This is a genomic window from Bacteroides caecigallinarum, from assembly GCF_016901995.1.
In the GTDB taxonomy this organism is placed as follows: domain Bacteria; phylum Bacteroidota; class Bacteroidia; order Bacteroidales; family Bacteroidaceae; genus Phocaeicola; species Phocaeicola cellulolyticus.
In genome coordinates, this window is sequence record NZ_JACJLE010000008.1 from 1 (window position 1) to 57,671 (window position 57,671).

At 40.3% G+C, this 57,671-nt stretch carries 38 protein-coding genes and 1 tRNA gene (1 of these 39 running past the window's edge); 17 read left to right on the forward strand and 22 right to left on the reverse strand.

Features of this window, described 5'->3' with window-relative positions; genetic code table 11:
- Nucleotides 1–49: 49 nt before the first annotated feature.
- The 3 genes from galA to H6A61_RS03275 form a co-directional block, all read right to left on the reverse strand.
- On the reverse strand, nucleotides 50–2,488 hold the full coding sequence (gene galA / locus H6A61_RS03265; RefSeq protein ID WP_204390934.1) for a beta-galactosidase GalA: 2,439 nt from the start codon (nucleotides 2,486–2,488) through the stop codon (nucleotides 50–52).
- 376 nt (nucleotides 2,489–2,864) lie between these two features.
- On the reverse strand, nucleotides 2,865–3,821 hold the full coding sequence (locus H6A61_RS03270; RefSeq protein ID WP_204390936.1) for a glycoside hydrolase family 5 protein: 957 nt from the start codon (nucleotides 3,819–3,821) through the stop codon (nucleotides 2,865–2,867).
- A 33-nt stretch (nucleotides 3,822–3,854) separates the two neighbouring features.
- Complete coding sequence (locus tag H6A61_RS03275) at nucleotides 3,855–6,056, reverse strand: alpha-galactosidase (protein ID WP_239469085.1); 2,202 nt, start codon at nucleotides 6,054–6,056, stop codon at nucleotides 3,855–3,857.
- A gap of 174 nt (nucleotides 6,057–6,230) precedes the next feature.
- Here H6A61_RS03275 and H6A61_RS03280 point away from each other — a divergent pair, with 174 nt between their 5' ends.
- On the forward strand, nucleotides 6,231–7,121 hold the full coding sequence (locus H6A61_RS03280) for an AraC family transcriptional regulator (protein ID WP_204390940.1): 891 nt from the start codon (nucleotides 6,231–6,233) through the stop codon (nucleotides 7,119–7,121).
- Between the two features lie 716 nt (nucleotides 7,122–7,837).
- Here H6A61_RS03280 and H6A61_RS03285 read toward each other — a convergent pair.
- The 6 genes from H6A61_RS03285 to H6A61_RS03310 all read right to left on the reverse strand — a co-directional run bounded on the left by H6A61_RS03285 (nucleotide 7,838) and on the right by H6A61_RS03310 (nucleotide 15,541).
- Entirely contained in the window at nucleotides 7,838–9,403 is a 1,566-nt protein-coding gene (locus tag H6A61_RS03285; RefSeq protein ID WP_204390942.1) for a glycoside hydrolase family 43 protein, read from the reverse strand.
- A gap of 146 nt (nucleotides 9,404–9,549) precedes the next feature.
- Nucleotides 9,550–10,656: an SGNH/GDSL hydrolase family protein gene (locus H6A61_RS03290; protein ID WP_204390944.1), complete on the reverse strand. Its 1,107-nt coding sequence runs from the start codon at nucleotides 10,654–10,656 to the stop codon at nucleotides 9,550–9,552.
- Nucleotides 10,657–10,825: 169 nt separating this feature from the next.
- The gene (locus tag H6A61_RS03295) at nucleotides 10,826–13,186 is read right to left on the reverse strand and encodes a TonB-dependent receptor (protein WP_204390946.1); all 2,361 of its coding nucleotides are present in this window, start codon (nucleotides 13,184–13,186) and stop codon (nucleotides 10,826–10,828) included.
- 99 nt (nucleotides 13,187–13,285) lie between these two features.
- Complete coding sequence (locus H6A61_RS03300) at nucleotides 13,286–13,693, reverse strand: HIT family protein (RefSeq protein WP_204390949.1); 408 nt, start codon at nucleotides 13,691–13,693, stop codon at nucleotides 13,286–13,288.
- Between the two features lie 55 nt (nucleotides 13,694–13,748).
- Complete coding sequence (greA, locus tag H6A61_RS03305) at nucleotides 13,749–14,213, reverse strand: transcription elongation factor GreA (protein WP_154044821.1); 465 nt, start codon at nucleotides 14,211–14,213, stop codon at nucleotides 13,749–13,751.
- Between the two features lie 182 nt (nucleotides 14,214–14,395).
- Nucleotides 14,396–15,541, reverse strand: coding sequence for a TlpA disulfide reductase family protein (locus tag H6A61_RS03310; RefSeq protein ID WP_204390951.1), 1,146 nt, complete (start codon nucleotides 15,539–15,541; stop codon nucleotides 14,396–14,398).
- Between the two features lie 212 nt (nucleotides 15,542–15,753).
- Between H6A61_RS03310 and pnp the strand changes: the two genes are divergently transcribed.
- From pnp to H6A61_RS15910, 6 genes are all read left to right on the forward strand, one after another.
- Nucleotides 15,754–17,922 carry a polyribonucleotide nucleotidyltransferase gene (gene pnp, locus H6A61_RS03315; protein WP_154044823.1) on the forward strand — a complete coding sequence of 723 codons (2,169 nt, stop codon included), beginning with the start codon at nucleotides 15,754–15,756 and terminating at the stop codon, nucleotides 17,920–17,922.
- Between the two features lie 173 nt (nucleotides 17,923–18,095).
- Entirely contained in the window at nucleotides 18,096–18,914 is an 819-nt protein-coding gene (locus H6A61_RS03320) for an endonuclease/exonuclease/phosphatase family protein (RefSeq protein WP_239469092.1), read from the forward strand.
- 431 nt (nucleotides 18,915–19,345) lie between these two features.
- Complete coding sequence (locus H6A61_RS03325) at nucleotides 19,346–20,845, forward strand: tyrosine-type recombinase/integrase (RefSeq protein WP_204390953.1); 1,500 nt, start codon at nucleotides 19,346–19,348, stop codon at nucleotides 20,843–20,845.
- Between the two features lie 175 nt (nucleotides 20,846–21,020).
- Nucleotides 21,021–22,313: an ATP-binding protein gene (locus H6A61_RS03330; RefSeq protein WP_007747646.1), complete on the forward strand. Its 1,293-nt coding sequence runs from the start codon at nucleotides 21,021–21,023 to the stop codon at nucleotides 22,311–22,313.
- 21 nt (nucleotides 22,314–22,334) lie between these two features.
- Entirely contained in the window at nucleotides 22,335–22,784 is a 450-nt protein-coding gene (locus H6A61_RS15905; RefSeq protein WP_239469086.1) for a hypothetical protein, read from the forward strand.
- Complete coding sequence (locus tag H6A61_RS15910) at nucleotides 22,781–23,641, forward strand: DUF6043 family protein (RefSeq protein ID WP_239469087.1); 861 nt, start codon at nucleotides 22,781–22,783, stop codon at nucleotides 23,639–23,641. The genes H6A61_RS15905 and H6A61_RS15910 overlap by 4 nt, the downstream gene beginning before the upstream one ends.
- Nucleotides 23,642–23,927: 286 nt before the next feature.
- Here H6A61_RS15910 and H6A61_RS03340 read toward each other — a convergent pair whose 3' ends face one another.
- On the reverse strand, nucleotides 23,928–24,491 hold the full coding sequence (locus H6A61_RS03340; protein ID WP_021928157.1) for a Crp/Fnr family transcriptional regulator: 564 nt from the start codon (nucleotides 24,489–24,491) through the stop codon (nucleotides 23,928–23,930).
- A 157-nt stretch (nucleotides 24,492–24,648) separates the two neighbouring features.
- Here H6A61_RS03340 and H6A61_RS03345 point away from each other — a divergent pair, with 157 nt between their 5' ends.
- From H6A61_RS03345 to H6A61_RS03355, 3 genes are all read left to right on the forward strand, one after another.
- Complete coding sequence (locus H6A61_RS03345; protein WP_021928755.1) at nucleotides 24,649–24,975, forward strand: DMT family transporter; 327 nt, start codon at nucleotides 24,649–24,651, stop codon at nucleotides 24,973–24,975.
- A 15-nt stretch (nucleotides 24,976–24,990) separates the two neighbouring features.
- Nucleotides 24,991–26,172 (forward strand): MFS transporter, encoded by a 1,182-nt coding sequence (locus tag H6A61_RS03350; RefSeq protein ID WP_204391033.1) that lies wholly within the window; start codon nucleotides 24,991–24,993, stop codon nucleotides 26,170–26,172.
- Between the two features lie 124 nt (nucleotides 26,173–26,296).
- Complete coding sequence (locus H6A61_RS03355; RefSeq protein WP_204390954.1) at nucleotides 26,297–26,779, forward strand: GNAT family N-acetyltransferase; 483 nt, start codon at nucleotides 26,297–26,299, stop codon at nucleotides 26,777–26,779.
- Nucleotides 26,780–27,372: 593 nt separating this feature from the next.
- Here H6A61_RS03355 and H6A61_RS03360 read toward each other — a convergent pair.
- Nucleotides 27,373–27,446 (reverse strand) — tRNA-Ile (locus tag H6A61_RS03360).
- A gap of 339 nt (nucleotides 27,447–27,785) precedes the next feature.
- Between H6A61_RS03360 and H6A61_RS03365 the strand changes: the two genes are divergently transcribed.
- The 4 genes from H6A61_RS03365 to H6A61_RS03380 are packed head-to-tail and all read left to right on the forward strand — an operon-like array spanning nucleotide 27,786 to nucleotide 33,923.
- A complete protein-coding gene (locus H6A61_RS03365) occupies nucleotides 27,786–30,416 on the forward strand; it encodes a calcium-translocating P-type ATPase, PMCA-type (RefSeq protein ID WP_204390958.1) in 2,631 nt (876 codons plus the stop codon).
- A 49-nt stretch (nucleotides 30,417–30,465) separates the two neighbouring features.
- Nucleotides 30,466–31,080 (forward strand): HAD family hydrolase, encoded by a 615-nt coding sequence (locus tag H6A61_RS03370; protein WP_204390959.1) that lies wholly within the window; start codon nucleotides 30,466–30,468, stop codon nucleotides 31,078–31,080.
- Between the two features lie 5 nt (nucleotides 31,081–31,085).
- The gene (locus tag H6A61_RS03375; RefSeq protein ID WP_204390960.1) at nucleotides 31,086–32,009 is read left to right on the forward strand and encodes a bifunctional riboflavin kinase/FAD synthetase; all 924 of its coding nucleotides are present in this window, start codon (nucleotides 31,086–31,088) and stop codon (nucleotides 32,007–32,009) included.
- Nucleotides 32,010–32,024: 15 nt separating this feature from the next.
- Entirely contained in the window at nucleotides 32,025–33,923 is a 1,899-nt protein-coding gene (locus H6A61_RS03380; RefSeq protein ID WP_154044830.1) for a DEAD/DEAH box helicase, read from the forward strand.
- Between the two features lie 61 nt (nucleotides 33,924–33,984).
- On the opposite strand, the gene H6A61_RS03385 is transcribed toward H6A61_RS03380, so the two are convergent.
- From H6A61_RS03385 to H6A61_RS03420, 8 genes are all read right to left on the reverse strand, one after another.
- Nucleotides 33,985–35,349: a TIGR00341 family protein gene (locus H6A61_RS03385; protein WP_204390961.1), complete on the reverse strand. Its 1,365-nt coding sequence runs from the start codon at nucleotides 35,347–35,349 to the stop codon at nucleotides 33,985–33,987.
- A gap of 2 nt (nucleotides 35,350–35,351) precedes the next feature.
- On the reverse strand, nucleotides 35,352–36,833 hold the full coding sequence (locus H6A61_RS03390; protein ID WP_346342326.1) for an oligosaccharide flippase family protein: 1,482 nt from the start codon (nucleotides 36,831–36,833) through the stop codon (nucleotides 35,352–35,354).
- A gap of 181 nt (nucleotides 36,834–37,014) precedes the next feature.
- Entirely contained in the window at nucleotides 37,015–38,040 is a 1,026-nt protein-coding gene (gene ruvB, locus H6A61_RS03395; RefSeq protein ID WP_204390968.1) for a Holliday junction branch migration DNA helicase RuvB, read from the reverse strand.
- 96 nt (nucleotides 38,041–38,136) lie between these two features.
- On the reverse strand, nucleotides 38,137–39,660 hold the full coding sequence (locus H6A61_RS03400) for an arylsulfatase (protein WP_204390970.1): 1,524 nt from the start codon (nucleotides 39,658–39,660) through the stop codon (nucleotides 38,137–38,139).
- 211 nt (nucleotides 39,661–39,871) lie between these two features.
- On the reverse strand, nucleotides 39,872–41,476 hold the full coding sequence (gene pckA / locus H6A61_RS03405) for a phosphoenolpyruvate carboxykinase (ATP) (protein WP_204390972.1): 1,605 nt from the start codon (nucleotides 41,474–41,476) through the stop codon (nucleotides 39,872–39,874).
- A gap of 381 nt (nucleotides 41,477–41,857) precedes the next feature.
- Complete coding sequence (locus tag H6A61_RS03410) at nucleotides 41,858–43,222, reverse strand: TolC family protein (protein WP_204390974.1); 1,365 nt, start codon at nucleotides 43,220–43,222, stop codon at nucleotides 41,858–41,860.
- Nucleotides 43,223–43,240: 18 nt separating this feature from the next.
- Nucleotides 43,241–46,438 carry an efflux RND transporter permease subunit gene (locus H6A61_RS03415; protein ID WP_204390975.1) on the reverse strand — a complete coding sequence of 1,066 codons (3,198 nt, stop codon included), beginning with the start codon at nucleotides 46,436–46,438 and terminating at the stop codon, nucleotides 43,241–43,243.
- 41 nt (nucleotides 46,439–46,479) lie between these two features.
- Nucleotides 46,480–47,586: an efflux RND transporter periplasmic adaptor subunit gene (locus tag H6A61_RS03420; protein WP_204390977.1), complete on the reverse strand. Its 1,107-nt coding sequence runs from the start codon at nucleotides 47,584–47,586 to the stop codon at nucleotides 46,480–46,482.
- Between the two features lie 258 nt (nucleotides 47,587–47,844).
- Here H6A61_RS03420 and H6A61_RS03425 point away from each other — a divergent pair, with 258 nt between their 5' ends.
- Both H6A61_RS03425 and mnmA read left to right on the forward strand, forming a co-directional pair.
- Nucleotides 47,845–48,678 carry a helix-turn-helix domain-containing protein gene (locus H6A61_RS03425; protein WP_204390979.1) on the forward strand — a complete coding sequence of 278 codons (834 nt, stop codon included), beginning with the start codon at nucleotides 47,845–47,847 and terminating at the stop codon, nucleotides 48,676–48,678.
- Between the two features lie 206 nt (nucleotides 48,679–48,884).
- Nucleotides 48,885–49,937: a tRNA 2-thiouridine(34) synthase MnmA gene (gene mnmA / locus H6A61_RS03430; RefSeq protein ID WP_204390981.1), complete on the forward strand. Its 1,053-nt coding sequence runs from the start codon at nucleotides 48,885–48,887 to the stop codon at nucleotides 49,935–49,937.
- 167 nt (nucleotides 49,938–50,104) lie between these two features.
- Here mnmA and H6A61_RS03435 read toward each other — a convergent pair whose 3' ends face one another.
- The 3 genes from H6A61_RS03435 to H6A61_RS03445 are packed head-to-tail and all read right to left on the reverse strand — an operon-like array spanning nucleotide 50,105 to nucleotide 56,442.
- Nucleotides 50,105–52,336, reverse strand: a complete 2,232-nt coding sequence (locus H6A61_RS03435; RefSeq protein WP_204390990.1) for a hypothetical protein — start codon at nucleotides 52,334–52,336, stop codon at nucleotides 50,105–50,107.
- Between the two features lie 23 nt (nucleotides 52,337–52,359).
- Nucleotides 52,360–54,552 carry a hypothetical protein gene (locus tag H6A61_RS03440; protein WP_204390992.1) on the reverse strand — a complete coding sequence of 731 codons (2,193 nt, stop codon included), beginning with the start codon at nucleotides 54,550–54,552 and terminating at the stop codon, nucleotides 52,360–52,362.
- 30 nt (nucleotides 54,553–54,582) lie between these two features.
- Nucleotides 54,583–56,442, reverse strand: coding sequence for a hypothetical protein (locus H6A61_RS03445; RefSeq protein WP_204390994.1), 1,860 nt, complete (start codon nucleotides 56,440–56,442; stop codon nucleotides 54,583–54,585).
- 359 nt (nucleotides 56,443–56,801) lie between these two features.
- Between H6A61_RS03445 and hepB the strand changes: the two genes are divergently transcribed.
- Nucleotides 56,802–57,671, forward strand: the start of a protein-coding gene (hepB, locus tag H6A61_RS03450; protein ID WP_204391002.1) for a heparin/heparin-sulfate lyase HepB. It continues 1,473 nt past the right edge of the window; the window shows 870 of its 2,343 coding nt (coding positions 1–870); its start codon is at nucleotides 56,802–56,804; its stop codon lies beyond the right edge, outside the window.

Below are 57,671 nucleotides of genomic sequence, written 5' to 3' on the forward strand. Positions count from 1 at the left end.
AAACAAACTAAATTAATAATTAATTCAACCTCTCATATATTTTGTAAAACTACTTCTGGACATAAAATCTATAAGTCTTTGGCTTTAATCCTTTTGCCTTTACTTCCAACTTAGCTTCACCTTCATTGTAAGTACTCTGTAATAATATCTGAGCTAATCCATTAAATGCCTTCACACTAAAAGAACGAGTCTCAGCTTCAGTAGGTCGTTCTATATCTTGCCATGCCGGATCTCCATTTCCTACACCTAGAATTCGTACAGGACCTGTTACAGTAAGTTCAAGACTATCACAAGCTATAGGTACAAAACGTTTTTTACTATCCTGGAGTTCTACACGAAATACCATCACATCGCGATTATCAGCAGTGAGATTTGTTCTATCAGCCGTTAATTCTATACGGTCTGGATTTCCTGTTGTTTCCAATTTCTCCTCCATCACACGCTTGCCATTTTTATATCCTATTGCCTTTACATATCCCGGATTATAAATAGTGCTCCATGATAAATATCCATTTTCTGGCATTTTCTTGCGTCCCTGACTTTTACCATTTACTATTAATTCCACTTCATCACAATTACTATAAGCCCAGACATCAACATTCTCACCCTCATGACCAGAAAGGTTCCAATGAGGGAAAATATGCAACACTGGCTTGTCCGTCCACCATGATTTCAAATAATAAGCCTCATCTTTAGGGAAACCGCAATAATCAAGAATGCCGAACTGAGAACCAGTGGCAGGGAAAGACAAAGGATTTGGTTCACCTCTATAATCAAATCCAGTCCAATAAAACAATCCGGCAAGATAAGGTCGGGCTGAATAGAATTTCCACCCACGCTCTATACAGTTCAGAAGACTATCCGGACCGTTTGGTTTTCTGTTCAATGAAACCATATGGCCTCTCTCAGTATCATCAAAATACACCCCTCTTGTGCCACAACCAGATGTTTCTTCCGAACCCAAGGCACGACGTTCCGGATAATCTTTACGATGCTTTTCCACCGGATTCTGTAGTATATAATTATACCCGGCGACATCTGCCGGAATCAAAATAGCAGGTCCGCTACTAGAAGCAACAGTCATATTTCGAGTCGGATCAAAAAGATGACAGAAATCACGCATAGTAGCCGCTATACGAGTGCCACTCTCTTTCCACTCTATACCCCATTCCTCATTACCGACACTCCACAGTATTATAGACGGATGATTGCGGTCACGTTCTATCATACGACGCAATAAATCTATATGCTCTTTGTTTATTCCTGTAAGTCGGTTTTCTTCTATAACAAGTATTCCCTCACGATCACAAATATCAAGCATCTCCGGAGTCATCGGATTATGTGAAGCACGGTAAGCATTGCAACCTAATTTTTTTAGTTCCTTTATTCTATAAGCCTGCAAAGCATCAGGAATTGCAGTTCCAACTCCCGGATGATCCTGATGCATATTAACACCTTTAATTTTTATATGTTTACCATTTAGTATGAAACCCTCATTTTCATCAAACTCTATATGACGAATACCTATATTTGTAATATATGAATCAACCAACATTCCATCATTATATACCTCAGTCTCTACTTTATAGATATATGGATTATCTGTACTCCACAAATTTGGATTATCAATACTTATCTTACCTATAGAGTATCCGGTTTCACGTGGTAACAAAGCTTCTTTATCTGTTATGCATTCTGCTATCTGATTACCATCCGAATCTCGCAACACATGATGTAAAGTATAAGAGACTGAATGCTGATAAAAATTCTCTACATTGGCTTCAATAGTTATCTCCGCTTTATCAAAAGGAGCCTCAAGCGCACTATGAACAAAAGTTCCAAATGGTGCAACATGCAACTTATCCATCTTATTTAACCATACATGCCTGTATATACCGGCACCTTCATAAAACCAACCTTCCTCAAGTGTGGCATCCACACGAACACAAATCAGGTTCTCACCGCCATAATTCAGATAATCTGTAATATCATATTCTTGAGTTGCATAACCACTTGGCTCATGCCCTAAATAAAATCCATTCACCCATATTCGGGCATCTCGGAATATTCCATCGAAACGAACTGAAATATGTCGTCCCAAATCTTCCTTTGAAATAGAAAATGTCTTACGATACCAACCTACACTTGTTTCTGGATAACGATAGCCCACAGTTTTATAACCATGACTATGACTAGCCTTTTTATCAAAAGGCAAATCAACTACCCAATCGTGCGGTAAATTAACATGTTTCCATCCAGATGCATCAAATTTTTCACTATATGGACCTGTATTATGTATGGATGCAGCCTTGGTCAAATAATTAAAATACTCAGTTCCACATCCAAAATCTTTCTCAGGAGAAGAAGCATTTCCAAATGCGAAATACCAATTTTCATCAAAAAGGATACATTCGCGCTGCAAAACCTGCGCTTTAAACGATAAAGTACAAACAAAGGATAATAACAAAAATAAATAAACCCTCTTCATAATTTCAGATTCATATAATTAAAAAAATAGTATAACATCAAGACAAGTACCTATAGAAAAAGAATAATACTATTGATAATAAACGGATACTACAAAACTCTATTTATTTATATATACCTTTAAATAAAACGGTACGATAAAATAAAAATACCAATAATAATAAAATTAAATTACGTGTTAGCATATCTATTAGATTTTACTGCCATCACAAATTTATTACAGACAAAAACATAAATATAATATTATTTTATCCAAGATTTATCATCCTAAAAATAATACAGTATCTTTAATACTATTGTAAATAATAAAAGCTGCCCTTCAACATAAAGGACAGCTTTACACATATAAATCTTGTATTTATTCTAATACCTATTAATTATTTTCTTACCAGTTCATCTCGAACTATATTTCCCCATTCTTTAATATCTTTATCCTTCCAGTCATAATCTGGAGCTGTGGGATAAAACATAGAACAGGTTTCATCTTTATCTGATACTGACCATGCAGCCCAACTGATCTTGTTCTTTTTCATCCACGACTGCCATTTATTCCATTCTACAATATCTATAGGACCATCTCCGCTTGCTTCCATGCCGGCACATTCCGAAACAAAAATCGGAAGTCCTTTCTTTAAAGCATAATCGGCACGTTCGCGCAGAGAATCACGATGGGTTGCGGCATAAAAGTGCAAAGTGTACATTATATTATCAACATTTTTTATAGGATTATCTGCTGCCAGATGAACATCCTGATCCCAATGTGGAGTACCTACAAGAATTAAAGCCTCCTTATCCACTTCTCTTATAACCTTTATGACCTCTTCAGCATATTCTTTCACATCATCCCAAGAGTCTTCTACAGGTTCATTGAATATTTCGTATATTACATTTGGAACTCCTTTATAACGAAGTACTATATCATGGAAAAACGATTTTGCCTCATCTGTATGTATTCCATGACTATGCCAGTCTATGATAACATACATATTGTTTTCTATAGCAGCATCGGCAACTTCCGTAATACACTTTAAGGCCTTATCATGATTTGAAAGATAAGCTCCTTCAGGCTCTACTCCCATTGCCGCACGAATCAACGTACAATTCCAATCCTTCTTTAATGTTTTAACTGCAGAAGCATTATAAAAACGTGGCCACCAATTATGCCAGCCAAAACTTACTCCTCTTAACACTACATTCTCGCCACTCTTATTTACCAATGAAGTACCTTTTACTATCAGCCGTTCAACGTTCTCACCCGAAATTACAGGAACTACACAGCATAAAGTAAAACAAATAAAAGTAATAATACGTAATCTAAAATCTAATCTAATCATATCATTGCCTATATTATAGTCTTTATATAAAAATTATTTCACTTCCTCCAGATAAAGCACTCTACTTGAATAATCATTCTGCTTATGGTAGTCAACCTTATGATTGTAAGGTATTTCCAGTCCATTAGCCATCAAGTATGCACCACTGAAGACTTTTCCTTCGAATTCCAAAGGGACATTATCTATACGATTAAGTTCCATAACCTTGTATTTCTTTTCAGGGTCAAGTCCTGCCATTATGACTCTAGGCAAATGCTGATTTACAAAGTGCTCGGTTTTCCACCAATAGAACACTGCCTTATCTTTTACGTCACTAATATACATCAACGATGCCACTCCAAGTTTATCATATGGAGATATCAAACGATATATATTACCAAATTGTACAACAGGGCGTATCTTCTTATAGTCAGCTATTGCCTTACGGCACAAATCCTTTTCTTCGTCAGTCATATTCTTAGGCTGGATTTCCATACCAAGCCTTCCGCTCATGGCAACATCAATACGATATTTCAACGGAATAGTACGGAATGTCTGATGGTTTGGAGCAGCACTTATATGAGACGCCATAGCAATGGCTGGGAAAAAATATGATGTTCCCCACTGCATATATACTCTCTGCAAGGCATCAGTATTGTCACTAACCCAAAATTCGTCAAAATAAGGGAGATATCCGTAATTGGCACGTCCTCCACCACTTGCACAAGCCTGAATAACCAGATCAGGATATTTTTCTCTTATTCTCTGGCATACTTTCTCAAAACCTTTGTGATACTCTATATACATATGACTCTGATTGTCCTTAGTAAGATAATTTGAGCCATGATTCATTATAGCCATATTGGCATCCCATTTTATATAAGCAATCTCAGGATGCTTTGTCATAAGGTTATCAACGATATCAAACGCAAAGTCCTGTACCTCAGGATTAGCCAGATCAAGCACTACCTGCGTTCCTCCACGTCCCAACACCGGTTCGCGTTGAGGGGATTTAATAATCCACTCCGGATGTTTTTCATAAAGTTCGCTTGTAGTATTTGCCATTTCAGGTTCTATCCATATACCAAACTTTATACCGTGCTTCTTTGCATCACGAATCAGCCCATCTATTCCTTCAGGAAGTTTTTTCTCATCCACGACCCAGTCACCTAGTGAGGAAGTGTCATTATTACGAGGATACTTGTCACCGAACCATCCATCATCCATTACGAATAGCTCACCTCCCATTGAAGATATATCCTCCATCATCTGATCCATTCCTTTCTGGTTTATATCGAAATATACACCTTCCCAACTGTTCAGAAGAATATCACGTTCCTTGTCTCCATGAGCCAGTTTATACATCCTTCCCCATTTATGGAAGTTTCTACTTGCTCCACTTAATCCCTCATTACTATATGTAATGGCAAGTGCCGGAGTCTTGAACACTTCTTTCTTATCCAGACTATACGATGAATTCTCTTCGTTTATACCGGCATAAAACTGATGATAATCACTGTCGTCTGTATCTATTCTCAATTTATAGTTTCCTGTATAACAGAGGGCAGCTCCGATAACTCTTCCTTTGTTTTCCTGCGGCTTACCGTCAAGAGAAAACATAACCTCTGAATGTGACGTATGAGAATTTCTTACTCCATCCTTATTCTTTATTACTGTCATACCAGGTTCCAACTGTTCCTGAGCCAGCTGACCTTCATTAGCCCAAGAGCCATAAAGATGGGAAAGCCACACGTTCCCTCTACGTATAGGAAGATATGCTGATGAATACTGAGTAAGCAAAACAGGTTTCTTTTCCGTATGACTTATTTCGGTCCATGTTTCTATCATATCTACATCTGAATAAGCCTTATAATACACATCAACATAGAATGGATAGACATTATCTTTCAACTTTATACTGGTAACAGTTGTCTGTTCATTCTTATATGTATCCACATCCACAACACTCATCTGTGTTGACATATTTCCATCGGCATGCTTGACTGACAACGCTACTTCTCCCGGACAGTTCATACCATATACAGGATATGCATTATGATTGCAGTTACCAGCCTGTTCTATGTTCTCAAAATCCGTTTCACTCAGTTTATTTCCGTAATAAAGATATTTCAATTCTCCACCCTTTTGTGCTTTCAACACTAAAGATGTATTAGGAGTAGAAATACAAATGTTTTGTGCAAATAACGCATTTGTTACAAATATGGAGGCACCTGCCAAAAGAAAAAATTGTTTCATATTAATGTTTTTCATCGTTTTTTAGTAACAAAATTATTTTATTTACTGCAAAAATAAACTTTACTTTTTATTTTATATAATACTGTTTTATCATATTTTGATAGAAAATTCATTTCAACTTTTGTGATTATATATTATTACGTATATTTGTATGGACTGAAAAAATAAAATATTATGGAGAAGCCAAATAAGGAGAATTTTATACGTGAAATAACCCCACTATCCGATAAAGACTGTTTCTATATAGCAGACCGACATAAGGAAGGGTTCACATATCCGATGCATTCACATAATGAATTCGAACTGAACTTTGTAGAGCATGCACCGGGAGTACGTCGTATTGTAGGAGATTCATCCGAAGAGATTGGAGATTATGATTTGGTGCTGATAACAAATCCCGATCTGGAGCACGTGTGGGAACAGGGTAAATGCACATCCAAGAATATCAGAGAAATAACAATCCAGTTTGTACCTACTTTTATCAACGGCCTTATAGACAAAAACCAGTTTGATTCCATTCATAAAATGTTGGAGAAAGCCAAGAACGGAATAAGCTTTCCTATTGATGCCATAATGAAAACTTACTCATTAATAGACAAGCTTCCAGAAATGAAAGGATTTTATGCAGTTATTAACTTTCTGACCCTGCTATACGAGTTGTCTCAATTTACGGAACAGGCCCGCACACTGTCCAGTTCTTCGTTCGCAAGAATAGAGGTACATTCGGACAGCAGAAGAGTACAGAAAGTCCAGAGTTACATAAACAAACATTATCGTGAAGAAATCAGGCTAGAACAACTGGCAGATATGGTAGGAATGACAGAAGTTTCTTTCAGCCGCTTTTTCAAACTTCGTACTGGCAAAAACCTGTCTGACTATATAATAGATTTACGTTTGGGACATGCCACACGTCTTTTGGTGGATTCAACCATGAATATAGCTGAGATTTGCTATGAATGCGGCTTCAATAATTTATCAAACTTCAACCGTATATTCAAGAAGAAAAAGAATTGCTCTCCTAAAGAATTCAGAGACAATTATCGCAAAAAACGTACTGTAATCTAAGCGTGCGCACATTCAGTCTAAAGCGTGCGCACATTCGATTCAAAACGTGCGCACGTTTCAAGTAAAATGTGCGCACATTTTTTTCGGACAATAAAAATGCTCAAATACTGACATAACCGGCAACTTGAAGTCGTTTCTGACTATAGATTTATTGACTTTATTCAAGTTTAATGGACTGAGGACGATTCCAATTGGTGCTTTTTTTCTCAAATGCTACTTCCATATTATTGTCTTCGGTCATCCACATAAAAGTATGCACTCCCTCATACCATTCTGATTCCAACCTATCAATTTGAGGGCAGTCATTAGCTTAAGCTGATGATTTCTGCATTCTATCTTTCATAAAGTAATTTTCAATTACTATCTTTTAATTATTAGGCTAAGCCTTTCATAGAACATATTTACTCCACTACTACGACCTCTACCGACTTCTCACGGAAAACATTACTCTATACATTTCGTATAAAACTATTATTATTCCCGCTATAAGGAGCTATTGGAAACTTAAACACAAATAACTATGCCATCTTATTGAGAGTGTCAAAACTCATTTTTTGAAAATATGAACTTATAATTTGAAATTTGAGTATCCTAAAAGACTAAAGAAAGGGCCGTATCATTACTCAATACAGAGTTTGATACGACCCTTATAAATATTATAGTTAAATTTTGAGGAGTAGTCATTTTAGTTTTGACCCACCCTCTAATACACTAGTCTATTTACTTCTATATTTCAGGTATTCAAAATCAGCATAAGCTTTTGATTCACTTTCAGAAGATGTGGTATATAGTCCGATAACAACGCCTGTAAATCCACCTGCAGTTTCACTGCTTAAATATCTAGTATTCATCCTACCCATACCATGATAAACACCATTTATTGTATAGCCAAAACTATAGTATGAAATATCTGAACTCACATTCAACTCAACATTTACTTTTTCCTTTAAACGCACATCTTTTTCTATATGTTCCAGTTCACCAAGCTTATATCTCAGCACCACCGACTGTGTATTATCTTCGTTTTGTCTTATAAACAAATCATAATGAGAATGATAATCCATATACACTGTTATACCCGCTTGATCTCCAGCCTTAGCCTCATTTAATGACAAAGATGTAGAAACATTCATGTCAAAATCAGTCTGACGTATTCCTACAAATGTAGGACTACCAATATGAGATAATGAAACAGGAGTAGCTTTAAGTCGCAGACAACCGTTTTTAAATTCATAATTATCCATTATAGGGTTCTGCAATCTAATCCATTCTAAAGATAGGCTGTCATTATCAAAAGTATAATTACCAGAGTTTTTTTCTACATGATACAAAGGTAATGTCGGGACATCCATGTCTAATGAGATAATACCATTTCCATTTACAACAGGCCATGCATTCTTTTCCCATCTTATCGGAGCTAGAAATGTTTCTCTACCTAATGTATGATGAAATCCTGGCATAATCCTATATGCAAGACATACCATCCACCAAGAACCATCCGGGGCCTCAATAAAATCGGCATGGCCAGTACCTTGAATAGGATTAGTTTCGGCTTCCTGACACGCATGTGTGAGTATTGGATTAGAAGGATTGCCGATATATGGTCCGTCAATATACTTGCTTCTTGCTATTGTTACACTGTGTGCCACTTCTGTGCCACCTTCTGAGATCAACAGATAATACCATCCATCCTTTTTATATATATGCGGACCTTCAGGATATCTTCCACCTGTTCCACCCCATATTCTTACTGATGGGGTCAATTGCTTACCAGTAATCGGGTCTATCTCACTCAACATTATGAAACCGCCAGGATTACTTACCATATAACATTTATCATCTTCAAAAAACAAAGAAGGATCTATACCACCCTGTTCGAGCCATACAGGTTCTGACCATTCACCTCTAGGATCAGTAGTATGTACAAGAAAGTTCTTTCCACCATCCGATATATTGGTTGTTATCATATAAAATACACCTTTATAGTAACGGATTGTAGGAGCATAAATTCCTGATGATGAAGTTGCACCGGCAAGCTTCAACTGAGATTCTCTAGTAAGACAGTTGCCTATCTGTTCCCAGTTTACAAGATCACGACTATAGAACAATGGAACACCAGGAAAGTACTGAAAACTACTGTTCACTAGATAAAATCCATCATCAGCCTTACATACACTTGGGTCAGGATGAAATCCTTTAATCACAGGATTCTTATATCCTTGGGCAGAAACAGATAATGCATAAAGGACAAGAATCCAGAGAAAAAATCTGCAAAGTTTCATAATTAAAAAACGATGTTTAAATTATAAATATAACTCCTATATATTCTGAAACAGATAAAAGAGTTCCTAATTAGACACACGAATTTATCACTTTAGAATAGTAAAAATAAAAACATGCCGTAATGCGATATACAACCTTTAGCCCATTACCAGTTCATAAGTTTTCTCAAATATTCCGTCAATTCTGAAGCCATTTTCTGATGTTGCCTCATCGACGGATGATAGTCGGCACCCATGCCTAAGGAACCTGTCTGTGGGGACATATCAAATCTGTAAACTTCTTTGTCGCCATCACCGTTCATCTCTACTACGACTTTGTCCATTGCATTTCTTACATCCTGAAGGGATTTTCCTGTCAACATAGAGCCACTAAGAAGAACCAATTTTGCATCAGGATAGACATTACGTAACTTTTTAATGAATTTCCTATAGGCATCAGTCAATAATTCTTTGTCATAATTATCCAGACTCGTATCATTAGTACCCAAATTTACACAGACCACATCGGGAGTATAATTGGAGAAATCCCACAGTTCGGTAGAATCTGAAAACAAGACCTGATTATACATATTCGGCATACAATCACTGCTTCCTGTTCGTGGGGCACCAAAATTTCGATATACTCCTATACCGGAGCGTGCTACAACCAGATGCTGCGCCTGCAAAGCTCTTGCCGTACGGGCTGCATAGGTATAATAATGGTTTTCTGTTTCATATGAGAATGGCTCTAAAGGATTATCAGACTCTACTCCATAGCCACACGTCATTGAATTGCCCACAAATTCTATTCGGCGTGTAGGTAAAACCGGAGCATCAGCCAGGGAACATCCATTGTCCAAATAGAAACCTTTAAATTCAGGCTTCATCTCATACCCTTCCACTACATACATAATACGTGCACTATGAGTACCTTCAGGAAGTCCTTCCGCTAAAGTATGGATAGAATCTTTTTCAGAGAAATTGATTCTGTATGGTAAATTATCATCAATCTCTACCATGAAAGATCCGCTTCCCGGCTTTGCTTTCATCTGCAAGGAAGTTCCTTCGAAATTTGCGTAAATGCTAACCCCAGGATAAGTAAAACGTATGGTTTCGGGAACGCTTCGGCTTATTCTTCCCATATAAACGATATTGGGATTATCCGATGATACAAAAACTTTATTATCTGACATATCATCAGCAAACACTGAAGAGGAAAACACTGACAATAATCCTCCTAGCAATAAATTGAATATATTCTGTCTGTTTTTCATATATTATTGAATTTCTATGCAAATGTAAACGATATAATATTTTTATACCAATATTATATTATCAGAATTTTATCATACCTGACAAAAGATAAAATTGGAAACATAAAAAATGGCTTGTCATTCCATTTAGAATAGCAAGCCATTTTAATTTATTTTTTTAACGGATAAATCAATATTCAAACGTAATACCAATGGTAGGAAGCAGAGTTCCACTTTCCATCTTGATATTTTTCATTATATAGTGTCCTGGACGCTCCGGATCTTCTACTCCCGTACTCATAAGAGCATCAGGCTGACGTAATTTGCTTGCAGTGATGTTCTGTATGTCGAGATAAAAGCCTAGCATACATTTCTTCAGATAGAATGTCTTGTCAACTCTGACATCAAGCTGGCCGAAAGCCGGAAGACGCTCCATGTTATAACGGCTGTAGTCATAGTAAGCACGTCCCTGCACATTCCATGCTTCTATAAGAGAAGATTTTTCCTCATCGTATGGAGTGAACGGAGAACCGCCTATGGCACATACACGCATACCTACACTCCAGTTCTTAGGCAAATTGTATGTACCGCTCATATTGAAGATAAACCTGTTGTCCCATGCCGACGCTACATATTTATCATCTGCACCCGATTTGAACTCACTTCTGAAAAGTGTCAATGATGAAGAAAGATTAAGTTTCTTTGCCAACAGCCATTTGAACATTATTTCGACACCATATGAACGCCCTTCCGCATCAGACACAAGTGGTTCATTACCGATAACGCTGTAATCGTTTCCCTTGCACGACAAAGGTATATTGTCGGAAACAGAAAGAGGCATGTTGTTATATTTTTTGTAGAAACCTTCTGCCGAGACTTCCATTGTTTCAGTAGGATTCCATGTCAGTCCCAAACTTTCCTGAGTGACAGATGTATAGTCCAGGTCCTTATTCACATATACGTCTTCATTATTCTTATATCCCAAGGCTGTATATGCAGGCAGCTGATAATAGAGTCCCATGTGACCGCTCAGGTAAAGACCGTCTATAAGACGATAAGATACTGAAAGACGTGGCGACAGCTGTCTCCAGAGCTCCTTCATCTTATCGCTATAGTTATTTCCGTCGGTACGTACTCCTAAAGAAGCTGTAAACCTGTCGTCGAATGAGGAATAATCGGCTGATGCATATATTCCCCATCGCAACATATTGAGACGGGTATCGTAATTGAACTCACGCAGTACATCGGTAAAGATCTTCTGATATGTATCATTAGTATAATGTGTATAATTCAGTTCGAAACCTGCATTCATTTTCCATGAATCCCATTCGGATGTATTCTCCACTCTAAGTTTTGTTTCCTGCTCCACCGAGCCCAGATCCAGATTCAGATTATCGGGATTGCTGTCATCATTGTCCTGATACTTGTAATTACGGTTATGCAGATAGCTGTGACTCAAAGTCAATGACTGTACATGATTTCCCGCATAATGACGGTAAACACCTCCAAGAGTGAATGTCTCCTGCTCTATGGTAGGAAGATAGCTCAACAGATATTCAGCATAGTCGCCGTCAATATCCATATTAAGCTTCATGCGGTCAAGACCTCCAAGTCCAAGAACGGTAAGCTCGTTCTTATCATCAAATCTTGTCTTTATCTTGAACGAAGCATCTGTATATGCCGGAAGAAAAGGAAGGCCCAAAACCTTGAACAACATCTGAAGATATGACTGGCGCACGGATACAAGATAAGAAGTCTTATCGCCTATGTGGCCGTTCGAACTGAGAGAAACTTCGGAAGCTCCCAAAGTGGCTTTCAATGAATTGCGCTCCATGCTTCCATCACGAAGACTGAAGTCGAGCACAGAACTAAGTGCGTTCCCTCTGTGTGCAGGGAAAGCGCCGCTATAAAATTTCACATTACGTATCAGGTCGGCATCAATCAGTCCTACAGGACCGCCGGATGCGCCCTGAGTACTAAAATGGTTTATGTTAGGTATTTCCACCCCATCCAGATAAAACCTATTTTCAGAAGGGCCTCCACCACGCACTATGAGGTCATTTCTATATCCTATAGGCGAGAACGCTACTCCCGGATAGTTCTGAACCACGCGCGATATATCACGGTTTGCTCCAGGAGCCTTTTCTATCTCCTGAAGACCTATAACTCTAAGGCTGACAGGACTTTCTGCCACTCTTCTGAAAGGTGAGGCTGTAACAGTCACTTCCGATATGGAAGTACTTTCCTCCTCCATCTCTATATTTATGTGCGGTGTAATATGATTGACTCTGTATTCTTCGGTAAATACAGTTTTATAACCGATGGTGGAAGCTCTGAGCTGATATATTCCAGGAGGAACTGAATTAATGGTAAAATTTCCGTTGACATCTGTCGATGCACCTATATTAAGACCTACTACAAGTACATTTACAAATTCCAATGGTTCGTGAGTGGTCTTGCTGATTACCGTTCCTTTTATCTGATAGTTCTGGGCCATGACAGCCACTGCAATAAACAGCAATAATATTCCACTGAAGATTCTTTTATTCATAAAAACAGGTTTTTCACATTAACAGATTGCAAATCTAATGATAACAAACAAAAAAAGCCATCTATTCGGATGGCTTTTAATACTTATATATTAGGAAAATTATTTCTGAGCTTCAGTCCATGCCTTGTTGATTGCATTTGCGATAGACACAAACTCTTCTGGAGTAAGCGACAGTTTAGGATTTGAGAAAAGCATATCCGATTCCTTTTGTATAGGAATAAGGTGAATGTGTGCATGTGGCACTTCCAAACCTATAACTGCTTCTCCAACCTTCTTGCACGGGAATGCCTTCTGTATTGCCAACGCCACTTTCTTGGCAAAGACATGCATTTCAGCCAATTCGCTGTCTTCGAGGTCGAATATATAATCAACTTCTCTCTTAGGAACAACCAATGTATGTCCTTTGACTAACGGATTGATGTCAAGAAAAGCATAAAATTTTTCATTCTCTGCTACTTTGTAACTTGGAATCTCTCCTGCAATGATTTTACTGAATATTGTTGCCATATATTATTGGATATTAAATAAGGCAAGCCTGCACAAAACAGACCTGCCTTAACTATTAAAATGATATACTTAAAATTTCAAGACTGATTTTACCCTGAGGTATAGTAATTTCCGCTATATCACCAACTTTCTTGCCCAACAAACCCTGTGCAATAGGTGTAGTAACAGAAATCTTTCCTTCTTTAAGGTTTGCTTCGCTCTCCGATACAATTGTATAGGCCATCTTCATGTTGTTCTTGACATTCTTCAGTTCAACACGTGTAAGAATCTGGACTGTATCAGCTTTCATCTTTGATGTATCGATAATCTTGGCATCACCGATAGTCGCTTTAAGCTGGTTGATTTTCATTTCCAACAATCCCTGAGCTTCTTTGGCTGCATCATATTCTGCATTTTCCGACAAGTCACCCTTATCACGTGCTTCAGCGATAGCTGCAACAATTCTCGGACGCTCAACAGCCTCCAGATGTTTTAGTTCGGCCAAAAGTTTCTGATAGCCTTCTTCTGACATATAAGCCATAATAATTTTCCTCCTAAAATATTTCGTTATTAATAATTATCTCATTTGACATAAAACAAAAAAGAATTCCGACATGTTCAACTATGCCGGAACCCTTTGTCTTATATTCTGCGTGCAAAGATAAGCTTTTTTCTTATAAGTCAAGCAAATAAGTATTCTATTTTTACATGCTATTAAACATGTTAGAGTAATTTCTTGATTTCGGCTTCAATATCCGATTTTTCATTCAGCCTAAGCACCAGTTCATTGTTTTTATTTACAAGGAATGCTGTAGGCAATGCTGTTACGCCATATATGTTGACATAAGTTGAATAAGGTCCTTGCGGATCGCGCACGCATACCCATGGAAGGTTGTCGCATGCCGTTTTCCAGAAATGCTCGTCCGTATCAAGCGAAACCTGATATATCACCAGACCTTGTGAAGAATATTTATTATACAATTCTCTAAGCGCCAAAGTTCTTGCTCCAGAACTTGGAGTGCCGTATGCCGTGAAATCTATAAGCACGACCTTACCTTTATAGTCTGTAAGATGTTTTGTCTCGCCGTTTATATCTTTCAAAGGAATATCTATTATTGATGTCTCATTTATCATATCCTCAGATATTTCCAGAGTTTTTGTCTGAGGAGTACGAGTATTTTTCATACCCTTGATAACCATATTATAAAGGTTTCTGGAACGGTCCGCATGCGGATAGTTATGGTTCAGGCTTGTAGCCACAGCAGCAAAACACTTAACATCTTCCTTATTTGATAACGGATTGAATATCATAAATCCATTCAACTGCTGGAAAAGAGCAAAATATGACGAAGCCTTGTCCGGTTCCTTATAGATGTAATTACGTTTTACATCATTCTTGTAGCTTTCAATCATACGGAACAGACTGTCCTGAGCAAGTCCGGCAGGCATTCCGGATTTATTAAGTTCATTTACCTTAGCCTGAAGATCAGCCTGAAGCAATGAAAGTTCCTTTATCTTTACATTACTTTCGGAACCGGTTACGGAATATCCGGAAGAGAAAGTATTATAGTCCGAACTGATGTTTACCGTCTCTGTTGAATCTACAACAAAATTTATAATTCTGTCGTCAACTCTCAAACGATAGAAATCCGGAGCTTCAGGTCTGGCTTCTGAAAAATGGTATCGGCCATCGCCGCTTAATTTTGTAGAATCCAATCTTACAACGCCTTCTATCGAAGAATGTTCAATATACAACATCTTACCTTCTGCGCCCGAAATTTCACCCTCAACATTAAAAACGGGACCACGATTACATGCTGCAAATCCTGCAGAAATAAGGACGGCAGCAATATAGCTTTTTTTGCTCATATTGTTTATTTCAAAAAATGTTTAATCTTTATTTTTGCGATGCAAAGTTACTGTTTTAAACGATTTGACAAAGTTTTTTTACTTCTTCTTAGTAATAAGCTACAAAAAAATAGCATTTTATGAAAGTTTTACCTCAGTTTCACCTGTTTACTGCGATAAAATGTATATCTTTGCGCATATTTTGACGAAAAAACTATATTAAATCAATTTTTATGATCAATCCAATTGTTAAGACGATCGAGCTTGGAGATGGCAGAACCATCACACTCGAAACGGGAAAGCTAGCAAAACAGGCAGATGGTGCTGTTATGCTACGCATGGGTAACACCATGTTGCTAGCTACTGTTTGTGCAGCAAAAGATGCAGTTCCCGGAACAGATTTTATGCCTTTACAGGTAGAGTACAAAGAAAAATATTCAGCATTCGGACGTTTCCCTGGCGGTTTCACTAAACGCGAAGGCAAGGCATCTGACTATGAAATTTTGACTTGCCGTCTTGTTGACCGTGCATTACGTCCTCTTTTCCCTGATAATTATCATGCAGAGGTATATGTAAACATCACACTCTTTTCAGCAGATGGTGTTGATATGCCTGATGCACTTGCAGGACTTGCAGCTTCGGCAGCACTTGCTGTTTCAGACATACCTTTCGGTGGTCCTATTTCAGAAGTTCGTGTAGCACGTATTGACGGTAAATTCGTTATCAATCCTACATTCGAAGCCCTTGAAAAGGCAGATATGGATCTTATGGTGGCAGCCACTTACGAGAACATCATGATGGTGGAAGGCGAAATGGAAGAAGTTTCAGAACAAGACCTTCTTGAAGCAATGAAATTCGCACACGAAGCTATCAAGGTTCACTGCAAAGCTCAGATGGAGCTTATGGAAGAAGTAGGCACTACAGTTAAACGTGAATATTGCCACGAAGAAAACGACGAAGAACTCCGTAAAGCAGTTCATGACGCATGCTACGAAAAAGCTTACGCTATAGCAGCTTCAGGCAACAGAAACAAGCACGAACGTGGTGATGCTTTCGATGCTGTTTGCGAAGAATTCAAAGCACAGTTCACAGAAGAAGAACTTGAAGAAAAAGGTGCAATGATAGACCGTTACTATCACGACGTAGAAAAAGAAGCTATGCGCCGTTGCATCCTTGACGAAGGCAAACGTCTTGACGGACGTACTACTACAGAAATCCGTCCTATCTGGTGCGAAGTTAGCCCACTGCCTGGTCCTCACGGTTCATCAATCTTCACACGTGGTGAAACTCAGTCTTTGAGTACTGTAACTCTCGGTACAAAACTTGACGAAAAAGTAGTTGACGACGTACTTGACCAGCACAAGGAACGTTTCCTTCTTCATTATAACTTCCCTCCATTCTCTACAGGTGAGGCTAAGGCACAGCGCGGTGTAGGACGTCGTGAAATCGGTCACGGCCACTTGGCATGGCGTGCTTTGAAGGGACAGATACCAGCAGATTATCCATACTGCGTACGTGTAGTTTCAGATATACTTGAATCAAACGGTTCATCTTCAATGGCAACAGTATGTGCCGGAACATTGGCTCTTATGGATGCCGGTGTACCTATCAAGAATCCGGTATCAGGTATTGCAATGGGATTGATCAAAAATGCCGGCGAAGACAAATATGCTGTTCTTTCAGATATTCTTGGTGATGAAGACCACTTGGGAGATATGGACTTCAAGGTTACAGGTACTTGCAAGGGTATCACTGCTACACAGATGGATATCAAGTGTGACGGTCTTACATACGACATCCTTGAGAAAGCACTTCTTCAGGCAAAACAGGGTCGCGAATATATCCTTGGCAAACTGACAGAATGTATCGCAGAACCTCGCGCTGAATTGAAGCCACACGCTCCACGTATCGAGACAATGACAATTCCTAAAGAATTCATCGGTGCTGTAATCGGCCCTGGAGGTAAGATTATCCAAGGAATGCAGGAAGAAACAGGTGCAACTATCACTATCGAAGAAGTTGACAACGCAGGACGTATCGAAATCTCAGGTACAAACAAGAAGTCTATCGATGATGCTATCCGCCTGATAAAAGGCATAGTAGCAATCCCTGAAGTAGGTGAAGTTTACACAGGTAAAGTTCGTTCTATAATGCCATACGGTGCATTCGTAGAATTCCTTCCAGGAAAGGACGGTCTGCTCCACATCTCAGAAATCGACTGGAAACGCCTTGAGACTATCGAAGAATCAGGATTGAAAGAAGGTGACGACATCGAAGTAAAACTTCTTGAAATTGATCCTAAGACAGGTAAATTCAAACTTTCACACAAGGTTTTATTACCAAAGCCTGAAGGTTTGGAAGAAAACAACAAGAAACGCGATAGAAAACCTCAACAGAAATAAATCTAAAGAAAGGTGATCACAATGATCACCTTTTTTTATCTATAAACTCCAATAAGGAAGATAAATAAATATAAGAAACAAGTTAACTTAAAAAAGAATATACCATGACAAGGCATCTACAAACAGCAAAAAGATTTGCTCTAAATGCATTTGCAGCATTTATCACACTGACAATGTTCTCATGTTCGTCTGTAAAAGACAATCCATCTGAAACAACCTATGCTACATTTAATATCAGGCTTGACCATTCAGGTGACAGTCTGAACAACTGGAAATACCGCAAAGACACTGTCGCAAGCTTTATACATGCTCAGGACTTGGATATTATAGGTATGCAGGAAGTATTACACAATCAATTGGAAGAGTTAAAAGCAAGACTGCCTGAATATGCAGAAGTAGGTGTAGGACGAGAAGATGGCAAGACCAAAGGCGAATATGCCCCTATATTCTTCAAAAAAGACAGATTTGAGATACTGGACAATAATACATTCTGGCTGTCACAATATCCTGACAGTGTAGGATTCATAGGATGGGATGGAGCATGTACCCGTATAGCCACATGGGCAAAAATCAAAGACAAGAAAAACGGAAAGATTTTCATGGCTGTAAACACTCATTTTGATCATGTCGGAACAGAAGCACGTCGCAAAGGTGCGCTGCTTATTATTGAAAAAATAAAAGAAATAGTAGGCGATAAACCTGCAATCCTTACCGGAGATTTCAATGTAAACGAGCTTTCTGAAGCATACAAGACTTTAACAACAAACAGTTTTGTACTAAAAGATACACACAAAGAAGCTGAAAATACAAGTGGAGTAAATTATACATACCACGATTTCGGACGTTTAAATCCAGGCTCCAGAGATAAAATAGACTTTATTTTCATCACTCCACAAATTAAGGTTAAAAGCAGCTATATACCTAAAGAGGGTACAAAAAGTGACAAACACCTTTCCGACCATAATCCTGTGATAGTAAAATTATCATTCTAAAAGTTGAACTTCAGACTACAGTCTAATAATAATATGATAAAATGAAGTGCACCCAAAAAGTCAGGCATAAAACTTTTAGGGTGCACTTCAAAATTAATATGATTTAAGCCGCCCCATGTAAAACAAAAAAAGCGATAACGGCTTGATTTTACGCATTGTTTACGCAAGCGCATAAAAAAAGCAGCTACAAAATTCGTAACCGCTTGATTTTCAAGGTGGACCAGCCAGGGCTTGGACCTGGGACCTCCAGATTATGAGTCTTTTCGAGTAATATTTCATAAAATTCCGTGTAATATAAATGTGTTGATTTACAGTATCTAATGTATTTGGCAGTTTGCAGAGAAATACATACATTTGCAGTAGTTTGCTCCCGAAAAGGTCACCTCAAGGTCACCGAAACGAGTAAAGTTTGGCTTATAAATTAACGTATTATGAAGAAAGAAGGAATTGATAAGGTCACCGAAATGGTGAATAAGGAGGTAAAAACCATTTCAAGAGGTGAAAAATGCCTTGCTAAATTCACAGCTTCTAATGGCAATGTATATGGCTCGTTGACTCTTGACATACGAAAAGCAGGAGATTATTCGCAACCGCTTCCTGTTGCCGTGCGTGTATGTCATGCCGGACAGAAAGTCTTTCTTCGTTTGGGCAAAACATACACTATGGAAGAATGGTTGACCTTGTGCGAATACGAAAAAAGTGGTCGTCGTGTTCAACTGACAGAGAGAAACAACATGAAAAATCTAATGGATAGGGTGGAACTTATCGCCAATCAACTTATCGCAGAAAACAACTTCTCTCTTCGCAAGCTGCAAGACAGATTTCAGGGTAGAAAGGATGATGACAGCACCATTATTACAGTGTGGGATTCATACATTCAATCTAAAACTAATGAAGGCAAGGCTGGCTCTGCTCGTTGCAGTAAAGATGTGCGCAACCGTTTTGTCAAAGATTTGGGAATGGACATATCGTTTGCCGATATAAACCGTGACTTTATCTTGAAATGGGTAAAAATCATGAAGAAAAACGAATTGAGTACCACGACCATTGCCATCGCACTTCGTAGCCTCAGAACAATCATCAATATGTGTATCTCAAATGGTTTAATGAAAGGTGATACCAAGGAAATGTTCAAGGACACAGGTTACAATAAATCCCAAAGCCGCAAGCATGAGTTTCTTGATGTGGCTACCATGCGTAAACTTTATGACTTCTGGAAAACAGGTGAGGCAAAAGACAAGGATGGGAACGAGTTGTTTCTTGGACGAGAAAAACATGCTATATTTCGCGACCTCGGATTATTCCTCTTTATGTATTTAGGCGATGGGCAAAATCTTGCTGATACTCTTCGTTTGACTTATGATGAACTATACTATGCCACTCATGGCAAACAGTTACGTTTTCTTCGTCATAAGACCCGGGAACGAAACGAGAGTGCCAGTGAGGTAATATTTCCTGTTACACCTGAGATACAAGAGATACTCAACCGATATGGTAATGCTCCAAAACTTGGGCGAAGGGTATTTCCCATAATGAGCGAACTTATTACCCCTGAACAGGAGATATGGGTTATTCAACGTTATAATAGATATATACGTGAGCACATGGCAAAAGTCGCTAAACTCATAGGACTGGAACAAACACCATCACCAACATGGGCAAGACATAGCTTTGCTACCAATCTCAATAATTCAGGTGTTGTACCTTATAAATATATAAGTGACAGCATGGGGCATAGTGGTGGCAGTGACATCACTTCCAACTATATAGGTGCCTATCCTCTTGCGAAGATGTTGGAGTACAATTATTATTTGCTTAATGAGAAGCCTAAAGAAACTGTCCCAGTTGTAGATAAGAAAGCTTTGTTAAAGATGTTGAAAGGCTTGAGCGAAGAGGAGAGGATGGAACTTATAGCTAATCTATCTGACTAATTATAGCTGTTTACCGCAAGAGCACCAAGTGAAATACCACAAAAACACGGAACAAAACACAGCAAAAATACCGAATGAAATACCGCAAAAAAGTGGATTTAATTACCACAAAAAACACGAATTGGCAATACAATTCGCAGAAAATGTGTATCTTTGCCATTGAAAAATATATTATATGAATTATTATAAAAGAACAGCCGATGCCCTGCTGCAAGATTTACTGGATGCATTTGGGGCAGTATTGATAGAAGGTCCCAAATGGTGCGGTAAAACCACTACGGCATCTCAACTTGCCAATAGCATCTTGAGAATGCAAGACCCAAGTATGCGTGAGGAGTATTTAGCCACAGCTAAAACTAAGCCGTCCATTCTGTTAAAAGGAGATACACCTCGTCTTATTGATGAGTGGCAAGATGCTCCAATGTTGTGGGATGCGGTACGAACAACTGTTGATGACCGCCAAATTCCCGGACAATTTATACTCACTGGTTCCAATGCTGTTGACAAATCTCAAATACATCATTCCGGAGCTGGTCGTATTGCCCGGCTGCGTATGTTGCCTATGAGCTTGTGGGAGTCGCAAGAATCTACGGGCGAAGTTTCATTGAAAGAACTTTTCAACAATCCTGATTATGATATTGACGGTAAAATGTCTAAGATGACAGTCGAAGACCTAATCTTTGCCGCATCCCGAGGTGGATGGCCGGCTTCTTTGTTGGCTCGTACTCCAAAAGCTCAATTACTTGTGGCAAAGAACTATGTTCAAACCATTTGTTCTGACGACGTTTCCGGTATTGATGGAAAGAAAAGAGATGCCAAACTGACCAGCATGATACTTCGGGCTTATGCCAGGAATGTTTCGACATTGGTCAAGAAAAAATCTCTTTTAGATGATGTAACCTCGTCTGGCGAAGTAAGTTGTCACGTAGATACATTTGATGATTATGTTTCGGCTTTAGAAAAACTATTTGTTATCCAGAACATAAGTGCATGGTGTCCTGCTATAAGAAGCAAGACCGCTATCAGAAGCAGTGTAAAACGATGCTTCTGTGACCCTTCTATACCGATTGCCCTTTTGGGACTATCTCCCGAATCATTAAGTATGCAGCTTAGGACGTTTGGATTTATCTTTGAGCAGATGTGTATTCGTGACCTAAAGGCGTACACCATTGATTTGAACAGTCATGTATCTTACTACCATGACCGATACGACTTGGAAGCGGACATAGTGCTGCATTTGGAAGATGGACGTTATGCTCTCATTGAGTGCAAACTTGGTAGTAGCGAAATTGATGAAGGAGCTAAACACTTACTCGAACTCAAAAGGCTTATACAGGAGCACAACAAAACGGAGAAGCAGGTGCCTATTCGGGAGCCGGACTTGCTTATTGTGATGACGGGTGGAACAATGGCATACTCTCGTCCTGATGGAGTTAAAGTGATTCCTTTGGCATGTCTCAAAGATTAACCATTTAGCAAAACTGTTTATATGGATGATGATATGAAGGAACTTCACCATGATAACTATCCCAGTCAATCGGAAATGCAGGAATGGCTTGAAGCGAATCGAGAAATCTATACAGACTTTAAGAGTAAGATTCAATCAATCTTAAAGAACCTGTTGTGCGATAACTACAGTAAACAGATAGATGATGAGACAAACAAGTTACAAAGCATAATCCTGGAGATAATGACCACAGAAGAAGGGGTTACTACCGATGAGTTGATTGACAAATTCTCCAATGCCATAAAAGATGGGAATGTGTCTGCCTGCTGCTTGTATTGCTATTTGGAATTGGACAATGGGTTTAAGGAAATAGAATATGCCATGAGCAAATTTGTGAGCAATCAGAGGATGCAAAATACATTAAAGAAGGCATTCATGCCTATTGGGAGGATAAGAAACGTGAAACTCAAGAAGCAGTTAACAAGGATTTGAATTCGCTCAGCCTGCGTCGCTGGCACTATGAACACCCCGGAGACTATCAAGAATTTACAAATCTTTTTGCCAAAGCATACGAAGGTGATATGACTTTCATTCTTAAAGGCATGTCTTACTTGGTAGAAATGCTGTCTCTCAATGGGATTAAGGGCATTACAGAATTACTTGAAAGCCTTTGTCCTGGGACTGAAAGCTACAATAAAGCTCAATTTGGAAGCAATTACCAGCAAGTCCATGAGAAACTGACAGCCTTGTTTGCTTCTACATTTAATCAAGAGGTTACGAAACAAAAACTCCTGCATAACAATCCTTTCATGTGTAGTACGTTCTACTGGATGATATTTGACGATGGTTTTGTGAAGATGGGAGATTTACTCTCCAAAACAATGATGGGAGAAAACTCGTCTGTCTGGCAGAAAGGTTTTGGTGGGCAATTTATACGCTCTTTAATGCTTACCAGTTTTGACAAAGCGGCTTATACCAAAGGGGCATGGAAAGCTATGGGTAAAAATGGTGGGGCAAAAGAGGTAGTCAGTTCCACCTTGCAGGAGTCTAAAGGTCGCCGTGGACGCAAGCAAGTCTGTGTCCTGCTTGAAGAAATGCTTATACAACCTTATGCGGAACTTCTTACCAATGGGATAGAGACAATACTCACCGAATGGATGGAAACGAATGCTACAGACTCCGTTCTTGCCTATATTTTTGCTGCGTTGACTAATGGCGGCTTGCTTAATGATTCTTACAATTACCGAACTTTTCATACTGCCATTTTGGAGAGGTTCCCAGCCCTTGGATTCAAATCTGGTTTTGATTGGGCAGAAGCTCTTTATAGTGCCAATCAAAGAAAAATCTAAAATCCCTTGAATACGAAAACCTTTCCACCCATCATCACGTTGAGTGACATTGGCCGGAACATCGCCGGTAATGCATACCAAGGATTTTTCTTCATCTGTTTTCCCGATGAAACAGTATTCCGCATTTAAGTTTACAAGCGAATAATCCGCTACTTTGCACACTGAAAAATCGTGATTAATCTTTTTTATTTCCATCATGTTGTCCTCTACAAATTTATAAATACGTAGGTTGCTTCTCTTTCAAGGTTTTGCATCCATTCCTTCCAGCTGGAATAAAAGATAAACGTCACTTTATTTGTGCCCTAATCCTGCTCAGACTTGCCTGCGTGATGCCTAAATAGGTGGCGATACTTCCCAACGGCAACCGCTGTAACAAATCAGGCTCTTTCTCCAACAACTCGTGATACCGTTCCGAGGCGACGGCTGACAACATGGAAATCAGCCGTTCCTCGGCAGCAAGCAGTTCCATTTCCGCATAACGCCGTCCCCAATTGGCTATGTGCAAATCCTTCAAGAATAACTCTTTCAGTTTTTTCCTTTCCAATACATATAAGACAGAATTTTCCATCAGCTCCATTGTTTCATACCCCGGTTCGTCATTCACATATCCTTTCATGGAAACAATAGTCGCCCCTTCCTTGCCGACCCAAAAGGTAATTTCTTTCCCCTCTACCGAAGTATAGGCGCGGACAATGCCTTTCTTGATGAAAAAGATGTCTTTTTCTATCTTGCCATATTCCAACACTTGGAATCCTTTTGGGTATGAGACTTCCGTCAGGCATTGCCGCAACTTGTCCAAAGACGCATCCGGCATGGCATATCTCTGGTTGATGATTTCCTTTATATCCATAAGTCATTTTGTTGTGGTACAAAATTATAAAATAGCGCACAGAAACAGCTGCTAACGGCTGTTTTTTTGTCAAATGCAAAATCCGTTTTTACCAAATGTAAAAAACGGTTAGAAATTACTTGCTTACTTTTGCACCCGAATTTAATAAATCATAGGTATGAATTGGATAATTTTATTTTTGGCAGGATTGTTTGAGGTAAGCCTTACATTCTGCTTGGGAAAAACGAGAGAGGCATCAGGTATTGGTTTTTATCTGTGGGGAAGCGGTTTCTTGGCTTCCACGGTATTGAGTATGGCATTACTTGCCAAAGCGGTTCAGACTTTGCCTTTGGGCACAGCATACGCCATTTGGACGGGTATCGGAGCGGTCGGCACGGTCTTGATTGGGATATTCGTTTTCAAAGAGCCGGCCACTCCCATACGTCTTTTCTTCCTGTTCACGCTCATTGCCTCCTTGATTGGATTGAAAGTTGTGTCATACTGAAAGGAGGAATAAATGATGAAATATGAATTGAGAGAAAACCACGGCATTCCGGCACCTCTGCTGGCTCTGATGGCAGTCGCTACCGGGCTTTCCGTTGCCAACTGCTACTACAACCAGCCTTTGTTGGGCAGCATGGCAAAGGATTTTGGGGTAAGCGACTTTTCTGCCAGCATGGTTGCGACATTGACCCAGATAGGTTATGTAGTCGGACTTGTGTTTGTCATTCCGCTTGGCGATTTGGTTTCACGAAAGCAGCTGATATTGACCAATTATATCATTTCATCGTGCGCATTGCTTGCCATAGCACTTGCCCCTAACATCTATTGGGTGTGGGGCGCATCCTTGCTTGCCGGAGCATCTTCGGTTATGCCGCAGTTCTTCATCCCGTTGGTGTCTTTCCATTCAGCACCAGCACACAAGGTACGCAACGTGGGGATTATACAGTCCTGTCTGCTCATAGGCATTCTTGGCTCACGGGTGTTAAGTGGTTTCCTGGCTGATATGTGGGGATGGCGTTCCGTCTATTTTGTGGCTTGCTTTTTCATGTTCGGATGCTTCCTGATGATTCACAAGATGTTGCCCGCGTTGCCTGTTCGTTCACGTGAAAATTATGCGGGTCTGATGAAATCCCTGTTGCACCTGTTATCCCAATATCCGTACTTGCGTATCGCTTCTTTGAGGGCGGCGTTGGCTTATGGCTCGTTCTTCGCTTTATGGAGTTGTCTTGCTTTCCGAATGAAGCAAGAGCCTTTCTTCGCGAGTGACGATATTATCGGCGCACTCGGTTTGTGCGGACTGGCAGGTGCATCCACGGTGGTTTTCATCAGCGGCTATATCCAAAAGTATGGCGCAAGGTTTTTCTCTATTGTCGGAGGATGTGTGGTATTGGCTGCATGGTTCTTGGCATTTTGGGGGAATTCCAGCTATGTGTGGATGATAGTCGCTATCCTGTTGATTGATGCAGGAATGCAATGCATCCATCTGTCCAATCAGACCAGCGTGGTCGCCCTCGATGCATCCGCCATCAACCGGGTCAATACCGTTTATATGACCATTTACTTCTTGGGCGGTTCTGCCGGAACATTCGTTTCAGGTCTGTTTTGGCAACATTGTGGATGGACGGGTGTGGTAGGAGTAGGAATCGCTTTTACCGTAGCCTCCTTGCTTGTTAATTGCTTCAACTCTAAAACAGCATAAGTGTGGATGTCAAATATTCAGCCTGAATATAGTAATGCAGACCACGGTAAATGGAATGGCTACAGATTCATTGCCCGAAAACAAAGAGAATCTTTGTAGGAATAGGAAATAAACTGATAACAATATGGAGACAAAAGATGGTTTTATCATCCGTCCAATCAAGGAAACGGATAATGCTCAAATGGCTCGTCTGATACGATGTGTTATTGATGAATTTGGTGTGTCGCGTACAGGCATGGTGTATGATGACCCTGTCACGGACTGCATCAGTCAGTCGGTTGAAAATGTAAATACAGAATATTGGGTGATTGATTACGGCGGAGAGATTCAAGGAGGCTGTGGCTTCTATCCCACCAAAGGCTTGCCCGGCAAGTGTGCTGAAATAGTCAAGTATTATTTATCGCCTGCTGTCCGAGAAAAAGGATTGGGAGGCATGATTCTTGATTTGATTGTCCGCCGTGCAAAGGAAGCGGGCTATACCAGCCTGTATATAAAACATTCCCTTCGTTTGGTAAAGCCATTGATATGTATAAGGAACGGGGATTTCAGCTGTTGGATGGTCAACTCGGAGATTCCGGGCATACGGCAACCAGTATATTCATGTTGAAGGTTTTAACCGACTGACACATAGCTTCCCGCATGACAACCTAAACCTCTGAGGAAATGCAATGCATTCATTTGTTATGGATAAGAGTTGCTTTTACCGTGGCTTCCTTGTTTGCAATTTGCCTTAAACCTCAAACGGCATAAGAGTGGATGCCAATCAGCTGAAAGAATATTGGGAATGATTATTCCAGTCGGAATATTTTTCGTACTTTTGCATCCGTAAGAGTTACCCGAACAAGCAAAGCGATGCAGACTACGGCAATTGGAACGGTTACCAACTCATTACCCCAAAACGAGGTAATTCTTCTAACTCTTTTGATTTCAGGTAGGTATATTTCTTATACAGATTTACGAAATAATTCCTCGACAAGTTATTGCGGTCTTATCTTATCCCTTACACGAATAATCGCAGCGATTTATTAAAAAGCCAGATTTAGCCACTCTCTCTATTTAAAAATCTATAAAAACTCTCTGTAATTTCATGGAATTACAGAAGGTCACTATTACAGAGTTTCGCTTCAAAAAGGTCACCTGAAGGTCACTGTATAAAAGAAAAAGCACTTGCGATTTCTCGTAAGTGCTTGATTCTTAACGTGGACCAGCCAGGGCTTGAACCTGGGACCTCCAGATTATGAGTCTGTTGCTCTAACCAACTGAGCTACAAGTCCGATAATCGTTTTATTTTCGATTGTGATGCAAAGGTAGTGTTTATTTTTTATTCTGCAAACATTTGAAGAAAAAAAATGGAACTTTTTATTTTAGACAGTCATTTTATAATCTTAAAACAGCGTAATATGGCACAAGGATATGAATATTTTTAAACGTGTGCATGTTTTTTAAAAGGCATAAAAAAGCGAAAAGCAATAATTTCCATCTAAGCATACGTAATTTATATAAATGAAAATAGTTCATATATACTCTATTAAGAAGTTTTACATCCCATGACACCGTAACTTCGGAGATATTATTGTATTTTTGCACCGATTAATCGATTAAAAATTAAAGACATGTCACAGAAAATGAATGAAAATCATCTGAACGGACTTACTGACCAGGAGGTTATTGCCAGCCGTCAGAAATATGGGGAAAACTTGCTTACTCCTCCAAAACGTCCATCTATCTGGAAACTTTATCTTGAAAAATTCCAAGACCCTGTCATCAGAGTTCTTCTGGTGGCTGCCGTTTTTTCACTTATCATATCGATTATAGAGAATGAATATGCCGAAACTATAGGTATCTTCTTCGCTATTTTCCTGGCTACGGGTATCGGATTCTACTTTGAATATGATGCCAACAAGAAGTTCGACCTTCTGAATGCTGTAGGCGAGGAAACCCCTGTCACCGTTATACGAAACGGAAAGGTAAAAGAGATTCCAAGAAAGGAAATCGTAGTCGGAGATATAGTGATTCTGAATACCGGCGATGAGATTCCTGCCGACGGAACGCTGGTAGAAGCTGTTTCACTGCAGGTGAACGAAGCTAACCTTACAGGGGAGCTTATGGTAAACAAGACTACCGACCCTGAACATTTTGATGATGAGGCTACATATCCGTCGAATGCCGTAATGCGCGGTACTACAGTTACGGACGGACACGGAACGATGAGGGTTGACCGTGTGGGTGACGCTACAGAAATCGGTAAGGTTGCTCGTCAGTCAACAGAACAGAGCGACGAAAAGACTCCGCTAAACATACAGTTGGAGAAGCTAGCCAACCTGATTGGTAAGGTAGGTTTCACTATCGCCATACTTACTTTCGTGATTTTCACAGGTAAAGACCTTTATGCATATTTCACTGCCAATACAGTTGAGACATGGGAACAGTGGCTTGAGGTAGCTCAGATTGTATTGAAATACTTCATGATGGCTGTAACGCTGATTGTTGTGGCTGTGCCTGAAGGACTTCCTATGAGTGTGACACTGAGCCTTGCGCTGAATATGCGCCGAATGCTGAAGACCAACAACCTTGTGCGCAAGATGCATGCATGCGAAACTATGGGTGCCATCACTGTGATTTGTACAGATAAGACAGGTACTCTGACTCAAAATCTGATGCAGGTACACGAAGCTCAGGTAGATGAGTCAAATCCAGAACTTGTGGCAGAAAGCATTGCCGTAAACTCTACCGCTTTCCTTGAAGAGAAGGCCGAAGGAGAAAAGCCGTCGGGTGTGGGTAATCCTACAGAAGTTGCCCTGCTCTTGTGGCTCAACGGAAAGGGTGCCAACTATATCTCACTGCGTGAAAATGCCCATACAGTAAACCAGCTTACTTTCTCTACAGAGAGAAAATATATGGCCACACTCGTTGATTCGCCTGTAATGAACAAACGTGTTCTGTATATAAAAGGTGCTCCTGAAATTGTAATGTCGAAATGTTCATTGAGCGACGATAAAATCAAGGCATACAACGAGCAACTCCTTGCATATCAGAACAAGGCTATGCGTACTCTGGGACTTGCATACAGAATCATCCCTGAAGGAAAATCGGAAGATTGTGCTGAGCTTGTGGCTGAAGGCGGCATGACATTCCTCGGAATATTCGCAATAAGCGACCCTATACGTCCTGACGTGCCTGACGCTGTCAAGAAATGCCAGTCGGCAGGTATCGGTGTGAAGATTGTAACCGGTGATACTCCGGGAACAGCTACCGAAATTGCCCGTCAGATTGGTTTGTGGACTGAAAACGACACCGAACGTAATCGTATCACAGGTACAGATTTTGCCGCATTAAGCGATGAAGAAGCTCTTGAAAGAGTTCTTGACATAAAGGTGATGAGCCGTGCGCGTCCTATGGACAAACAGCGCCTGGTACAGTTGCTACAGCAGAAAGGTGCGGTAGTGGCAGTTACAGGCGACGGTACAAATGATGCTCCTGCCCTCAACCATGCCCAGGTTGGTCTGTCAATGGGTACAGGTACATCCGTAGCTAAAGAGGCCAGCGACATCACTCTGCTCGACGATTCGTTCCACAGTATAGCTACAGCCGTGATGTGGGGACGTTCGCTCTACAAGAACATACAGCGTTTCATCGTGTTCCAGCTTACTATCAACGTAGTAGCATTGCTGAGTGTCCTCCTTGGAGCATTCTTCGGTTCTGCCCTACCGCTAACCGTTACACAGATGCTTTGGGTGAACCTGATTATGGATACTTTCGCCGCCATGGCTTTGGCTTCAATTTCTCCAAGTATGGACGTAATGAACGAAAAGCCTCGTAAGCGTACAGATTTCATCATCAGCAAAGCTATGCAGAAGAATATCTTCGGTACAGGTATCTGCTTCCTTATCGTACTGATGGGACTTATGGCATACATGAACAATTCTGCCACTGGTATGGATGTCCATAACCTGACAATATTCTTCACAGTGTTCGTGATGCTTCAGTTTTGGAATCTGTTCAATGCCAGTGTATTCGGGACAAACCATTCTATCTTCAAGGATGCAGGTCATGCACTAGGTATGCTCAGTGTGGCACTGATAATTCTTGTAGGTCAGTTCATTATCGTTACCTTCGGTGGCAAAGTGTTCCGTACCGAGGCTCTTCCGCTGATGGATTGGGTTTATATTATAGGCGGAACTTCTATTGTACTTTGGATTGGCGAAATCTGGAGAGGTATCAAGAGAATGAGCTCTAAAGGATAGCTGAGAAGGTTTCAGTTAACAAGTTGACAAGTTAACAAGGTTTTAAAATATGAATTCAAAAATCAAAAATATAATATTTGACTGGGGTGGCGTTCTTATCGACGTCACCTTGGACAGATTTCTAGCCGAATGCAAAGCAGCCGGAATCTGTTTCGAGGATAAAGAAATAACCGGCACTCACAAGACAGGATTCTTCCTTGAATACGAACTTGGCAATATATCTGATGACGATGCGCGCAATGAGTTGCGCCGTAGAGCAGGCAAAGATATATCAGATGAGGAAATCGACCGTATATGGAACACCATGATAGACAGTATTCCGGAAGAGAAACTTGAACTGCTTTACAGACTGAAGGATAAATACAATCTGTATATACTTAGCAACACTAATGCAATTCATTGGGATAATGTAGCACCGAAAGTATTCAGCTACAAAGGATTGGGTATTAATGATTTCTTCAAGAAAGTATTCCTCTCGCATGAAATGCACCTTGCCAAACCGGACACTGCAATTTATCTGAAAGCACTGTCAGAAGCAGGACTCAAGGCAGAAGAAACCATGTTTATAGACGACTCAAAACTGAACTGCGACGCAGCACAATCGGTAGGTATAAATACCGTACATTACATTCCGGGAGATGATCTCTCACTGATTTTCAAATAATAAAAATGAAGTTTATAGAAGAATACGATAAAACTGACATAAAGCCATGCGCGGCAACAATAGGATGCTTCGACGGAGTACACACCGGACACCGCTATCTGGTAAAACAGGTTCGCGACATAGCCGATGAAAAAGGTCTGAAAAGTGCCCTTATCACCTTTCCTATACATCCACGCCAGGTTATGCAGGCAGACTATATGCCGGAACTCTTATCGTGTCCTGCACAAAAAACTTCACTTATCAGTTCTCTTGATTCCGATTACTGCATAGTCCTCCCTTTCACTAAAGAACTTTCGCAACTTACGGCACGCGAGTTCATGGAGCTACTGCACAACAGATACAATGTACGTGCACTGGTTATAGGCTATGACCACCGTTTCGGACACAACCGCACAGAGACTTTCGAGGATTATTGCCGCTACGGACAGGAACTTGGTATGTCTGTAATAAAAGCCGAACCTCTGAAATGTGACATCACAGATACTTTCATCAGTTCATCTGCCATAAGAAAGCTACTTAAATGTGGTGATGTGGTTACGGCAAACCGCTTCCTGGGATATAACTACTATATTGACGGTACAGTGACTGACGGACACAAGATAGGACGGAAAATCGGCTTCCCTACTGCAAATATCATTCCTTCATGTCCGGAAAAACTAATACCGGAGAACGGAGTTTATGCAGTACGCGTACCAATAGACAATACAGTTTACAAAGGGATGCTGAACATAGGCAACCGCCCTACCCTGAACAATGGCAGTAACGTAAGCATCGAAGTACATATAATCGACTTCAGCGGTGATATATATCATCATCCTTTAATGATTGAGTTTATCAGCAGAATAAGACAGGAGATAAAGTTTACCTCAATGGAAGAGTTGATAGAACAACTTGAAAAAGACAAAACGATAATATCAAAAATAGAATAATTTTAATAACAACAAATGAAGACATTCGAAGAATTAGGCGTTTCCGAAGAAATACGCAGGGCGATAGAAGAAATGGGATATGAGTATCCTATGCCCGTACAGGAAGAAGTTATACCGTATTTATTAGGAAACGGAAATGACGTAGTGGCTCTGGCACAAACCGGAACCGGAAAAACAGCCGCATTTGGTCTGCCGCTGATACAGAAAATTAATCTTGATGAATGTGTACCGCAAGCACTGGTGCTCTGCCCTACACGAGAACTGTGCCTGCAGATAGCAGGTGACCTTACTGACTATTCAAAATATATTTCAGATCTTAAGATATTACCTGTCTATGGAGGTTCATCCATAGAAAGCCAAATCAGAAGCCTAAAAAAAGGTGTGCATATCATAGTAGCTACTCCGGGACGACTCATCGACCTTATGGAGCGCAAAGTGGCCCGCCTTGAAACTATCAGAGACGTAGTGATGGACGAAGCCGACGAGATGCTCAACATGGGATTCACCGAAAGTATCAATGCCATACTGGAAAAAGTGCCTGAAGACCGTAACACTCTGATGTTCTCTGCCACAATGAGTCCTGAAATCTCGCGCATTGCGAAGACTTACCTGCATAACGCAAAAGAAATAACCATAGGAACAAAGAACGAAGGCAGCAAGAACGTAAACCATATAGCATATATCGTACACGCAAAGGACAAGTATCTCGCGCTGAAACGTATCGTGGACTACTATCCTCAGATATACGGTATCATCTTCTGCCGTACACGAATAGAGACTCAAGAGATAGCCGACAAGCTGATACAGGACGGATACAGTGCCGACTCTCTTCACGGCGAACTGAGTCAGGCCCAACGTGACCTCGTGATGCAGAAATTCCGCCAGCGTCATCTGCAGCTTCTTGTAGCTACTGACGTGGCAGCACGCGGACTTGACGTGAACGACCTTACTCACGTTATCAACTATGCCCTGCCTGACGATACAGAAAGCTATACACACCGAAGCGGACGTACAGGACGTGCAGGAAAGACAGGTATCTCTATCGCCATAATCAATATGCGCGAGAAGGGAAAGATGCGTGAGATAGAACGTATCATCAACAAGAAATTCACGATAGGCACACTCCCAGCCGGAAAGGAGATTTGCGAACAACAGCTCATCAAGGTTATAGACGATATAGAAAAAGTTAAGGTGAACGAGGAAGATATCGAAGCATTCCTCCCTGGCATCTACCGCAAGTTCGAATGGCTGAGCAAGGAAGACCTTATCAAGCGCGTAGTATCAATGGAGTTCAACCGCTTCCTGGAATACTACCGCAATGCACCTGAAATAGAACAGCCTAAGGCAAACGAGAAAGATAAGTCGGACAAGCCCCGTAAGGATCGCGGAAGCGACAAGGAAAAGACAGCCCGCAAAGCAGAAAAGGGATATGCACGTCTATTCCTCAACATGGGTAAAACTGACGGTTTCTATGCAAATCAGGTCATAGAACTGATTAACCGCAACACAAAGAAAGAGCGCATACAGATAGGACGCATTGACCTGATGCAGAACTTCTCATTCTTCGAAGTGGCAGAACAGCAGGCTGACATCGTTATGAAAGCTCTTAACAAAGTTGTTTTAAAAGGTAAGAGAATTATAGTGGAAATAGCCGGAGAGAACAACGGCAAAAGTGATAAGAGCGGCAAGAAGCGCAATTCCGGTTCTTCAAAAGAGAAAACCACAAAGGAAACTCCTGCAAAAGAAAAGAAGGCTTCAAAGAAGGATAAGCCAAGCCGCGAGGAACGCGGATATACTTCAGCTCGCGGACCAAAGCATAAGGATGACTGGAAACAGTTCTTCGTGCATGACAATAACTCTTCAAATCCGGGATTTGATGATGCCGGAATGGGAAAGAAGAAAAAGAAGAAATAAATCACATACTAGTAAAAAAACGAAATGCGCAGCCTTGAAAGTTGCGCATTTCGTTTTTTATTTATTTTTCCATTACAATAAGTTCAAGCTTCTTTGCATTGGTACGTGTCTTGAGCCAGTCTGCCATACGTTTCTTATCAGCAGCAGATGGTTTCTTGGCACATTGCAATATAGCAAATGTAAGAGTGTCAGGCTTGAGACTGTCAAGTTCCAAACGGATACTGCGCGACAGTGCAACGGACTTGATACCTCCACCGAACAAAGCTTTCATCTCTCCTGCCAATCTGCTGTCAGCCTGTCCGCTACGGGTATAGAGCTCCAACTGTGTTTTCAGGGAATCTATTTCATGCTGTTGTGCAGCAAGCTTCTGTTCACTCTTCTTGTAGAAGTCCTCCATCACCATCGACTTAATATTACTTATGTCCATATCGCCATTATTCACTCCTTGGAATACTACAAGCTTAGTTTTTCCGAGGTTGTACTTTTCAAGCTTCTGCTCGGCAGCGGCTATCTGGCTTTCGGACACCTCATTGCCGACCATCACCACCTTAATCTCACGTTTGGAATAAGATATTTCCCTACTGAGGATTTGTGAATTAGGGAACTGGAGTTCCTCAGATATGTAATTGTTTGCAGCACTGTGATAGAATGTTTCCTTAACGATACCGTATGTAAGATATATCGCAGGACACATTGTCACTAAAGTTATGGTTATAATATATTTACGAACCAGTTTCTCACGATTTTTATCCACAAACTCCTTGTGCTTGAATTTCATAAACCGTACTCCCAGGAAAGTGGCAAGGCTTATGAACACGGAGTTGATGAAATAGAGATAGAAAGCTCCCAAGAAATAAAGCAGATTGCCGGTTGCCAATCCGAATCCGGCAGTACAGAGTGGCGGCATCAATGCTGTAGCGATAGCCACACCAGGTATGACATTACCTTTCTCCTTTGTAGCCACAGCCACTATACCAGCAAGACCACCGACCAGGGCTATGAATACGTCATAGATGGTAGGCGAAGTACGTGCCAACAATTCCGATTGCACTTCATCAAGCGGAGTGAATGCAAAATATATTGTGGCGGTAGTGACACTGAACACAGTAGCTATGAAATAACTCTTCAGAGAGCGCTTCATAAGTTCGAAATCGTTGATACCGATAGCAAGTCCCACACCCATAATAGGCCCCATAAGCGGAGAAATCAGCATGGCACCGATGATTACGGCAGTAGAATTGACATTCAGTCCGAGAGAGGCAATAAAAGTGGCAAACACAAGAATCCACAAGTTTGCTCCACGGAATTCCACTCCATTGCGGATGCTCTCAACCGTGAGTTGCTCATCCTCCATACTTTTGTTCAAGTCCAGATAGTCATCGTAAAACTTTCTTATCAGGTACTTCTTTCTGTTGTTAAGTTCCATAATTATTTCTTTATAAATCGGTTAATAACAGGGATACTTCTCAAAGGTAAGTCTTTTTTTATGATATATGCAACAAACAGCACAAGTAATAATGTACGGAAAGCAATACGCAACACTGTATTTTCAGGATAAATGTATATTGATGCTACATAAAGCACTGCCGCAAACACCAAATAGACGAACATATCCTTTATAGGATAAGCCACAGGATATTTCTTCTGACCTATGAAATACGACAGAACAGTGATAAGTCCATAGCCTGCCACCGATGCCCATGCCGAAGCCAGATATCCGTACTTAGGAACCAGCCAGATATTAAGTATAAGTATCACCGCACATCCTATAAGAGAGAAATATGCTCCCCAGCGTGTCTCGTCAATCAGCTTATACCAAAAAGAAAGATTGAAATAAATACCTTTCAATATTTCAGCTCCCATTACTATGGCAACCACACTAAGGCCTTCCCAATAGTCCGGAGCTACCATATATTTCAGAATATCCATATAGAACATCACAGCCAGAAATGCCAAAAGAGAGAAGATAAAGAAATACTTCATAGCTCCTGCGTAGGATGATGTGCTGTCCTTCTTATTGCTGTTGCCAAACACGAAAGGCTCGTATGCATATCTGAAAGCCTGGGTAAACATAGCCATAATCATTGCTACCTTACTTGTGGCACTATATATACCCAGTTGTACAAGTCCTTCCTGACGGTCGTCATAAAGGAAAGGATATATCATCTTGTCAACAGTCTGGTTCAATATTCCCACTACCCCGAATATAAGTATCGGGAACGAATAGCTTAACATACGTTTCTGAAGTTCGAAGTCAGGTTTTAAAGTCAGCTGTCTCAGTTCCGGAATAAAGAAGAGCATCTGTGCCGCCGACATTATCAGATTCGACACGAATATGTAGCCCACCAGATAATCAGGATTATAGAACCATGAGACCAATGAAGGTGCATGTTCGTTCAGCCATGGACAAAGAAGAAGGAAGAAGAGATTCAGAACTATATTGCCAATGATATTGAAAAGCTTTATTGACGCAAATTTTATAGGCCTTTTCTTATATCTGAGCCATGCGAAAGGAATACAAAGAAACGAATCGAGAGCCACTACCACCATCATCATCCCCACATAATCCTTATGGTCGGGATATTCAAGGAATTGCGATATAGGCTCCAGAAATATCAAGCCAAGAATAACAAAAAGCAACGATAGTCCTCCCACAAAAAGGGATGTATTAGAGAAAACCTTTACAGGGTCCTCTTCCGACTTGTTTGCAAAACGAAAAAAGCCTGTCTCCATACCGAAAGTAAGGAACACAAGTATAAGTGCCGTATAAGCATAAACATTCGACACTACACCGTAGCCTCCCGACTCTGCCGAAAGGACTGCCGTATATAGCGGAACGAGCAGATAGTTGAGGAAACGTCCTACTATACTGCTCAGTCCGTAAATTGCTGTATCTTTAACTAATGACACGTTGGGAATTAAGAATTAAAAATTAATAATTAATAATTAGAAAGAGTTGATCAGGCTTCAGTTACGAGTTGACCAGGCTTTGGCTTCGCTGACCTTTGGTTGACTCCGTCGATTTTCAATTCATCCGGACGGAGAACCTTGTCAACTCGTCAACTCGTTAACTTGTCAACTAAATTAGTATTCAATCAAAAAGCGTTTTCTCCTGCTGCCAGATGCTCCTTCCAAGATGTTTATATGCCAATTCTGTAACTTCACGACCACGAGGAGTGCGTTTCAGGAAACCTTCCTTTATAAGGAAAGGCTCATACACCTCCTCCAATGTACCGGGGTCTTCACCCAAAGCAGTGGCAATGGTAGTAAGCCCTACAGGACCACCCTTGAACTTGTCGATAATAGTACAAAGAATCTTGTTGTCTATCTCATCGAGTCCATAGCGGTCGATGTTCAGAGCTTCAAGAGCATATTTGGCTATTTTCAAATCAATATGCCCGTCTCCTTTCACCTGGGCAAAATCACGTACTCGTCGGAGCAAGGCATTTGCTATACGTGGAGTTCCACGGCTTCTTGACGCAATCTCACCTGCAGCCTCAACATCGCATGTCACTCCGAGAATTCCGGCCGAACGCATAACTATGCGCGACAGAACATTCTCATCGTAATACTCCAAATGAAGATTTATACCGAATCTGGCTCTGAGCGGTGCAGTAAGCAATCCACTGCGTGTAGTTGCTCCTACTAGAGTAAAAGGATTCAAATCTAGCTGTATGCTTCGTGCCGACGGTCCCTTGTCTATCATTATGTCTATACGATAGTCCTCCATAGCGGAATACAGGAACTCCTCTACTACCGGACTCAGACGGTGTATCTCATCGATAAACAACACATCATTAGGTTCCAGACTGGTCAGCACTCCGGCCAAATCACCCGGTTTGTCAAGTACAGGCCCTGAAGTAACCTTGAAACCTACTCCAAGCTCGTTTGCTATGATATTACTCAATGTAGTCTTTCCCAATCCCGGAGGTCCGTGAAGCAGCACATGATCCAGAGCCTCAGCCCTGAGCCTTGCAGCCTTCACGAAGATACGCAGATTATCAACAACCTTGTCCTGTCCGCTGAAATCCTCAAATTGTAGCGGACGGAGGGCGTTCTCAAAATCGCGTTCCTTTCCCGTAGGCTTATAATCTCTTATATCAAACTGATCTTCCATATAATATTGTAAAATACAAATGCAAAATTACAAAAGAAAATCATGAAAAGAACATATTTAAGCCAAAATAGGATAAACAGAAAGTGCGTCATTGCTTTATAACGGCAGCGTTATCTTAAAGTATTCACTGTCTCTATGCTCTTTCTTGATTATATCAATCATCTTCTGTACAATATCAGGATGATTTGCAGAAATATCATTATCCTCATGAATATCAGTTGATAAATCATATAGATGAGGTTTGCCTTTCTTTACGACCAACTTCCAGTCGCCCATACGTACTGCCATCTGGTCTGTTTCATGGAATTCCCAATACAGATAGTCATGTTTCTTCTGCATTTCATCATTTCCCATCAAAGTAGGAGCAAACGATATACCGTCAAAACAGTCACCGTCAAGTTTCTTATTTAAATACTTTTTAGGGAATTTCTTATCGCCAACCAGTTCGCAGAAAGTAGGCATAATATCATAGAAAGCCAACTGATGATCGTTCACTGTTCCAGCCTCAACTTTACCAGGCCAACGCACAATAAAAGGAATTCTTATTCCACCTTCATAACACTGGCGTTTCAAGCCTCGCAATTTTCCGTCACGGCCGAAAAACTCCGGATCTGCACCACCCTCTTCATGAGGACCGTTATCGCTACTGAATATTACTATGGTATTTTCATCAAAACCTTTCTCTTTCAGCTTCGCCAATATCTCACCCACGTATTCATCCAAACGGGTTATCATTCCGGCAAACTCAGCATGAGTATGTACTGCAGGATTGTATCTGCTGCCTTCTTCACCGCCCCAAGTCTTGTCGTGGAAAAACTTTTTCTTATATGACTTCAAAATGGAATCATTTGGCTGAGCCAACTCTGCATGAGGTAATGTGTATGTAAAGAAACCATAGAAAGGAGTACTTCCGTCTTGCGAATCAATCCACTTAAGAGCCTCACGATGAATCATATCTGCAGAATATTGTGGACGTTTCTTATAGTCGTCGCCATACATCGGATATTTAATGTTTTCATCCATTATAATACGTACTGTTGCCGTATCTCCCATCGACTTACTGTAACGGTTTAGGAAATTAGGATAATAAAGATGTGCCTGGAACTGACATATGAATCCATAATATTCATCTATTCCACGCTTGTCTGGAGTAGAGCACGAGCCTTCATATCCTCCTGCCCACTTACCGAACATACCCGTGGTATATCCGTTTTTTTTCATTATTTCAGGAAGAATGATATGAGCAGGATCATATGGCTCCTGACCTACGACTGTATATTCATCATTGTCGCCATACTTCATGGTAGGAACATTTTTCCAATATTCCTTATTTCCACGCACGTGTGTATGTCCGGAATGCTGTCCTGTCATTATCGTAGCACGCGACGGCGCACTCACTGGGCTACCGGCATAGGCCTGTGTAAAGCGCATTCCTTCTTGCGCCATACGGTCAATATTAGGTGTATTGATATATTTCTGGCCATAGCATCCCAAATCGCCATATCCCATATCGTCGCATAAGATGAAAATGATATTAGGTCTCTCTGTTTTTTTAGCGGCTTGAACTTGACACACACCAGTCGCAAATACTCCTGCACAAATCACTATGTTCTTAATCATAATACTTTGAATTTTGAGGTTAAACCTTTAAAAATTAAGTTATAAGTCTAGTTTTACAAAATATAATAACCAGACGCTAATATAGGAATATTTTCCGGAATAAGACTTTTCAGAAGAAGACAAACTGAAAATTTTTTATTACATACCGCTTAAAACAAAAAAAGCTGCCCCATTTCTGAGACAGCTTTTTGTTATATGTTGTAGTATTAAATTACAACTTTGGACCAGCAGCAACAAGAGCCTTACCAGCTTCGTTACCTGTAAACTTAGCGAAGTTCTTGATGAAACGTCCAGCCAAGTCTTTAGCTTTTTCTTCCCACTTGCAAGCGCAGTCGTAAGTGTCACGTGGGTCAAGAATCTTAGGATCAACACCCGGCAATTCAGTAGGAACGACAAAGTTGAAGTAAGGGATAGTCTTAGTTGGAGCTTTTTCGATAGAACCGTCAAGGATAGCATCGATGATACCACGAGTATCACGGATAGAGATACGTTTGCCAGTTCCGTTCCAGCCAGTGTTAACCAAGTAAGCCTTAGCACCTGTCATCTTCATCTTCTTAACCAATTCTTCAGCATATTTTGTTGGGTGCAATGACAAGAATGCAGCACCGAAACAAGCAGAGAATGTAGGAGTTGGTTCAGTGATACCACGTTCTGTACCAGCCAACTTAGCAGTAAATCCTGACAGGAAGTAGTACTGAGCCTGTTCCTCGTTCAAGATTGATACTGGAGGCAATACACCGAACGCATCAGCTGACAAGAAGATAACTTGTTTAGCGTGAGGACCTTTAGAAACCGGTTTAACGATGTTGTTGATGTGATAGATAGGGTAAGAAACACGAGTGTTTTCAGTTACGCTCTTATCAGCGAAGTCTATCTTACCGTTAGCGTCAACAGTTACGTTTTCCAACAAAGCGTCACGTTTGATAGCATTGTAGATATCTGGCTCTGATTCCTTATCAAGGTTGATAACCTTAGCGTAGCAACCACCTTCGTAGTTGAATACACCTTCGTTATCCCATCCGTGTTCGTCATCACCAATCAACAGACGTTTAGGGTCAGTTGACAAAGTTGTCTTACCTGTACCAGACAGACCGAAGAAGATAGCTGAGCTCTTGCCTTCTTTATCTGTGTTAGCTGAACAGTGCATAGAAGCGATACCACGAAGTGGGTTGAAGTAGTTCATCATAGAGAACATACCTTTCTTCATTTCACCACCATACCAAGTGTTAAGGATAACCTGTTCCTTAGTAGTAAGGTTGAATACAACTGCTGTTTCAGAGTTCAAGCCAAGTTCTTTGTAGTTTTCAACTTTAGCCTTAGAAGCGTTGTAAACGATGAAGTCAGGTTCGAATGATTCAAGTTCTTCAGCTGTTGGGCGGATGAACATGTTAGTTACGAAGTGAGCCTGCCATGCAACTTCCATGATGAAACGAACTTTCAAGCGAGTAGCTTCGTTAGCACCGCAGAAACCATCAACTACATAAAGTTTCTTGTTTGACAATTCTTTAGCAGCAAGTTCTTTCAATACATTCCAAGCTTCTGTAGTTACAGGCTTGTTGTCGTTTTTATATTCTTCTGAAGTCCACCATACAGTGTTTTCACTTGTAGCGTCTTTTACCAAGAATTTATCTTTAGGAGAACGACCAGTGTAGATACCAGTCATAACGTTCACTGCACCAAGTTCAGTTACCTGACCTTTTTCATAGCCTTCCAAACCAGCTTTTGTTTCTTCAGCGAACAATACTTCGTATGAAGGATTGTGCAAGATTTCTACGGTACCCTGGATACCGTATTTGGTAAGATCTAAATTTGCCATTGTTCTAATGAATTTAATTGGTTATTATTTTAGATATATTTATTTCCTTTTTGGCGACACAAAAATACAACATTTTATTTGAATGCAATTAATAATTAGAGAAAAAAATCCGTAATAATGAAATATTTATACTTGTGTAACACATTTGCAAGGTATATGTTGCAAAACATAGTTTAAGGACTAGAATTCAGGCATTAAGAAGCCTTCGCAAAACGCCTTGGCATTTGATTTAAAACGATTTGGCTTTTTCTGCAATACATCTCATACAAAAAGAAGACTGCCCGAAGATCACTCCCCAGGCAGCCCCAATCATCTAATTATCACACTAGATAATGATAACAGTTAATTTTATATGAAATGATTGTGTGTGTTTCCGGAATTTCATTCTCCCCTTCCTCCTCCTAGAGCCTGGTAGAGACTTATCACACTCTGTATCTCCATAAAGCGGTTAGATACTTGTGTGAGTTGTGCATTGAGCAATGACTGACGCGCAGTCAATACCTCAAGATAGTTTGTTGTTCCGTATTCCATAAGCAGTGAGGTGCTCATTACAGTCTTTTCCAAAGCCTTTACCTGTTTCTGATAAAGCTCGGTTTTCGACTTGCATGACTGATATGCTGTAAGTGCATCGTTCACCTCGGCTCCGGCATTCAACAATGTCTGCTGGAAATTCAGACTGGCCTCTTCCTGCTGAGCCTTTGCTATACGGAGTTGTGCTATATTCTGTCCACGGTTGAACAGAGGTAAAGTGAGCTGTCCCACAGCATTGGCAATAAACTTGGCAGGATTAACAATAATCGATCCTGCAAGATTTGTCCATCCGGCAGTTCCGCTAAGCACTATTGAAGGATAGAAAGCCGAACGTGCCTGGTTGGTAACATAGAATGCAGCCTCAAGAGAACGTTCCGCCGAACGGACGTCAGGACGGTTTGACAACATTTGCAATGGCACACCAACAGACAAATCCTCAGGCATCTTCTGATCCGCTAATTTTCCACGTTCATAATCGCGTGGAGTTTCTGCCAGAAGCAGTGCCATACTGTTCAATGTCTGGTTAATCTGTTCTTTCAGGTCAATTACAGACGTCTGCACACTATAATATGTAGCTTCCATCTGTGAAACACCTGCTTCATTATATTGTCCGGCATCCATAAGCGCACGTGCAGCATCTACCGTTTCTTTCCATGCAGTTTCTGTCTCCTGCGACAACGCCAATTGTTCGTCAAGCATAAGAAGTGTATAATATGTATTGGCTACACTTGCTATCAGTTGCGAACGTACAGCCTGCTTATAATCAATGCTTTGTGCATATAATGCCTGAGCCTGTTTCTTGGAATTGCGCATACGTCCGAAGATATCAAGTTCCCAACTTGCTGTAACAGGAAGCTGATATGATTTTGTGGCTTTCTGACCATCAAAGCTGCTGATTGTTCCCTGCGGAGCCAAAGCGAATGACGGCAGGAAAGCAAGCTTAGAAGCAAGGAGAGTAGCTTTCGACTCTTCTATTCTCAATTGCGCAGACTGATAATCGGTATTATTCTGCAATGCCTGCTCTATCAAGGTCTGCAGATGAGGATCTGTGAAAACCTCTTTCCAGTCGGAATTGCCGAAATTCAGCGTATCCGCAACCTCTACCTTTTCTCCGTACAGGCTGTCAGGAACTGTTTCTGCAGGTTTATATTTTGTATATATACCACAGCTGCTTAACATTGCAGCTGTAGTAGTAAGTATTATAAATTTCTTCATGTGTTATTCTTTTAATGATTATACCTGTTCATCATTCTTGAAAGCACTTCTCTCTTCAAGGCTACGTTCATGCTCTAATTTAAACTGTGCATCTCCTTCTACCTGCATAGGTTTACGGATTTTCTCCTGAAGATACTCGAATGTTATATAGAACACAGGAACCACAAAAAGAAGAGCCAAAGTACCGATAAGCATACCACCGACAACACCTGTACCCAATGAACTGTTACCGTTAGCTCCGGCACCGGTTGCAAACATAAGCGGGATCATACCGAAAATCATTGTCAATACAGTCATCAGGATAGGACGCAAACGGGCTTGAGCTGCAGAATAAGCAGATTCTATAATACCCATTCCTCTACGACGGCGCTCCAACGCATATTCCGTAATCAGAATGGCTGTCTTTGACAGCAAACCAATCAACATGATAACACCTGTCTGAAGATAGATATTGTTTTCCAAACCGAACAACTTGGCAAACAAGAAACTACCCATCAAACCAAATGGTACTGAGAAGATAACTGCCAACGGTACAAGGAAGCTTTCATACAGACATGAAAGGATAAGATATATAAGGACTACACATATTATATATATGAACACTGTCTGTGAACCTCCACTCTGTGATTCCTCACGGGCAATACCACCATATTCATATCCATATCCGGTAGGAAGAGTCTGAGCGGCAACCTCTTTGATTGCGTTCTGTACTTCACCTGTTGAATATCCTGCCTGTGCGTTAACATTTACATTTATAGAACTGTAAAGGTTGAATCGTTTTGCAACTTCAGCTCCCATTACATTCCTCAATGTAACAAACTGACCTAAAGGAGCCATCTCAGAGCCGTTACGTACATACATATTATTAAGGGACTGTTCGTCAAGACGATATTCAGGTGATGCCTGAAGCATTACACGATATACCTTACCGAATTCATTGAAGTTTGATACATAGGATCCACCGCAATAGCTACCCAATGCAGAAAGAACATCCGATGGAGATATTCCTGCACGCTTACATTTAGCAGCATCTATATCAACAGCTATCTGTGGGAAGTTCATGGCGTAAGAAGTATATGCCATAGCTACCTCAGGACGCTGGTTCAAAGCTCCAAGGAAATTCATGACATGTCCGAAGAAGACAGACATATCACCTCCGGTCTTATCCTGCATATACAGTTCTACAGAGTTACCCATACCGTAACCAGGAATCATACCAGTCTGGAAGCAGAAAATCTGGGCTTCCTTTATTTGAGCAAACTGTGCATTCAGTCGTGCAAGAACGGCATCGGCAGAATGTTCCGCTCCCTTACGTTCATCCCATGGTTTAAGATCGACGATACATGATGCATAAGAAGTTCCCTGACCAGAGATAAGACCATAACCTGATGTGGCACTGTAGTTATCAACCTCAGGAGTATTCTCCAGAATATCTTTTACCTTTTCCAATACCTTGACTGTTTCAGTAAGAGTACTACCAGGAGAAGTACTGATATTTACCATAACTGTTCCCTGGTCTTCCTGTGGAACCAGACCTGTCTTGGTAGTCTTCATGAAGAATACCAGCAAAACTACAGATTCGATGAGTGCTGCCCAAACTATCCATCTGTGATGAATTGCAAACATTACTCCTTTCTTATATTTATTCATTGTAGCATTGAAAGAAGCATTATATGCAGCCTTTACACGACCGTTAAAGCTTTTGGCACTCTTCTGTCCGTCAGACGGTCTCATCATTATGGCACAAAGGGCAGGGCAAAGAACCAAGGCACAAATCATGGACAAACCTACTGATGTAGCCATTGTGATACCAAACTGAGTATAGAATATACCAGATGTACCTCCCATGAATGTTACAGGGATAAACACTGCCATAAACACACATGTACATGAGATAACGGCCATAGTTACATCACTCAATGCATCTTTTGTTGCCAGATATGGAGAAGTGTAGCCTGAATCGAATTTCTCCTGCACAGCTTCCACCACCACAATGGCATCATCCACCACGGTACCGATAGCAAGCACAAGCGCAAACAAAGTAAGAATGTTTATACTGAAACCTGCTGCAACAAGACAGGCAAACGTACCGATAAGAGATACAATGATTGAAATAGAAGGAATCAATGTACTCTTGAAATCCTGCAAGAAGAAGTAAACCACAAGAATAACAAGTATGATTGCTATTACAAGTGTTTCCACAACGTTGTGAATAGATGCATAAAGGAAGTCATTCGAACTCATCATCTGAACGAACTCTACGCCAGGAGGAAGAGCCTCTGACATTTCTTCCAGTCGTTTTGTAATGGCTTCATTAACTTCTGTCGCATTGGCACCTGCAACCTGGAAAGTAAGGAAAGTCACACCAGGACGGTCATTTACCTCACCATGGAAACTATACGATAAACGACCTAGTTCAACCTTAGCAATATCTTTAAGTCTAAGGACAGAACCGTCATCATTTGAACGTATCACAATATCCTCAAACTGTTCTACCGATTTAAGACGTCCTTTATATTTCAAAGCATATTGAAATACATTTGGAGAGTTTTCGCCAAGATTACCGGCAGGAGCTTCAATGTTCTGTTCACCAAGCACTGCAGTAACATCATCTGGAATCAGACCATACTGAGCCATACGTTCCGGATTAAGCCATATACGCATACTGTAAGTATCACCAAGCAATGTTGCATCACCCACACCTTCGATACGTTTAATTTCCGGTATGACATTAATATCCAGATAATTGGCAAGGAATGTCTCGTCATATTTACCGTCGGTGCTAACCAACGAGTTAATCTGAAGGAAGCTTGTCTGTCTTTTTGCTGTTGAGACACCGATTTTTGTTACTTCAGACGGCAACAATCCCTGCGCCTTTGATACACGGTTCTGCACGTTGACAGCAGCCATATCAGGATCTGTACCCTGCTTGAAATAGACCTGTATTGTAGCCGAACCGGAGTTTGTTGCGGTAGAAGTGATATACATCATGTTTTCCACACCGTTTATACTCTCTTCCAAAGGCATTATAACACTGTTCATTACCGCATCGGCACTGGCTCCTGTATATGTAGCATCAACCACAACTGTAGGAGGAGCTATATCAGGATACTGTTCTACCGGCAACGATATGAGTGAGATAAATCCCACCAACAAAATCACGATGGAGATGGAAATAGCCATCACCGGTCGTTTTATAAATATATTTCCTTTCATTGTTATTCTTTATTAATTAAAGTCACATCAACTCTGTTTGTTTATTTCACCTGAGTTCCTTCGCGAAGAAGACCTGCTCCCTTAGCTACTATTTCATCGCCTGGATTAAGACCTTCGAGTACGATATACTCGCGTCCGTCATTATAGGCGGCAACCTTAATTAATGTTGTCACAGCCTTGCCGTCAACAACCCTAAACACTGAAATCTTATCTTGTTGTTTTACTGTAGCTTCCTGAGGTATTATTATATAATCATTGTATGTACTTGGTATCAACACCTTGCCGGATGAACCGCTCAACAACAAACCTTTCTCGTTAGGGAATACGGCACGTACCCCAACTGTACCAGTCTGTGTATCTATTACTCCACTGACAGATTCAATCTTTCCTTTTTCTGAATATGTAGTACCATCGTTCAGTTCAAGCGATATTTCCGGCATTTTAGCTATAGCCTCATCCATAGAACCATAGTCACGAACCATACCGAGTACCTGATTTTCTGTCATAGAAAAATAAACATACATTTCAGAGTTATCAGAGACGGTAGTCAACGGCTGTGTCATAGACGGACTTACCAATGTACCTACACGATATGGCAACATACCTACCACACCATTGCTAGGACTTTTCACTTCAGTGTATGACAAATCGTTACGGGCATTGACTTCCTGCGCCTCTGCCTGTGCCAATTGGGCTTTCGCTGTCAAATACTGATTTTCCGAAGTTTGCAATGTAAATTCCGATACTACCTTTTTAGCATACAGTTCCTTATTACTGTTATAAGTCAATTCCGAAGTAGCCAATGCAGCCTGTGCCGACTTCACATTTGCTACTGCAGTATTAAGCGCAGCCTTGTAAGGAACCTGATCGATAATGAAAAGCACCTGGTCTTTTCTTACCTTCTCACCTTCTGTTACACATAATTTCTGTATTGTACCTGATACCTGAGGCATGATATTGATATCCTGGCGTCCGCGGATTGTAGCCGAATAATTTGTTTCTACAACTTTGTCAGCTTTTGCCACAACCATTGTTTCATAACCACCGGTTTGCATTTCTCCTTTTTGAGTTTGTCCACACGAAGCGAACCCAATTGCGCAACCAACTATTCCCATCAGTTGCAACCATTTTTTGTTTACTGTTACCATATAAATCTTTTTACTTTAAAATTCGTGGCAAAATTAAATTAATTGCGAAGAACGTTAATTTTCTTTTTTACAGCACAATTGTTCAAAAACGGAACTCACTGTCCGCTTTATAAATTATTAAGACCTTAAATTTTTTTTATTTAACGAAGAATAAATAATAAAAAAACAACGCAATATATTACAGAATTGCAATTTTAGATACTATTTTTACTATGTATTTTTATTGATATAAATTGTTATTAACAAAATTGAAACTATATGCATATATTTCAACTGCCAGATGATGAAATTTTCAAAGCAGGAGCAGACAAGAATGAATGGCTACCTCAGGGTAAAACCATGAAAGTAGATGTAGATACAATTATCTTTTGCAGAAAAGGTACTGCCCACATAGAAATAGACCTTATCCCATACGAACTGGTAGCCAATACACAGCTAATAATAATAGCCGGGAGCATAGTCCACAATATCAGCAATAGTGACGATTTCAAAATCTCATATATAACATTCAAACACGAAGTTTACGACGAAGCGACAGCACAACTGGAACCTTCGTTCACTTTTTTCCTGAAAGAATATCCCTGCGTACAATTAGGAGAAAAAAGAATAAACAAAATGAACTATCTGGTAGAAGCTATGAAAGATTTCTATAATGAAAAGACCAACTGTTTCAGAGTAAAAATCTTCAAAAACAATATCCAAAGTTTCCTACTTGATGTATATGACAAGACAAGAACCCTATTTAAAATAGACAAATCGGAGGAAGTGGGAAGAAGAGAAGAGCTGTTTATAAAGTTCATTCATCTGATACACAAGTATTGTCCACAACAAAGAGAAGTAGGGTTTTACGCAGAGAAACTATACATAACATCACGCTACTTATCGTCAATAACACAAAATGTTGCAGATAAATCAGCCAAATACATTATCGACAAACATGCAATACAGAGAATAAAGATAATGCTTAAATACTCGAATATGTCCATACAGGATATCTCGTATGAATTAAACTTCCCTGATCAATCATTCTTCTCAAGATATTTTAAAAAGCATACAGGCATGAGCCCATTAGAGTATAGAGCAAAACCTTAATAAGTGTATAACATACGGCAATAATACTAAATAGTGTTATAAAACATAAGTTTTCGCGCACAAAACTTGCAGATAACGGAAAAGTCCGTACCTTTGTACTGTGTTTTTCATAGTATTAGATTTTAAGGTTAACAAAGGTTGGAGTACAGCGGTACTCCTTTTTTTATGTCCTTACGTCAAGCTATCACTTTCAAGGAGACAGAATTATGGAAGAAAACAATAAAGTATTATTAGGGATGAGTGGAGGTACAGACAGTTCTGTAGCCGCTATGTTGCTTTTGGATGCAGGATACGAAGTTACAGGAGCAACATTCCGCTTCTTTGAAAAAGATAACAATACAGAATATCTGGACGACGCACGAGAGCTTTGCTCCAGACTTGGCATTCCGCACATTACTTACGACCTCAGAGACAGATTCAAAAAATACATCATAGACTATTTTATAAAGGAATATATGACAGGGAGAACCCCTGTTCCATGCACGCAGTGCAATAACTATCTGAAATGGCCTATACTTAAAGAAATAGCCGACAGGGAAGGAATATACTATATTGCTACAGGACATTACGTACAAAAAACATTATGCGACGGATATTGGCATATAAAGAGTGGTACTGACCCAGATAAAGACCAGTCTTTCTTTCTATGGGGACTTCCACAGGATATTATGAAGCGGATGGTACTGCCATTGGGAAATATAACAAAAACAAGAGTTAGAGAAATAGCAGCAGAAAGAGGCTTCATGAAAGCTTCCGTAAAGAAAGACAGTCTTGGAGTATGCTTCTGCCCTATGGATTACAGAAGTTTTTTAGGAAAAAATGTAAATCCTGACTTAATCAAACCCGGCATATTCTGTGATGAAGAAGGCAATAACATTGGGAAACATGAAGGATATCCCTTTTATACAATAGGACAACGCAGAGGATTGGGGATATATATGAACAAGGCATTGTTCGTAAAAGAAATAATTCCTGAAGAAAACAAAGTTGTAATAAGTGACAAACTGTCTTCGCTTGAACACAGCGAAATGTGGCTCACGGACTGGAATATAATAAATCCGGAATCCCTGTTGGGTAAGGATGATGTAATAGTAAAAATAAGATATCGAAAGCAGGCGAACAGATGTACCGTTACAATGACCGGTGACGGACTGTTACACGTGAAACTTCATGAACCGTTGGCGGCAATTGCCCCGGGACAAGCAGCTGCATTCTACAGGGGTAATATTGTCCTCGGCGGAGGAATCATAAACAAGTAAAAAGATTTCTAACGGAAAGAAAACTTCATCGCGTGCTTTTATCTTCTATAAATATAATCTATGTTTATACAAATACAACTTGCATTCTTATAAACATAGATTATATTTGTAAAAACACAAGTTGTATTTATAGATAATGTCAGTCCGTTTAGTGTTTACTGACAGTATCAATATATGTATTCCACATCAGACTTCTTAAATCTCAGGATACGGGTATCATTCGGACCTGCTGAGTTCTTTGACGGATAAAGGCCATTCATTCCACCCACGAAAAACCATCCCTGACCATTTGATGGATTATGAACGGCAATCAACAGATTGTTGTAATGGCCATGATTTATACCGTTATCATTCCACTGCGGACTTGAGCCATACCACACAAGCGGCTCATACTCTGTCTCCGACTGATTATACATAGATATATAAATAAGATCTGTCAGTGACACTGTTCCTACGGTAACATCATTTCTTCTGCGTTGCCTGCGCTGTATAGTGGTACTTCCATTCCAAGCTGTAGTATGCGAACCATCCCACATCAGCCAAATAGTTCCGCTTGTAGAATTGAATACTCTTTCAAAGTTCTCCATGGATGGCAATTCATAGCCGTCAGGAGCCAGAGCCTTAGCGTCTATCTTATTTATATGCTCGGTACTTGAAGAATAACCTTCCAGTTTCGCCACTCCTCCATCGTCTATTACCTGAAGTCCTTGTGAACTCTTACCTTGATAATTCCATTTCCAGAGATTGAAGAACTCATCAGCCGTACAGTCCCTCAAATAATCGAATACTGTCTTACCGGCCATTACCGCAGGATCTGCCGATGAAAGAATCTGGTCTGAAAAGTTTTTTGCATCACCTATGGCATTATACTTACACCACCATACTCCATTAAGCTTTGTAACAGGCAATCCCCAGTTACGGCGTGAAATAACGTATTCCTCTTTTTCAGAGCCATCAGCCGAATTATTTATTACTATGCGTGCCTTCTGTACTCTGCCGTTTGCAGTCTTATCATTAGGACGCCATCCTCCAATAATACGTACCCTCTGACCTGACGTATCAAGTTTAACCCATTCGTCTTCTCCCTCGTCGTACTCAACAGTTATCGACTTCGATGCCGGAACTGTAAAGACACCAAGCTCATTATCTATATATTTTCCGAAATCGAATGATGCATTGTCTTCAAAATGTATCAGTCCTTCCAGTTTAACCGGATGTTCAGACATTACAACATTTATATAATCATCAGCATAATTCTCATTCAGTCCTTTACGATGAAACATCAGTTTTCTCTCTACACGTTCCATACCAGGATACCATATTTTCTTTATTAGGCGAAACAGATTCTTTCCTACATTCTCCGCTCCTCCTATACGTTCAACGGTCATTGGAAGTTCAGGATCGGCTATCAGCTCCAGTTCATCGTCGCAATCTATGGAGAGAACGAAATCCGAAGCATAGTGTGACAATACTATTCCCCTGCGGTCAGAATCCACCTCTGTATTTGCAGGAAATGATGTTCCTTCCACGTCCACTGTCAGACCTCTTTCGTTTGGTGCAAGATTAAAGTCACCTCCGTTTTCCCAATCTGTTACACTTAAGGTTACGTCAGCCTGTACAGATGCTTTAAACACATTTATAGTATAAACACAGTTTCTCTTTAGTATGGAAGGCATAGCAACTTCTTTTTCCACAGTTTCGCCATCTACATTTATGGTCAACACTGCAGAGATATTCTCCGAGGCCTGTTCGCACAGATAAGCCACTCCATATGTGTTACCGGTAAGAGGAGTTTCTATGACAGGAGTAACATCGTTGTAACCTGTACTTTCGGGTGATTCTACAGTATGACGGCGGTTCAGATACGACTTCTGTGCCACATTCCTGAACATAATAGCCGGTACAGACAAATCGTGTTCTCCTGAAACGTTGACATCTATACGTGCTACTCCCCTATAAAGTTGCAAAACTCCATGGGACATGTCTGACAAGTCAATAACTCCACTCATATATCTCAGGTTTACACCTCCCTTATGTAGTATTGTGGTTGACAGCCACTCCTCCTCAGTCATACCTATATTATAAAAAGAAGAGGAATTATTTCCTTCTATATTGGCAACCATATAAAGACGCCCCTTACTGTCATCTATCTTGATGCCGGCCAAAGGATCTATATCAGCATAAACGCGTGTCATAACACCATTCTCAAAGAGACAGGCATGAAGTATTCCTATCTCCTTTGTTTCTGCTGTTTCATCATTTCCGGAACTATAATTATATGATGACACGCGTGGTAATATAACAGAATCTGTTCCACTATGCTCGTTCATCGCTTCTTTATCTGTACATGATATTACAGCAAGCGAAACAATTATAGCAAGTATGTTCTTTATAGACATTTATTTTTTTATTTACAGATTAATTAATAAATATATTCAACAGGAGATTTCACACATCTTATGGTTCTGGTTTTCTGTGCATTGCTTGCAGCGAACTTGAACCAGTTTCCTCTGCCATCAGTCTTGGAATAACCTTCGATCAGCCATGTACTGCCGGAATTACCGTATGTGGCAAACTGAATCATTTTCTTAGATATTCCTGTTTCACTCCACTGATGACCGAGACCGCATAATACAAGGTGCTCTCCTTCATACTCAAAATCGTAGAAGGTTACATTTCCGTACTCATAGCCCAGGAACATGGCTTCTCTCTCTACCACAGAGAAGTTTAATCTCTGCCCCAAACCATTATTGAACGCGCCAGGATTAAAATAACCTAAATTACAGTCAGTTCCCCAGGTGAAGAATCTATAATCGTCATAATCAGGTATTTCATAACCGTCAGGAGCCATATAACCAGGGGCTAATGTGCCGAAATTATCTGTTTTCGTAGAATATCCATCAAACAGGAATCCCGTACCGTCATTCTTCAATTTCAGACCATCGCGATTACCAGCCTGATACTGGTCGCCAAGAACATTAAGGTACTCATCGTCCGTACACTCAGCCAGATAGTCTGCGATACTTCCACCACGGGCAGGATCGTTTGAAACAAGAATCTGATCGGTAAAATCTTTAACGTTTCCACGAAGATTGTATTTACACCACCATGTACCGTTTATGTTTACTACTGGAAGTCCCCAATTCTGTCTCTTTACCGTATAGGTTTCATTGTGCACACCTGACACGTCGGAAATCAAAATTCTTCCTTCTTGTATTCTTCCATCAGCATCAGCGTCATTCGGGCGCCATCCTCCCAGAATACGGTATGTGCCATCCGCTGTTTCTTCCAGTTTCATCCATTCCGGTGAGTTTTCGTCGAATTCCAGTCTTATCACTTTATCATCAGGAACGTTCAATACAGCCAGTTCACCGTCTATATATCGTCCGAAATCGCAAACATAGTTGCCGTCAAAACTCAACTGTCCCTGCATCTTAACCGGATTTGCCAAAAATACAAGTACGACTCTACCACGTAATGCATCACCGTTATGTACATTAACATACATATATCCGTCCACACTACCAATCATCTTATTACTGCTGTTCACATTCAAGCTGCACACATTATCAAGATTTCCGGAACGAGAAACAGTGACATCAACACCTTTCACCAAGCCATCCACATTCACAGTCGAACCTAACTCACCGCTTATGGCAAGACTGAAGTTTGTTTCCCATGATGGTATAAAAACAGAATCGCGTGTTTCATTAACTCTAATGCCATCACTCAGTACTGAGTTATCAACATCTACAAAAGCATTTCTAAGTCCGTCTGAGGTTGTTCCGTCGCCTTCCTGCCAAGAAGCTTCAACTACTTTTACTCTAAAGTCTTCACCATCAGCATAAACTTTAAGAGTATAAACCTTATTGCGTGATATGTCCGGCAGAACAGTTTTCAGTCTGTGCCATGAGCCTGAGGATGTAACCATTATTTCTACTTCAAAGTTATTACCTTCCTGGTGCGGAAGATAAAACAATGTTTCTTCAGCAGCTGTTAGTGGACTATCAGCATAATCTTTCACCATATCAACCGGCTGAGGAATCTCTCCACCATTACCTCCCTCAAGTACATAACCTTTAGGGCAAACATTCTTCACCTTTACACTATTCACCGAAAGGTTATTGATTGGAGAACTTATATCTATTCGCGCTACAGAACGTTTCATAGCTACTGCTACAGACGATGTCTGTCGGCTTATAGTTGACATACCAGACAAAAACATTCCACCTGATACCATTTCATCGGCTCCGGCAGTCATTGCCTGGAAATCTGATTCAGAGGTCACGCCTACTTCAAAACCACGACCGGAAACGAGATTTCCTGCGTTAATCATAAAATATACATTACCACTCATGGCAGAAGGCTTAAGAGACACTACTCCATCTGTTCCCGGCTCAAGCGTTTCAAACACCTCTGTTAATATGCCACCATCGAAACGATATGCTGACACATTCTCTACTGCATCAGTTTCTGCGGCAGAAGTGCTAAGCAATGATAGTCTGGCAGCAACTACATCACCAGATGAATTTCCAGAGGATATGCTGTCATCACTACATGAGTAAAGAGAAATCAATAATAATGCAGATAATATATTTACAAGTCTTACTCTCATATTGAAATATTATTTATGATAATTCAGATATTAATTGTATTTATGAGGATTTGAGGCACTCTTTAGATAAACAGGCGAGTCTATAGGCATTTTGCCAATATTGTCAACATAAAAATTATTCATCAGCTGCTCTGCCCAAGGACCATATGTGAACGAACTACTGTGTCCGTATCCCATAACGTGTCCCAATTCATGGAACATCACGCTACATGCATAACGGTTTGAATAATGTTCGAACCATCCTCGTTCATACGCTCCATACACACTCGGACTACCCAAACCGATTACACCATTACCCGGATAAACCAGTCCGACCTGAAGTGTCTGTCCACGTCGCATCTTGGCCAATACTTCCTCCACCTTTACAGGTTGTTTATTATCGTCGTATAACTTACCCGCATTTTCATGAAGGATAGCTTCGTGCTCATCCATATCTATCATATAGGTAAAATTAAGGAAGAAAGCCACAGATTCTCTACAATGTACCGGACGGATACCCATCCAGTTACCTACCGGACCTCCATCTTCGCGTGAAGGGTCTCCACCAAAGAGTCCCCAGTAAAGTGTCCATCCGTGCTTTATTTCCTGTAGTTTTGCCCAATAAGGATCTGATGACAGTACCTTTAACTCCGCTCCGGCTATGGCGGCAGCGTCAAGTGCTGGAACATTGATTATGCGACCGCTCTCAGTACGACACATAGTGCCTTTCTCTACCAGTGGAGATGACTCATAGAAATCGCAGAAAGCAGGAATAGAATCGAAATATGCAAAATCGAAATATTCATCATCCACAGCCGCTATACGTGCTCTCACCGTTACTCCATAAAGCACACGTGGCGAATAAAAACGCGCATGCAGTTGCCCCTCATCAGTAATGGAAAGCTGTAATGGCTTTGCCGTGTTAAAAGTGCGCTGAGACCTGTTCGTATAAACAGACACCGGTTCATCATCATCCAGAATTCGTGCATGATTTCCAGCTCTGTAGGCATCGGCAGTTATATACATCACCGGAGAAATGTCATCAGGATGCTTTACCGCAGTACTTACCGTATGTGCATGATTTGGCAACACTTCCTGCTGGTCAAAATTGAAATCAAGAACAGTCTTCTCATCAAGATAGTTTACTGAAGTATGGAAAATATCTCCTTTTAAAACAGTACCGGCAATTGTAGGCATAAAAAGATAAGGTATGTCCTCTCTTAAAACCATATCGTCTATAATACCGTCACTTTCTCCCGTAAAAGCACCTCCACCTGTTATTGATGTATAGAACTTTGATTCAGCAAGTCTCACTCTTTTCTCGACTGTTGCATTACGCACATATCGGTTGTTATATACAAAATTGAAATCCAAACGACCTACTATCCTGTCCTGTGTAACTTCGCTGTCAATGCTGATAACTTCAGTGCTACCTCCTTCAGCAGGAACTAAACGGACTGTAAACGGTGTACACGAATAAAAATACTCCGCTTCCAGAGGTTTGTGCAGATCCGAAGGAAACACCAGCCATTCATCATCCATACTTGATATTTCATTTATCTCGGCACGATCGGCCGTTTCATCACCCTTTATAGCCAAAACTAGCAGGTTATAGTCTCCCTCATGAAGACCTTCGGCATATATTTCCGAAGTTAGCGCATTATATTTGCCATGTACTGTAGTCATTACATCGCCTTCAGAGTCGGCTATGTAGAAAAAGACTTTGTCATAATCGCCTGTACTTACAGATTCTGTACGCGAGTTAATGTCACCAATGTATGCAGACTTTTTCAAACGAAAACGTATGCCACTGCGTCCAGAACCTGTATTACTATTATTCATCATCTCGTCGTTAGTACACGACACCATAAAAAGAAAGCCTATAAGTGCAAATAGTGTTATCCTTTTCATCTCAAATTATTAAATGTTATACGCCTATCAAGACAAAAAGAACAACAGGTTTGTTCAATATTAACGACAAATATTTTACTTTTTCGAGCTTTTTTGATTTAAATCAATATAAAATGGCGGTAAAAACTTCACATCACATAAATTATAAAAGCATTTTGTTACATGTTAAAATAGAGTATCCTCAGAAAACGAAGTTGTTTCCTGAGACCTGGAAAAACATTGATATAGAAAGAAGAATAATAAAATGACATCACTATAAAAGTTTAAACAAAATCACAAGTATTTTCCACAATATTATAACAATTATAAAAGCCGAAAAAATATCTTTGTCTAACAATAACAATTTAATTATAATTCACATGAAACACACATTTATATTATTAACACTATGTATCTGTTCATTTTTCAACCACATCTTTTGTCAAGAGTTGAATAAAGGAGTAACCTGGTGTAATATGGACGGAGTGTCTGTACCAATACCTCCTAAGACTCACCCAAGACTTTATATCCGTCCAAATGAAATTTCAGAACTAAAAGAAAGGCTACAAACACCTGAAGCACAACAAACAATAGCTGTGCTAAAAGGGCTTTCCAAACCTAGAACTGCCATTGAAGAAAAAGCAGAAGGAGAAAACCGCGGTTTCAGATATTATTATAAAATGAGAGGTATAACCAGTGAAGTACAATTACAAGCGTTAGATTATCTCGTTAATGGAAAGAAAGAACAAGCCAGAAAAGCCATTACGGCAATGTTAGACACATTAAAGAATACCAATTTTGGAATAGAAAAGGACAATTCAAGAGCAAGTGGAGCTATGCTTATGGTTGGAGCCATAGTCTATGACTGGTGTTACGACCAAATGAAGAAAACCGAAAAAGAAGAATATATAAATTCCTTTATACGAATAGCCCAAACAATGGAATGTGGTTATCCTCCCCGCGACAATCAACCAATTTCCGGTCATCCATCGGAATGGATGATTATGCGCGACTTATTATCTGCAGGAATAGCAATATATGATGAATATCCGGATATGTACAATCATGTAATAAAAATGCTATTCCGCGATTACATACCTGCAAGAAACTTTTTTTACGAAGGACATAACTACCACCAAGGTACAAATTATATTCACGTTCGTTTCGCATGTGATTTATTCCCTTTATGGATTCTTGACAAAATGGGTGCAGGATGTGTATATAACTCATCCCAACAGTTTGTACTCTAT

Bases quoted from the DNA above. Each gene is read 5' to 3' on its own strand.
- H6A61_RS03375 (WP_204390960.1), top strand. From the start codon at position 31,086: ATGAAGTTTATAGAAGAATACGATAAAACTGACATAAAGCCATGCGCG.
- H6A61_RS03420 (WP_204390977.1), bottom strand. From the start codon at position 47,586: ATGGTAACAGTAAACAAAAAATGGTTGCAACTGATGGGAATAGTTGGT.
- H6A61_RS03435 (WP_204390990.1), bottom strand. From the start codon at position 52,336: ATGTCTATAAAGAACATACTTGCTATAATTGTTTCGCTTGCTGTAATA.
- greA (WP_154044821.1), bottom strand. From the start codon at position 14,213: ATGGCTTATATGTCAGAAGAAGGCTATCAGAAACTTTTGGCCGAACTA.
- H6A61_RS03345 (WP_021928755.1), top strand. From the start codon at position 24,649: ATGAATTGGATAATTTTATTTTTGGCAGGATTGTTTGAGGTAAGCCTT.
- H6A61_RS03340 (WP_021928157.1), bottom strand. From the start codon at position 24,491: ATGGATATAAAGGAAATCATCAACCAGAGATATGCCATGCCGGATGCG.
- H6A61_RS03370 (WP_204390959.1), top strand. From the start codon at position 30,466: ATGAATTCAAAAATCAAAAATATAATATTTGACTGGGGTGGCGTTCTT.
- galA (WP_204390934.1), bottom strand. From the start codon at position 2,488: ATGAAGAGGGTTTATTTATTTTTGTTATTATCCTTTGTTTGTACTTTA.
- H6A61_RS03295 (WP_204390946.1), bottom strand. From the start codon at position 13,186: ATGAATAAAAGAATCTTCAGTGGAATATTATTGCTGTTTATTGCAGTG.
- H6A61_RS03415 (WP_204390975.1), bottom strand. From the start codon at position 46,438: ATGAAAGGAAATATATTTATAAAACGACCGGTGATGGCTATTTCCATC.
- H6A61_RS03350 (WP_204391033.1), top strand. From the start codon at position 24,991: ATGAAATATGAATTGAGAGAAAACCACGGCATTCCGGCACCTCTGCTG.
- H6A61_RS03310 (WP_204390951.1), bottom strand. From the start codon at position 15,541: ATGAGCAAAAAAAGCTATATTGCTGCCGTCCTTATTTCTGCAGGATTT.
- H6A61_RS03410 (WP_204390974.1), bottom strand. From the start codon at position 43,222: ATGAAGAAATTTATAATACTTACTACTACAGCTGCAATGTTAAGCAGC.
- ruvB (WP_204390968.1), bottom strand. From the start codon at position 38,040: ATGGAAGATCAGTTTGATATAAGAGATTATAAGCCTACGGGAAAGGAA.
- H6A61_RS03280 (WP_204390940.1), top strand. From the start codon at position 6,231: ATGGAGAAGCCAAATAAGGAGAATTTTATACGTGAAATAACCCCACTA.
- H6A61_RS03330 (WP_007747646.1), top strand. From the start codon at position 21,021: ATGAATTATTATAAAAGAACAGCCGATGCCCTGCTGCAAGATTTACTG.
- H6A61_RS03385 (WP_204390961.1), bottom strand. From the start codon at position 35,349: ATGGAACTTAACAACAGAAAGAAGTACCTGATAAGAAAGTTTTACGAT.
- H6A61_RS03320 (WP_239469092.1), top strand. From the start codon at position 18,096: ATGTTCTCATGTTCGTCTGTAAAAGACAATCCATCTGAAACAACCTAT.
- H6A61_RS03355 (WP_204390954.1), top strand. From the start codon at position 26,297: ATGGAGACAAAAGATGGTTTTATCATCCGTCCAATCAAGGAAACGGAT.
- H6A61_RS03300 (WP_204390949.1), bottom strand. From the start codon at position 13,693: ATGGCAACAATATTCAGTAAAATCATTGCAGGAGAGATTCCAAGTTAC.
- pnp (WP_154044823.1), top strand. From the start codon at position 15,754: ATGATCAATCCAATTGTTAAGACGATCGAGCTTGGAGATGGCAGAACC.
- H6A61_RS03290 (WP_204390944.1), bottom strand. From the start codon at position 10,656: ATGAAAAACAGACAGAATATATTCAATTTATTGCTAGGAGGATTATTG.
- mnmA (WP_204390981.1), top strand. From the start codon at position 48,885: ATGGAAGAAAACAATAAAGTATTATTAGGGATGAGTGGAGGTACAGAC.
- H6A61_RS15905 (WP_239469086.1), top strand. From the start codon at position 22,335: ATGGATGATGATATGAAGGAACTTCACCATGATAACTATCCCAGTCAA.
- H6A61_RS03425 (WP_204390979.1), top strand. From the start codon at position 47,845: ATGCATATATTTCAACTGCCAGATGATGAAATTTTCAAAGCAGGAGCA.
- H6A61_RS03270 (WP_204390936.1), bottom strand. From the start codon at position 3,821: ATGATTAGATTAGATTTTAGATTACGTATTATTACTTTTATTTGTTTT.
- pckA (WP_204390972.1), bottom strand. From the start codon at position 41,476: ATGGCAAATTTAGATCTTACCAAATACGGTATCCAGGGTACCGTAGAA.
- H6A61_RS03400 (WP_204390970.1), bottom strand. From the start codon at position 39,660: ATGATTAAGAACATAGTGATTTGTGCAGGAGTATTTGCGACTGGTGTG.
- H6A61_RS03325 (WP_204390953.1), top strand. From the start codon at position 19,346: ATGAAGAAAGAAGGAATTGATAAGGTCACCGAAATGGTGAATAAGGAG.
- H6A61_RS03440 (WP_204390992.1), bottom strand. From the start codon at position 54,552: ATGAGAGTAAGACTTGTAAATATATTATCTGCATTATTATTGATTTCT.
- H6A61_RS03380 (WP_154044830.1), top strand. From the start codon at position 32,025: ATGAAGACATTCGAAGAATTAGGCGTTTCCGAAGAAATACGCAGGGCG.
- H6A61_RS03365 (WP_204390958.1), top strand. From the start codon at position 27,786: ATGTCACAGAAAATGAATGAAAATCATCTGAACGGACTTACTGACCAG.
- H6A61_RS03275 (WP_239469085.1), bottom strand. From the start codon at position 6,056: ATGAAACAATTTTTTCTTTTGGCAGGTGCCTCCATATTTGTAACAAAT.
- H6A61_RS03445 (WP_204390994.1), bottom strand. From the start codon at position 56,442: ATGAAAAGGATAACACTATTTGCACTTATAGGCTTTCTTTTTATGGTG.
- H6A61_RS03285 (WP_204390942.1), bottom strand. From the start codon at position 9,403: ATGAAACTTTGCAGATTTTTTCTCTGGATTCTTGTCCTTTATGCATTA.